Consider the following 55,635-nt stretch of genomic DNA (forward strand, 5'->3'; position numbering starts at 1 on the left):
AACGGTGTCACCTACTTGCGTATTCCGGTAAAATGGAAAGCCGGCCATCCGTGATGTCATACGATCGCTGACACGGCTTTGTGCTTAGCGTACGTTTTCGACCATCCTCTCACCGGTCCCCGGATCAAGGTCGATCCGCCGGTGGATTTTCTACGTCCCAACTCGAAATGGCATCGTCATCTTCGCGCTGAGCCCAGCGGCGACCACCGGCTTTGGGAAATCGCGGTGCTGTTCCACATCCGCGACGCCTTCCGGTCCGGTGACATATGGTTGGCGGGATCGCGCCGCTATGGCGACCTCAAGCAGCTTCTGGTCCCGCCACAGGCGATAGAGCAGACCGCGCGGCTCGCCGTGCCGCTGCGACCCGGCGAATGGCTGGCCGAGCGCAGGGCTCGACTGGATACACGGCTGAAGGAGTTTGGCCGCGCGGCGCGAACCGGCACGATCCCAGGCGGCATCATCGAGAACGGCAAGCTGCACATCGACAAGCTGAGGGCCGACACGCCCGAAGGGGCCGAGGATCTCGTGCTCGATCTCTATCAACAGCTCCCGCCCGCGAGGATCACCGATCTGTTGCTGGAAGTCGATGAGCGAACCGGATTTTCCGAGGCGTTCACGCATCTGCGCACCGGCGCGCCCTGCAGCGACCGGATCGGCCTGATGAACGTGTTGCTGGCGGAAGGCGTCAATCTCGGTTTGCGCAAGATGGCGGCGGCGACCAACACGCACAGCTTCTGGGAATTGCTGCGGATCGCGCGCTGGCATGTCGAAGGCAGCGCCTATGATCGGGCGCTCGCCATGATCGTGGAGGCCCACGCCGCCCTGCCCATGGCCGCCTTCTGGGGACAAGGGCAATCGGCATCCAGCGACGGGCAGTTCTTCCTTGCTACCGAGCAGGGCGAGGCGATGAATCTGATCAACGCGAAATATGGCAACGTCCCGGGCCTCAAGGGATACAGCCATGTGTCCGATCAATATGCGCCGTTCGCAACCCAGGTGATCCCGGCAACGGTCAGCGAGGCTCCCTATATCCTGGACGGGCTGCTCATGAATGACGCGGGCCGCCGCGTTCGCCAGCATTTTGCCGACACGGGCGGCTTCACCGATCATGTGTTCGCCGCCTGCGCCTTGCTCGGCTACAGGTTCGCCCCCCGTATCCGCGATCTCCCTCAGAAAAGACTCTATGCCTTCACGCCCAACGCGACGCCGGCCAATGTGCGAGCGCTGGTCGGAGGTAAGATCAATGAACCGCACATCGAGCGCAACTGGCCCGACATCCTGCGCATCATGGCGACGATCGCAGCGGGGATCGTCGCCCCCAGCCAGATTCTTCGCAAGCTCGCCTCTTACCCGCGCCAGAATGAGCTGGCCCTCGCATTGCGAGAGGTGGGCCGCATCGAGCGAACCCTGTTCATGATCGACTGGATTCTTGATGCCGGCCTCCAGCGCCAGGCTCAGATCGGCCTCAACAAGGGTGAGGCCCACCACGCCCTAAAGCGCGCCATCAGCTTCCACCGCCGAGGTGAAATCCGGGATCGATCCGGCGAAGGCCAGCACTATCGCATCGCCGGAATGAACCTGCTCGCCGCCATCATCATATTCTGGAACACCATGAAGCTCGGCGAGGTCGTCAATACCCGGGCCGCCAGCGGTACCCATATCGCGCCTGATCTACTCGCCCACGTCTCGCCGTTGGGATGGGAACACATCAATCCAACCGGGGAATATCGCTGGCCCAAATCCTTAGCGTAGGATTCCGCCCCCTCCCGCAAACGCCCCCTACGATTGAGAAGCGCGGCGGAATCTCTTAGATTGATCGCTGGAGGCTTTGTTCGCGGAGACGCGCACATTGCCTTCTTTTCGTTTTAGGAAGCGCTGCCCTAAGCGACAGAAGCCAGAGCTTTGACAATGCGGCATTCCGCGATGGAGCCGACCATGTATCTTGATCCTATCGGTGCAGACACGCGATGATGGCGGTCACGACGGCGGTGGTTTCCGCGACGTCGCGCACCCTCACTGTGTCGAGGCCGATTTCAGCAGCGGGATAGTCATTCCCACCGGGGAATATCGCATCCCCAATGAACAGCATCCCGTCGAGCGGGACACCGCTCTCGGCACTCAGGCGCTTCAGGCCATAGCCCTTGTCGATCCCTGCTCTGGTCACGTCGATCGATGTCGTGCCACCGAGATTGATCGAGAGCTCCGGCAGCTTCGCGCGCAACGTGGCCTGCAACGCGGTCCTCTTCTTTCGGTCAGGATCCCACGCTTCCTTTTCCTTCAGCGGCGCTGCCTGCCCCAGGCCCGAAAAGGTGATCTGGCTGCCCCGGTCCTCGATCCGTTCGCCCCAGATACGTTCGTCGGCGAGACCGGCATCGGTCAGCGCCTGATCGAAGGCCATGCGGATCTTCGCCTTCTCCGCGTCGTCGAACAGTTCGGCATAGACCGCGCGCCAAGCGCCATTGATGAACCGATAGAGTTTCGTGCCTGTGGTCGGCATCAACCAGAGACGGTCGAGCGCGACGCCGGCAGGAAGGCGCGAGGCGATCTGCTTTTCGAACTGCGGCCAGTCCCCGCCCGAGATCACCGCCACATCCGTGATGGCGAGCAATCGGGCGAGGATTGCGGCCATATCCTCCGATAACGGCCGCTTGCTCTCGGCAAGCGTGCCGTCGAGGTCGAAGGCGATCAGCCACTTCATGCCGCCTTCCCTGCCGGATCGCGGTAGGCGAGCAGCCTGAGCGCATTGATGACGACGAGCAGCGTCGATCCCTCATGAACCGCCACCGCTGGCCCAATGCCGAGGCCGAGGATGGTAGCAGGCACCAGGAAGGCGACGACACCCAGGCTGACGAAGACGTTCTGCCGGATGATTCCACGGGTATGGCGGCTAAGACCGACTGCGAATGGCAGGTGCGCCAGATCGTCGGCCATCAGCGCCACGTCGGCTGTCTCCAGCGCAACGTCCGACCCCGCCGCGCCCATCGCGATGCCGACCGTGGCGCTTGCCATCGCCGGCGCATCGTTCACGCCGTCGCCCACCATCGCGACCTTGTCTTCGCCGGCGAGCTTCTTGATCGCGGCAACCTTGTCTTCGGGCATGAGGTCGCCCCACGCTTCGTCGATCCCGACTTCGTCGGCGATCGCTTCGGCGACTTTCTGGTGATCGCCGGAGATCATTATCATCCGCGACACGCCCATCTCGTGCAGCCGACGCAACGCGGTCTTGGCAGCTTCGCGAGGCGTGTCCATCAGGCCGATCGCGCCCAGGTCGCGGTCCCCCTTGCGGACCACCATTGTCGTGCGGCCGTTCTCGCGCAGCTTCGCGATTGCGTCCTGCGCGCCCTGCCCCAGCGCCGGAATGCCCTCACTTCCGAACATCTCGGCCTTGCCGATCCACACCGTCTCGCCATCCACGCTCGCGGTGACGCCCCGACCGGTCAGGCTCTTGAGGTCGCCGGCAGTCGGCACGGCACGATCGTTCAGACGTTCGCGGCCGTCCTTGACGATCGCTTGGGCCAGGGGATGGTCGCTCAACGCTTCGACGGCGACAGCCAGCGCCAGCAACTCGCCTTCATCGGCGCCATCGACGGGCACGACATCAGTGATGCGCGGACGACCTTCGGTCAGCGTGCCCGTCTTGTCGAAAGCGATCGCTTTGAGCGACCCGAGGTTTTCGAGCGGTGCACCGCCCTTCACGAGCACGCCGCCCCGCGCTGCACGGGCAACGCCCGACAGGACCGCGCTCGGCGTTGCGATCGCGAGCGCGCACGGGCTTGCCGCCACCAGCACCGCCATCGCGCGATAGAAGCTGTCGCGGAACGGCTCGTCGACGACCACCCATGCGAACAGCAGGAGCACTGACAGGACCAGGACGGCGGGCACGAAGATCCGTTCGAACCGGTCGGTGAAGCGCTGCGTCGGCGACTTCTGCGTCTCCGCTTCGCTCACCATCTTCACGACCTTGGCAAGCGCGCTTTCATTGGAACGGCGTGTCACCTCGATCTCGATCGCGCCGCCGCCGTTGATCGTACCAGCAAAAACCCGGCTTTCCGCGTCGACTGCATCGGGCTTGGCGCGTGCCGCTGCGGCATCTGCGACCGGCACCTTGTCGACCGGGATGCTTTCACCCGTGACCGGGGCCTGGTTGATCGCGCTGGTGCCCTTGATGACGAAGCCGTCGGCAGGCAGGCGCTCGTTCGGGCGGACGATGGCAATGTCCCCGACGACCATCTGCTCGACCGGGATTTCGCTGGTCTGCCCGCCGCGTCGCACGGTCGCGGTTTCGGGCGCGAGCTTCGCCAGCGCCTCGATCGCCTTCTTGGCGCGGCCCATTGCATAATGCTCAAGCGCATGGCCGAGGCTGAACAGGAACAGCAGCAGCGCACCTTCGGCCCATGCGCCCAGCGCAGCGGCGCCGGCCGCAGCGACCAACATCAGCGTGTCGATCTCGAACTTCTTCATCCGGAGGTTGTCGATCGCCTCGCGCAGCGTGAAGAATCCGCCGAAGAAATAGGCTGCGATATAGCAGGCGGTCGGCAGCCATTCGGGCGCGCCAGCGACCAGCCTCTCGATCGCGTAGCCGATCCCCAGCAGCGCGCCACAGGCGAGCGCGAAGATCAGCTCGGTATTGGGGCCGAGAAATTCGGCGTGGCTATGGTCGTGGCCATCGCCGGGGCCGTGCTTCTCTTCGCCCGCGCCGTGGCCCCCGGGGCCGTGGTCGTGGCCGGCATGTTCATCGGCAGCGACCCGCTTGCCCACCCTCACCTTCAGCTTGCGAAGCGCAGCGCGCACCTCCTCTTCGGTGGTTTCGCGGCGATCATATTCGACCCGGACAGACCCGCTGGTGCTGGCGCTTGCCTGGACCACGCCGGGCAAGGCGCACAGCGCATCGCTGACCGTGCGCGCCCGACGTTCGTGGTTGATCCCCGTCACCTGCCAGATCGCATGGCCGTAGCGCTCGGTGATTTCGGCACCTGCGGCGCGCACCATTTCGCGCAACCGTGGCAGCGGCAGCTTGGCGGCATCGAAATGGATGCACAGCGCCGCTGGCGTGTTGCCGTCGAGACAGATCACATGCGCCCGCTCGACACCTTCGCGCTTTGACAGGGTTGATACGAGACGGTCCAGGCAGGCATCGGCCGCGTCAGGAAGGTCCGGCAACAACACTGGAATGTCGAGTTCGAGCTTGTCGTTCATGACGACCTCCTTTCGCTTTTCTTGGTTTCGGCGCGCGCGTCGCGCAGGATTTCGACACCGCCCTTGATGGCGATGATGGCGGTGGCGAAGCCGACCAGCAGGTCCGGCCAATTGGTACCCAACCACAGCACCAGCACGCCGGCGATCAGGATGCCGCCGTTGGAAATGAAGTCGTTGAAGCTGAAGGTGGTTGCGGCCCGGAGATTGACGTCCGGATCCTTGAGGCGCTGGAGCAGCCGCAGGCAGAGGTAATTCACGACGCCGGCGATCGCGGACATGACCATCATGGTAGGTCCGATGGGCTCGCTGCCCTGCACGTAGCGCCGTCCGACATCGATCAAGATGCCGCCCGCGAAGATCAGCAGCATGACGCCCGAAGCGACCGCGGCGCGTGTCTTCCATGTCTGGCCCCGGGTGAGCGCCACAAGGCTCAGCGCATACACAGCCGTATCGGACAGGTTGTCGACGCCGTTGGCGATCAGCGCGCTCGAGTCCGCGAAGAAGCCGGAAACGAAGAAGCCCGCAGCGATCGCCGCGTTCAGCAGCAGGACGATCCACAGTGTGCGGCGCTCCTGCCCGCCATTGTTGTCGTTGCCCGGGATCATCCCATCATCTCCTCAAGTGTCAGCAGGGCCAGGAAGCCGACGAAAAACATCGAGCTGATGAGCGGGGTGTCGGGTTTCTCGTGCGCCTCGACCAGCAACTCCTCCGTGACGAGGTAGAGCAGCGCCATCAGCCCGAAGCTGAGGAAGCCGGCGATCATCACCGGCGACAGCGCGGCGACCGGCACGGCAGCGAGCGCGCCGATCGGCAGCAGCAGGGCCAATGCCGAGACGATCACGATGATGCGCAAGCGCGAGCGATAGGTTTCCGCCAGCTCGTCGGTCAGCGTCAGTCCCAGAAATAACACTTCCAGAGTGAGCGCGATCGTCAGCAGGAGACCTGCCTTCTCGCCCGCCACGAAAGCGAGGCCGAGCACCAGGCCGTCGACCAGAATGTCGATGCCGATCGCGGCGAGTAGCGCCATCAGCCCCTTGAAGCGGGCCTCAAGAGCCTTGAGCCCCAGCATGGTCGCGACGCCCGCCGCCCCGCCGATCAACGTCGCGCTGGGCGATGCCTCATGCTTGACCTGCGGCAGGATTTCGGTCGCTGCCGCCGCGAACACGACGCCGGCAGCGAGATGCTGTAGGCCCGCCACGAGGCCAGGTTTCAACTTGGTGCGGCTCGCGACAATCGCGCCGAGCACGACCGCCAGCACAGGCGCAAGCGTATAGAGCAGTGCCTGCATTTCCTAGGACTCCTCCGGGGTTCGGTGGCAGACGCGGATCTTCCCGCGTCGCGTGAACGCGATCGATCCGCCCGCCACGACAGCCCGCGAATGGTCGCCGCGAAACTCGTCACCGGTTCGCTGCGCGCGCAGGATCTCGGTCCTGCCCTTCGGCAGCCAGGTGACGGCCATTTTCAAGCCGTCATCGATGAAGTCGACATCGGCGCGTGTGCCGTCGTCGCAGTACATGATGCGCTGCGCGATTAGTTTCGACGTCAGATGCTTTTCATGCGCCGGCTCGGTAGGCTGGGTCGGCGCTGGATTACACGCCCCTATAACCGCCCCGGAGACGAGAACGACGCCGAGGCGCGCGATCGCCAGACCGGCCCGATTCAGGCCGCACAAGGTTGTCACATTTGAAATCGACGTGTCAGACATCGGTCTCTTCCGACGAAGCGCCCTGTGGCGTTCGAAGGCAGGGCAGTTCATCGCGTGCCTTCCCGCTCGCAGATCCGGGTACGGCCATCGCCTTCCACGATGGTGAGCTGCGACCCCTTGAAGGTCGCGGTGGCTGTTTCGCCGACATATTGCAGGCCCTGCGCTGGCGCGGTCAGCATCATCGGCGGTCCCCCGTTGGAGCGCCGCAAATCGATCTGCAGGCCGTTGTCCTTGTAATCGACGAACAGCGGTTCCCCGTCGGAACAGCGATATCTATGCCGCCCCATTTCCCCGGTCGCCACGGCGCTGTCGGACGAATGGATCTGCTGCTCCGTTGGCGGGGCTGGCGGCTTTCTTTCCGAGCACGCCGCGAGCCCGACAACGAGGATGACGGCGGGCAGCACCCGCTTACAGTGCATCATCATCGCGCCTTCCTCCTGTAGCGGAAGGGGACGCGCTGACGATTGATAGCCCGGGCAGGCTGACCTACCCGCCAGCGGAGATAGGTTGCGAGGCGATCGTCAGATTCGACCATCAGGGATCGCAGGCGGCGCAACATCATCGCCGCGAACGGCAGGGAGAGCGCCCCGCGCAGCGTGCAGCTATGCGTTAGCCTGGTGCCGCCATCGTCCCCCGCCAGCTCGTACCGCTCTTCGAGCGTGAACAGATAGGGGATGCCGCAGGACCAAGCGAAGGCGTGCGGTTTATCGAATCGATCAATCCGTGCTGGCGTCCGAATTGGCCGGGTGATGCCCTGGATCGCAAAGGTGCATTCTGTGTCGCCGAGCCGGGACGGATCATCGAGAAATACGAGCGGACTCCACGCCCGGCGATGATCCGGATCGGTGAGTGCCGACCAGATGCGCAGTGGCCCGCCGTGAAGCATCGAGCTGGTTATGGTGCGAGGCATATCCCCATCTCCCAGAGATGGGCGGGGCGATCGCGGATCGCCCCGCCCATCCATCAGGCCAAGTTGTTCACGAAGGTCTGACCGTGGTCGTCCCCTTCATGCTCCTCATTGTAGTGCTCGGGTTTCTCGATCACTTTCTGCCCGAACCGGGCATAGAGTGTCGGCAGCACGAACAGCGTAAGAAGCGTCGCCGAGATCAGACCGCCGATGACGACCGTCGCCAAAGGCTTTTGAACCTCTGCGCCGGCGCCTTCGCCCAGCGCCATCGGCACGAAGCCGAGGCTGGCGACTAGCGCGGTCATGATGACGGGTCGCAGACGCTGCATCGCGCCAACATGCGCGGCTTCCTCGCGGCTCATCCCTGATCGGATCAGATCTTGGATCGAGCTGACCATGACGAGGCCGTTGAGGACCGCGATGCCCGAGAGGGCGATGAAGCCCACTGCCGCCGAGATCGAGAAGTCCATGCCCCGCAGGAACAGCAACAGGACGCCGCCCACCAGCGCGAAAGGCACGCCGGTGAACACGATCGCGGCGTCGCGGACCGATCCCAACGCCCCGTAGAGGAGCAGCAGGATCAAGATGAAGCAAGCCGGAATGACCAGCTTCAGCCGTTCGCTTGCCGATTGGAGGTTCTCGAACTGGCCGCCCCATTCGAGATAGGTGCCGGCAGGCAGCCGGAGTTGGCTGCCGATCGCCGCCTGCGCATCCGCCACGACGGATCCGACGTCGCGGCCACGCACGTTGGCTTGCACCACCACGCGCCGCTTGCCGTTCTCGCGGCTGATCTGGTTCGGACCATCGACCACCTTGATCTCGGCGACGCTGGACAGCGGTACATAGCCGCCGCCTGCCACCGGCACCTGCACCTGTTGGAGCAGGCCGATGTCGGCACGCTGCGCCTCCGACAGGCGGATCACCACGGGGAAGCGACGGTCGCCCTCGAAGATCTGGCCCGATGTTCGCCCGCCGATCGTCGCAGTCACGGTGTCCTGCACATCCTGAGCCGTAACGCCCAACCGCGCCATCGCGTCGCGGTTGACGCGAATGTCGAGCATGGGAAGACCGGTCGTCTGCTCCACCTTCACGTCCGCTGCGCCTTGCGTTCTGCGCAGCACCGCCGCGATTTGCTCGGCCGTCCGGTTCATCTGGTTGAAGTCGTCCCCGAACACCTTCACCGCGATGTCGCCGCGCACGCCGGCGATCAGCTCGTTGAAGCGCATCTGGATGGGCTGGGTGATCTCGTAGGCATTTCCCGGAATCTTCGCGAGATTACCCTCGATCCGGCTGACCAGCTCCTCCTTGGGAAGCTCAGGATCCGGCCAATCCTTGCGCGGCTTCAGGATGACGAACATGTCGGTCGCGTTCGGCGGCATCGGGTCGGCCGCCAGCTCGGCGGTGCCCGTCTTGGAATAGACGAATTGCACCTCCGGCTGCTTCGACATCATCCGCTCGATCGGCACCTGCATCGCCTGGCTCTGCTGGACCGACGTTGCCGGAATGCGGAGCGACTGGATCAGCAAATCGCCTTCGTCGAGCTGCGGCAGGAACACCGAGCCGAGCGTAGTGAAAGCAAGCGCCGCCACCACAAGGCTTCCCACACCCGCACCGATCGTCAGCGTCGGGCGCTTCATGGCCCGGTCGAGACCGGGTTCGTAGCGCTTCTTCAGCCACGTGATGATGCGGCCGTCCTTCTCCTCGACCTTCTTCGACAGCCAGATCGCAATCATCGCCGGCACGAAGGTGAGAGAGAGGATGAAGGCGAAGGCGAGCGCGATGATGACGGTCAGCGCCATCGGTCCGAACGTTTTACCCTCCACGCCGGTCAGCGTGAGCAGCGGTACGTAGACGAGGATGATGATTGCCTGCCCGTACACAGAGGGACGGATCATCTCACGCGCAGCGGCTGCCACGGTCGCGAGCCGTTCCTTGACGCTGAGCAATCGGCCTTCATGATGCTGTTGCTCGGCAAGCCGGCGCAGCGCGTTTTCGACAATGATGACGGCGCCGTCGACGATCAGACCGAAGTCCAAAGCCCCAAGGCTCATCAGATTGGCCGAGACCCCAGCGCGCAGCATACCAAAGCCTGTCAGCATCATGGTGATCGGGATGACCAACGCCGCGATCAGGGCCGCACGGAAGTTGCCGAGCAGCAGGAAGAGCACGACGATGACCAGCACCGCGCCTTCGGACAGGTTTTTCGCGACCGTCTTGATCGTCGAATTGACCAGCTCGGTGCGGTTCAGCACCGGCTGAATTACGACGTCAGGAGGCAGCGAAGCGTTGATCGTCTTCAGTTTCTCAGCGACCGCGGTCGACACGATGCGGCTGTTCTCGCCGATCCGCATGATCGCCGTGCCGACGACGACTTCGGTACCGTTCTCCGATGCCGAACCCATGCGGATCGCCTGACCCGTCTTCACAGTCGCAACTTGTTCGACCGTGATCGGCACGCCGTTACGTGTCGCGATCACGGTCCTGGCCAACTCGCTGGCATTGCGAACGAGCGCATCCGAGCGAACAGCCAGACCTTCGCCATTGCGATTGACGAAGCCACCGCCGACGCTGGTGTTATTGCGCTCCAGCGCATTTCCCAGGTCCGTCAGCGTGATGCCGAGCGAGGCCAGCTTCTGCACGTCGGGCACGACGAGGAACTGCTTGGCGTAACCGCCAATCGAGTCGACACCGGCGAGGCCCGGTGTGGTCTTCAGAAGCGGCGTCACGATCCAGTCCTGCGCGGTGCGCAGGTAGGTCGCCTTGTCCTCTTCGGTCGTCAGTCGCTCGCCCTCTGGCGTGATGTAGCTGCCATCGGGCTGTTGGCCCGGTTCACCGGGCTTGTGCTTGTCGTCCTCGCGATGATCGAGACGAACGGTGTACATGTACACCTCGCCCAGGCCTGTCGCGATCGGACCCATTTCAGGGTTCACGCCGTCGGGCAGATTCTCTTGCACGCCCCGCAGACGCTCGCCCACCTGCTGGCGGGCGAAATAGATGTCCGTCGCGTCCGAAAAGACCGCCGTGATCTGCGCGAAGCCGTTGCGGCTCAACGAGCGCGTATATTCCAGGCCGGGGGTGCCGGCGAGCGCGGTTTCGATTGGAAACGACACCTGCTTCTCGACCAGCTCGGGCGAGAGGGCAGGCGCGCGGACGTTGATCTGGACCTGATTGTTGGTGATGTCCGGCACCGCGTCGATCGGTAGCCGGTAGAGGGAAAAGGCGCCGATGGCGGCGACGATGACGGTGAGGAGCAGGACTAGCCAGCGCTTCTCGACCGCCCAGGTTACGATACGGGCGATCATGGCTTAATCCTCGTGGCTCGCTTCGCCCTTGCCGATCTCGGCCTTGAGCGTGAAACTTCCGGTGGTGGCGATCTGTTCGTTGCCGGTCAGGCCCGACCGGACGATCACCGTGTCGCCCGACGCATCGCCGAGCTGGACCGGGGTCGCCTTGAAGCCGGTGGGCGTGCGCACGAACACGACCGACTTGCCCTCGAAACTCTGGACCGCCGTCGTCGGCACGCGGACCGCCCCGCTCCCGCCGCTGCCCGTGAGCTGCACGGCTGCCGTCACAGGCTCGCCGACCCGCCATTCGCCACCGCGATTGTCGAGGGTGGCGAGCGCAGGCACGAGCCGCGTCTGCGGATCAAGCGCCGGCGACACGAAGGTCACGCGGGCGGTCGCCTGACGGCCTGCCGCCTTCACCAGCACCGTATTGCCGGGACGCACCCGGCCCGCATCCTCGGGCTTGAGATTAAGCGCGATCGACACCTGGCTCAGGTTGGCGATGCGATAGAGTTCGGCATCCGCCGCGACCGTTTGTCCCAGCGTCACGGGGCGCGCAATGATCTGGCCCGAGATCGGCGCGGCAATGCCGAGCCGGTTGAGCCCGCCGCCGCCGACACCCGCCGCCGAAACCATGCTCTGCGCCTGCGTCAGGGCGATCCGCGCCTCCGTCGCCGCTGTGCGGGCGGCGATCAGATCCTGTTCAGGGGAGACTCTCTGCGCGAACAGCCGCTGTTCGCGCGCGAGGTTCGAATTAGCGAGCTGAAGCCGCGCCCGCGCCGCCTCGACCTCGCCCTTGATCTGCGCCGCCTCGCGGCTTTCGATGACCGCAATGGTCTGGCCGCGTCCGACCGATTGGCCGAGGTTACGGGTGAGCGCGACCACGCGTCCCGCAATTGCGGCCGAGACGACCTGCGTTCCCTGTGGGTCGCCCTCGATGATCGCGGGCAGCTCGATCGTCCCGGCCCCGCCGATGATCGGCCGTCCGACCTGGACGCCCGCTGTGGCGATCTGGTCGGCACCCAATGTGACGACGCCTTCACCGGCATGACCGCCTTCAGCACCGCCCTTTTCCGTGCCCGCTGCCGTCTCATTGGCAGCTGCGCCTTCGGCAGTTGCCTCGTTTCCGCCATCCTTGCCGCCGCAGGCAGCCAAGAGCAGGGCGAGCGACGCCGCGCCCGCGAGATAAAAGCTCTTCATCACTGATTCCCCCCATTGGGCGCACGAGCGGTCAGTCGCTCCACTTGCGCGCGGGCATTCTGGTAATTGGCAAGCGCGTCGATCGCGGCGACCCGCGTTTCGGCGAGCGTGCGTTCAGCATCGAGCAATTCGAGCTGGCCGAACTTGCCCTCGCGATAGCCGATCCGCGCGATGCGGGCGGCCTCCTGTGCAGCCGCCAGCGCCGGCCCCGACGCCGCACGAGCCGTCGTTGCGGCATTGGCCGCCTGCGCCTGCGCGTCCGTGATCGCCTGTTCGATGTCGAGCGCGGTCACGCGGCGCTGCGCATCCGCCTGGGTCCGCTGCGCGGTCGCCTGCGCAATCGCGGCGCGACCATTGTTGAACACCGGGATCGGGATCGACACGCTGAACACCGCCGCCATGTCGTTGGTCGCTTCCAGGCGGCGGATCGACGGCCCGACGTTCAGGTCAGGCACGCGATTGGCGCGCGCGAGCCGCACGCCGGCTTCGGCAATGGAGAAATCCGCGTTGGCTGCCGCCAGCGCGAGTGTGCCGGTCGTGTTGACCGGTGCCAACGGCCCATAGACGTTCACACCGGGAAGGCGATCGAGCAGCGTGTCATCGAGCAGGCCGTCGATCGGCCGTCCGATCCGACGCGCCAGATTGGCGCGGGCCGCCTCGGCCAAGCGAAGCTGCCGCTCCACATTGGCGTCGGCATTGATACGCGCGACATCCGCGCGCTGTTGCTCGAGTGGCGATGCCCGCCCTGCCTGCACGCGAACGCTCGCGGCCCGCAGCGCATCGCTGGCGATCCGGGCCTGATCGCGGGCTGTCATTACCCGGCGATCGGCCGCGACCGCTTCGACATAGAGCTGCGTTACCTGAAGCCGGACATCCGCCGCGATGATCGCGGCCTGGATCTCGGCCCGGGACAATTGCGCATTGGCGACCGCGACGCGGGCGCCGCGCTTGCCGCCTAGCTCGATCGGGATCGCAAAGCCGACCGTGGTTTCCGCGCTGCGGACCCCCCGATACGGCCCGGAGCCGATGACATTCTCGACTTGGCCTTGAACCACCGGATTGGGCCGCAAGCCGGCGACTGTGCGACCTGCACGGGCCGCGTCGATTCCAGCTGTCGCCGCTTCCGCAGCAGGGGCCGAACCGCCCGCTGCACTGACCGCTTGGTCAAGCGTGTAGACCGGCGCATCCTGCGCAACAGGCGCGGACGGTCCGACCTGCGCCTGCGCCATCGTGGCGCAAGACGCTGCGGCCAGCATGGCCGCGAGGATACGATTCATGAAAATAGGACTCCTGACGATGATCGACAGGGGCGCGCCAACGCACGCCCAAATCGGACGTCAGGCTTGGGGGGGCCTCAAATGGACCATGCCGGTGCGGCCGTCGAGCGACGCAGAGGCGGAGATTGTCGGCTTGGGCACTGTGAGGACGGGGGTATATTCCATCGTCGTGCGCGCAGGCGCGCCGACGTCGTGTCCGTGACAATAATTGTGATGATGCGGGACATTCTTGTCCGAGTCCGATGGCACCTGATCGATGTCACCGGCGGTATGGACCGTGAACTCAATGCCCGCGATGCTTCCCCCCGCCAGATCGGCGGCATGGGCCATGCCGGAGAAGCTGGTCAGGACCAGCATCAGGCATGTCAGGAAAGGCAAAAAGGCTCGCACTAGCTTGCCTCTATCACGGAAGGGTTTTCATGTCATTGCACTAATTCGAACCAAGGGTCACTGAGCCGGAACCCGAGCGGGATCGGTCGCGCCCGTTCCAGGCGAACCCGACCGCAATGGCGACCGCCATCAGGAGTTGCGCCAGCACCGATTGCCAAGTGGGAAACACGCCGAGCATCGACAGCCGTGGCACGTCCGCGAGCGGTGCGATGTTGATAAGGCCGGCTTCCTGGAGCGCGGCGACGCCTTTACCCGCCAGCACGACGGTCAGGACCGCCATGAGCCAGGAGCTATAGCGGAAGAACTGCGCGATCGGCAGCTTGCGACTGTAGCGAAGCATGGCCCAAGCGATCAGGCTGAGCAGTCCAATCGCCGACCCGGCCCCCGCGAGAAGCATCCCGTTGTCACCTTGCGCCGAAAGCGCGGCATAGAACAGGATCGTCTCGAAGACCTCGCGATAAACTACGACGAACGCCAGCCCGAACAGGAACCAGCCCGACCCGCCCGAGAGCGCCCGCGACATCTTCTCGCGAATATAGCGCTGCCACTGATCGGCCTGCGCCTTGCCGTGCATCCAAATCCCGACCGAGAGCAGCACGACCGCGGCGAACAGCGAGCCAAACCCTTCCGTCAGCTCCCGGCTCGCACCGCTGATCCCGATCGCATAGGTGGCGACCGCCCAGGTGATCCCGCCCGCGATGATCGCGCTGACCCAGCCGCCATGCACGTACCGCAGCGCCTCGCCGCGCTCGGCTTTACGCAGGAACGCGATCATGGCGACGACGATGAGCAGGGCTTCGAGCCCTTCACGCAGCAGGATCGTGAACGCGCCCAGGAACGTGGACGCCTCGGTGGCGGCATCGGGCGCGAGCGCCGCTTCTGCATCATCGAAAAAGCCGCCCAGCACCGTGACCTTCTCCGCGAGATCATCGGGCGATGCGCCCCGGTCGATCGCGGCGCGGAACTCCCCCATGGCGCCCTCGATTCGGCCCATCAGCGTCGCGTCGCGCGCGGTGAGCGTTGGTTCGATCGGCTCGAACCCATCGAGATAGGCTGACAGCGCCAGCTCTTTTGCCATCCGCGCATCGCCACGCCGGGCAGCGGCCACGCTTTCGGCGAGTTTGGCGCGGGCGACCGCGAGCGAGCCGGGAGCCTGTTGCATCACCTGTTCAGGGTGGCGACGCAGGAACGCGAGCACGGCGTCAGCCTTGGCGTCGCCGATCGCCGCGCCGAGCGCGGCCGGGGTGAGTGCGACCAGGGTTTTCAGGTCCGGGATGCGACGGCGAAGGGTCGGATCGGATTTCCACAGCCGCTCGCCTTCGCGCGCCTGCGCGTCCGTGAAGGCGAAGCTCCCGGCTCGGAATGCTACCGCCCAGCGCTGATCGTTCGGCAGATCGGCGAAGCTCTGCATCGCCGTCCCGTCGATGCCCTGCGTCACCACCTGATAGAGCGCGAAGACGCTGCGCTGGCGCGCACGTTCGGCATCGGTAAAGGCGATCGGGGGTGTCGCGAGCTTGGCGGCGTCGGGGCCACGGCCGTTGCCCGTCATGCCGTGACAGGACGCGCAGGATTGTTGGAACAGGGCATGGCCGGAGACGAGGTTCGGAGCCTTATCGGGCGCGAGCGGCACCGGGTAGGCGCGCAGCAGATCGGCCGCGAGCCCGTGCGCCAGTGTTGCCACCTGTTCAGTCGATCCCTTTTCCGCGATTACCGCTTGGAGGTTGGCGGCCCGCTGAATGAGGGCTTGGCGCTCCGGCTTCGCCGGCAGGCCTTGAAGCCGTGTCGAGACCGACGCGGCAAACTCATTCATTTCGGCGTATTCCGACGCGCTCTTGATCCGACCGTTCGCGACCGCGCCTCCATAATCGACGGCCATATAGTCGAGCAGCCGCCATGCGGTTTGCACGTCGCCGGGTTCGGCGAATGCCGCAGCAGGGATCAGCAGCGCAGCGAGCGCGGCGAGCAGCCGCAGCGAGAGCATTGCCCGGATCAAGGTGAGCAGACGCACTACCGCTCTCCCAGTTCGCGCCGAGCGCCAGTGACGATTTCATAAGCGGAGTGGAGGAACAGGAGGGCGATGAGGCCGGCGACGGCGAGGTCCGGCCAGGCGCTTCCTGTCCACGCCACCAGACCGGCCGCGGCGATCACCGCGACATTGGCGAGCGCGTCGTTGCGGCTGAACAGCCAGATCGCGCGAACATTGGCGTCCCCTTCCCGGAAACGCGCAAGCACCAAGGCGGACACGACATTGATCGCGAGCGCGACAACGCCGATTGTGCCCATCAGTTCGGCATCCGGCGCGGTTGCGTTCAGGGCGCGCCAAATCGCGAAACCGATTACGCCCACGCCAAGCGCACCGAGAAACAACCCCTGCGTCAGCGCGACCTTTGCCCTCGCCCGTGCGGACCAGGCAAGCGCGAGAAGACCGATAAGGCTGATCGACCCGTCCCCGAGAAAATCGAGGGAATCCGCTTTCAGCGCTTGGCTATCGGCGATGAACCCGCCGAACAGCTCGGCGACTCCGAAGCCGAGGTTGAGCACCACGACGGTCAGCAGCGCACGGCGATAGGCCGGATCGGTTTGCGCGCGCGCGGGCTCCCCGTGGCACCCGCAGCTTTCGGTAGAAGCATTCATGCGGCCTTCCTTACCACCTCCAGTCGCTGTAGAAGCAAGCGAAATGTGCGACACGTTCGCATTAGCAAGGATGGCATGATGAAGCCGGTGATGATTGGGCAGCTCGCCAGCGAGACGTCGACAAAAGTGACGACGATCCGGTTTTATGAGTCGATCGGGTTGCTGCGCTCCGCCCCGCGCACGGCGTCGGGCCGTAGAACCTATGATGCCAGCGACATCGAGCGTTTGCACTTCATCCGCAACGGTCGCCGGCTCGGCTTTTCGGTCGACGAAATACGATCGTTGATGGGGCTGGCGCAGAACCCGGACCAGGATTGTGGTGCCGCCTCAGCTATCGCTGCTCAGCACCTCAAGGATGTTGAGGAGAGGCTGGCGCAACTCGCGGTGTTGCGGGATGAGTTGGCAATGCTCAGCCAGAGCTGCACCAAGGCGCGCATGGCCGATTGTCGGATCATGAAGGCGATCGGCAAAGGCCACCCTCAAGCCGATCAGTAATAGTCGGCTAGCCTGAGGTCGCGCACATCACCCGAGGCTATCGTCAGCTTTACGAGGGTGCCAGCAGGCCGGGAGCGCACTTGCCAGAGCTCCCCACGCGTATAGTTCGCATCGATCGAATGGCCGTTCACCGCCACGATCCGGTCGCCAACCGCCCAGCCAGCCTTTTCCGCGGGACTGTTCGCCGCCACATGAACGACGGTGAGCGCCGTTGGTGAGGCTGCGAGGCCAAGGCCGCTACGGTCCTTCAGCATCGGCAGGCGACGACGAGGACCGAGTGGCCGGAGCCACACGAATCCGGCGGTCACGTCGAACACCACGTCGAATTGAGCGATCAGCGGTAGGCCGACATTGCCAACCGTGCTGGTGGAGAGCCAAGCTCTCATCCCGAGTGTGGGGACGTTCGAGACGCCAAGCCCTTCAATGTTGATGTTCTGGGTTGTGAAAGCATCGTTGACCCGCACGCCATCGACGCCGCCGATCGCCGCGGTCGAGACGAGCTTCCCGTTCAACAGCCCTTGATCGCGGGCATAGGCCGACGAGAGCATCAGCGCGGCCGAGCTGCCAAGATCGATCATCAAGGGCACGGGAGACAGGCCCTCGACGGAGGCCCGGATGAACAGCTCCTGCTTGGCACCGCGTCCGAGCGCGACAGCGCGCCAGTCGGGGCCGGCGAGAAACGTGCCTGACTTGACGACCGCCATACGCCTGTTCGCGAAATCGAGCGCGATGCAGCTGCCCGTGAACATATCGGCACCGAGGAGAACGTCGATCGGTCGTCCGAAGGCCGCCGACACTGAACTCAGATCACCAACAACGGCAAAGGGTAAGCGACGGGTTTCGCGGGCGAGCTGTACGTCGATGTCGCGGACCAGCAGCACCGGGGCCTTGGCGCTCAGCCCGCTAATCATGCGCCGCTCACCATTGTTCAAGCCGAGCTTCGTCGCGAGCGCCGTGCTCATGATCGACGCGCCGCTGCCACTGTCGAGCACCGCCCGCGCCGGCACTCCGCGCACTTGTGCCGAAACAAGGAGGGTATCACCCGTGCCGACTTCCAGCGGCTCCCATTCGAGGTGAGCCGCGCCGAAGTTCCACGAGGCCGCAGACCGGGAAGTCTGTCGCGCGAGCGTTGGAGAACCGAGCACCAAGCCGGTTCCACAGGCCACCAGCCGCGCCACTAATGAGCGTCGAGACATACCGATTGCTTCAACACGGGCCGTCAAAAAGCCACCTCCAGCCCCCCGTCCGCAGGAGAGCAAATTGCGGTTACATGCTCTAGCAACTGGAGGAGCAAGGGTTTTTGAAGCGCCCGAAATGCTATCCTGTTCAAATGCCCTCTCGAAAATGAGCAGTTGAGGCAGGTCAGGAACCGGTCGAATAAGACCGAAGTAGGCAATTTCGCTTGCGCGACCTTGGCGAGCAGGACCCCAGTTCACGAAGAAACGTGAAGCTATCGCCTCACCCGCAGCAGCCCGCCACAGTCCCGTTTGCTTTCGCTTCCTGGATCGGAGGGCATGGGACATCGCCAAATGAGCAGAACACGCAGCAGTCGCCAGCCAGGGGCCGCAGCACCACCGCGCAATGCCGGCAATCATAGAAGAATTGGCAGGCGTTGGTGGGCATCCTTTCGGTGGCCACCCCGCCGCATTTGGGACAGGTCAGGGTTGAGGTGAGCTGCATCAGGAAAGCGCGTTCATCAGCGGCGCTTCTAGGAGGTCCCAGGCGAACGCGATAAGCGTCAGAACCGTTCCGATCGCGAGCAGGATAGGTGTCGCGCGCGAGGGCAGCGGCATTGTGCAGGACCGGTCCCCAGCACAGGACCTCCGCCGCTGCGCGTAGGCCCACCACCCAGCAGCCAAGCCGATGAGGGAGGTCGCCGTTAGCGGCCACCGTAGTGGTATCAGCGCGGCGAAGTTGCTGGACAGGCCCGCCCCCAGGCCGAGCGCCGCGAGTGCGAGGGGCAGGACGCAGCATGACGCCGCAGCTAGAACAGCGGCTAAGCTCGCAAGCGCGCCGAGGGCGGATAGCCCCGTGTCGGCGCGACGTCGTGACGTTGGTGCGCCTAGGGGTTCACGCGGGATGGTCTCTTGGTTCATCTATCGCCTCTAGCGGGTTAGCCCGTTATGCATCCTGTAGTGACTACAGGAGCAAGCAATATATGCGCGTTGAGGAAAGCATCACGATCGGCGAGCTGTCTCGCCGGACTGGCGTGAATATCGAGACGATCCGGTACTTCGAGCGCGTTGGTGTTCTCGCAACGCCACCCCGCACAAGCGGCGGGCGGCGGGTATATGGGACCGGTCACGTCCGCGCACTTGGGTTCGTCCGTCGCGCGCGCGAACTCGGCTTCTCCCCGGCCGAGGTGCGCGCGATCCTGTCTCTTGGCGGTTCTGCGCAGGCGTCATGCAGTGAGGTCCGCGAGATCGCGGCTCACCATCTAGAGCGTGTGCGCGCTAAGATGGAGGATCTGGCGCAACTAGAAAGCCTGCTGGCTGCGACCATCGACCGTTGCGAAGGCGACGGGGCGGCGAGGTGCGCCGTGATCGACTTGCTGAACCAACATTCGACTGCGTAGATGTCGCATCGCACCCCGTACTCGCGCAAACGGTCGATAACGGAGCCGATCACCATCACCACGGCACGCGGCCCTAGCCACCTATGTGGACGTTGCGCATCACGAAGCCGCTTTTCGGAAGCGCTGGCAGCCTGGCGAAATCGATGCTCAGGTCTTGGTCCGGTACGTCATAGCGCATCGCGTTGACGAGGAGGTGTGCCGCCACCTTCATGATCGCGAGGACGATCCATTCGCCGGGACAGCGATGGCCGAGATAGTGATCGCCGCCGCCCTGCGGAATGAAGTTGAAGGAGTCTTCGTCCCAAGCCCTGAAACGCTCAGGGCGAAACTCCTGGGGGTCGGCCCAGGTCGCTGCGTCGTGATTGCTCCCATAAAGGTCTAGCACCACTTGACGCCCTTCCGGAAAGGCCATCCCCTCCCACTCGAAATCTTGGCTCGCGCGCGCCACCACAGCGGGAAAGAAGGGATAGAATCGGCGGACCTCTTGGACGAAGAGCTCGGCATAGTCCGGCTGCTGAACCAAGGCCGCCCTGATCCCTGAACAGGTTTGCAGCGCGTGGGCGACGAAGGTGATGTACACTGCGATCGCGACGGTCGGGCGAAGGACATTTACCAGTTCGACCGCTGCGACGTGCGGCGAAAGAAGATCGTCGTGCCGGTCGCGATGCCAGGCTATCGCGTAAGCCGCGGTCCCCGAGCCCGAGCCGATGCTCCCGGCCCGAATGCCTTCAATGATCCGCTTCGCCCATGCGTCGACGCGACGACGGGCCAGCCGTGACCAAAGATGCCTTGGGCTCGCCGAGCCGGCGGCGTCGAACAGCGCCCGCAGCTCGCCCGCGCGGTTGCCGGCTTCATCGTCCGGAAGAGGAACTCCCGCCCAAGCGCATACCGCTCGCGTCAGCGGCTCATGCAACTCGTCATAGAAGACGATCTCTCCTTTGCGCGTCCAGCCCGGCACCGCCCTGCGCCACTCGGCCTCGAACAATTGCGCCAGCGCCCGCACGCGCTCTGGTGTCATCAGGCCCATGAACATCTGCTTGCGGTGCCGATGGGTCTCGCCGTCCAGACCCTGAACGCCGCCTTGGCCCAGCAGTGTCTTCTGAATAGCGACCGGCATGGCACCTTCGCGCTCGAAGCGGGTCGTATCGTAGAAGATTTCGGCGGCCTTGGCCCCCTTAAGGCAGTTGGTCTTTTTCAGCAGGAAACGGGATTCAAAAGCGTTTGCGCCTAGGCGCTGGCACTGCCTGGAGATGAACCGATAGGGATCGGCGAGGAGAGAAAGGGTTTCGTCCGGGCCTTTCGTGTGTGGTGTCTTAGGCATGACCGGTCCGGTGATTGTTGGGTCTCCTTTGATTAACTCGGAGGAATATCACGGGTTGCAGGCTCACGACAGGTGACGAACGAGGACGATCAGGGCGGAGCAGGCGCGGCCGAGGCGTTCGAGGCCATGCGCGGCGAGCTGGCGCTGCGCCGTGGAGGGCTTGGCGGCCGAGCGCGGCGATCGACATACCCGACCATACCGAGACGCTTGGCGTGCTCCAGCAGAACGTGAACACGGCAGGCGAGAACGTCGCGCGCATCGGCCAATTCCTGAAAGCGGCCCCGGCGCTGGCGATGACGCCGGAGCAGATGGCGCAGCGCATCGCCGCGGCGGGCAGCGCCGCCCGGCGCGAGGATCAGGCGGCGCTCGCCAAGGCGGGCGAGGACAAGGCCCGCATCATGGCCGATCTTCGCGCCATCGCCGGGTCCGCATGGACACGCGCCGACCAGAAGAATCGGCAGCTATGGTTTGCCCTGGGTGGGGTGGCGGCCGGCATCCTCGCATGGGCGATCGTGCCGGGCCTGGTCGCGCGCGAGATCGCACCGGCGAGCTGGCAATGGCCCGAGCGCATGGCGGCGCGGACGCTCGACTTGCCCCGCTGGGAAGCCGGGCAGCGTATGATCCAGAGCGCCAGTCCCACCGCGTTCCGCGCCATCGTCGGGGCCGACAGGATCGTGACGGCCAACCGCGCGGCGATCGAGGGGTGCGGCAAAGCCGCAGCGCGAAACGCGTGAAACGGTGCGACGCACGATCACGCTCAAGTGGAGTAAAAGTTAGCCGCGCAAGTTATTCAGCCAAGCGTTCGATGATCGGACAATCAGGCCGATCATCGCCATGACAGGCTTGGGCGAGCCCGGTAAGCGAGCGGCGCATGGCGTCCAAGACGCGGACCTTGCGGCCCAGTTCGGCAGCGCGGGCTTCCGCCAGCGTCTTCACTTCCGCGCTCGACCGATCGCGATCCGACCACAGCCCCAGCAGCGTGCGGATTTCCTCGATCGGGAACCCCAGGTCGCGCGCGTTGGCGATAAATCGCAGCCGATGAACGTCAGCGTCGGCGTAGTCCCGGTAGTTCCCGCGCCGTGGCGGCGCGGGCACCAAACCAATCTTTTCATAGTGGCGGATCATGCGTTGGGAGACGCCGCTGGCGTCCGACGCCGCTCCGATGTTCACAGCTTTACCGCGTTGAGCCGCAGTGCGTTCAGGACCACGGTGAAGGACGAGAGCGCCATCGCTGCACCGGCCAGCATCGGCGACAGCAGGATACCGGCAACCGGGTAAAGCACGCCGGCCGCAACCGGCACGCCGATTCCGTTGAACAAGAACGAGAAGAACAGGTTTTGGCGGATATTTCGCATCGTCGCGCGAGCGAGCTTGCGGGCGCGCACGATCGCCGAGAGATCGCCGCGCGTGAGCGTCATGCCGGCGCTTTCGATCGCCACGTCTGTTCCCGTTCCCATCGCCAAGCCGACATCCGCGGCGGCGAGCGCCGGGGCGTCGTTGATCCCATCGCCCGCCATTGCGACCCTTGCGCCGCTCGCTTTCAGCTCGCCGATGATACGCGCCTTGTCTTCCGGCAGCAGATCGGCGCGCACGTCATCAAGACCGCCCACGGCGCGCGCGACAGCATCGGCCGTCCCACGATTGTCGCCGGTGAGCATGACGACCCGCAGGCCCTCCTTGCGAAGCGCGGCAATAGCGTCGCGCGCCGATGCGCGCACCGGATCGGCGACTGCGAGCAGACCGGCGAGCGCCCAGTCGATCGCGACGAGGATGATGCCCGCGCCTTCGCCACGGTGACGATCGGCCGCGGCGTCGACCGGCTTGAGATCAGCGCCGATCCGGCTCATTTGCACCGCATTGCCAATCACGACCGAGCGGCCGCCCACCGTGGCGCTGACACCCAGCCCGGTTTGCGAGGCAAAGTCCGCGACTGTGCCGAGCTGCAATCCTCGTTCTTTGGCGGCAACGACGATTGCGTGCGCGAGCGGATGTTCGGATTGGCCTTCGACGGCCGCGGCAAGCGCGAGCATGTCGTTCTCTCCGACCGCGCTGACCGTCTCGACCGCGATCAGCTTGGGCTTGCCTTCCGTGAGCGTACCCGTCTTGTCGATGACAAGGGTATCGACCTTTTCCAGCCCCTGTAAGGCTTCCGCGTTCTTCACCAGCACGCCGGCCTGAGCGCCGCGTCCCGTGCCGACCATGATCGACATGGGCGTGGCGAGCCCGAGCGCGCACGGGCAGGCGATCACCAGCACTGCGATGGCGTTAAGCAGGGCATGGCCCATGCGCGGCTCAGGGCCGACCAGCGACCAAGTGATGAAGGTCGCAATCGAGATCAGCACGACGAGCGGCACGAACCATCCTGAAACCCGATCGGCGACCGCCTGTATCGGGGCGCGGCTTCGCTGCGCTTCCGCGACCATGCGGACGATACGCGCGAGCATCGTGTCCGAACCAACCGCGCGGGCTTCCATCACCAGGCTGCCCGTCCCGTTGACGGTGCCCCCGGTAACGATCGCCTCGACTTCCTTGAGGACCGGCGCGGGTTCGCCGGTGAGCATGGCTTCGTCGACCGACGAACGACCCTCGACCACGACGCCATCGACCGGGATGGCTTCACCGGGGCGGACCCGCAGCCGGTCACCGGTTGCCACGTCGGCAAGCCCGACTTCTTCTTCAGAACCGTCAGGCTGCAAGCGTCGCGCCGTCTTGGGGGCGAGATCCATGAGAGCGCGGATCGCGCGCCCTGTCGCCGCCCTAGCGCGCAGTTCGAGCACTTGCCCGAGCAGCACCAGTGTCACCACGACGCCGGCCGCCTCGTAATAGACGGGAACCATGCTCCCATGCGTGCGGAAGGTCGCTGGGAAGATGCCCGGCGCGAGCGTCGCGACCACGCTATAGAGGAAGGCGGCACCTACGCCGATCGCGATCAGTGTGAACATATTGAGATGGCGGGTACGAAGCGATGTCCACCCCCGCTCGAAAAACGGCCAGCCCGCCCACAGCACGATCGGCGCGGTGAGTGCGAGCTGGACCCAAGGCGAGGCCGCAGGGCTAACCACATGCAGGCCTAACATTTCCGCGAACATCGAGACGACGAGCAGCGGGATCGTGAGCGCGCCCGCCACCCACAGTCGGCGCGTGAAGTCGACCAGCTCAGGGTTGGGAGTATCGTCGAGCGACGGTTCTTCGGGTTCGAGCGCCATGCCGCAGATTGGGCAAGTTCCCGGCCCTTCCTGGCGAATTTGCGGGTGCATCGGGCACGTCCACATCGCCCCCGGCGTCGCCATCGGCTCCGGTTTCGGCTTATCGCTCAGATAGGCGTCAGGATTGGCGACAAACTTGCTCCGGCACCCTGCGCTACAGAAATGATAGGCATGACCAGCGTGCTCGGCATGGTGTGTCGTTTTTGCGGGATCGACCGTCATGCCGCACACCGCGTCGATCACTGCTGCTGCGGCATCGTTGTCCTTACTGCCCGAGCAGCAGCCGCCCGCTTCGGTGTGATGATGTTCGTGCTCGATCTTTGCGGGAGCGGCCGAGCCGCCCCCGCAACAGGATGAGGGCGTGGAGACCGATTCAGGCGCAGGCTTCGAACAGCCGCAACCCCCGGCTTGGGAATGGGAATGAGGGTCGTTCATGGCAAGACTCCTTCGACCCGAGAGCATGTAGGGTATGACACCGTGTTAGGGTCAAGGCCCTGTCGGCACCGCTGGCGTGTATGTTGAATCTACGCGCGGGAGCGGCGTTGCCCTCATATTGCGGGGGCCAGCTCTACACCCTCGACGCCATAAGGGCCGCAGCTTAGGTCTATTACTAGCTCGCCAAACGCGGGCCGGGGGCAATCGGGGACATATGGCAGCGCAGATCGACAGTCTTTCTACTGGCACCGACCATGACGGCCTGGTGCGCCGCTTAATTGCCCGCTGGCGTGACGATCAGGGCGCGACCTATCGGAGCTGGTTTCTTTGGGACGAGCGGTTGAAGAACTTCCGATCAATCCGGCGCGGCATCACCCAGGTTGTCGGCGAGATCGAGCGCGGCACGTTCGGCGTCGCCTACCGCGGATCGTCGCTCGAAACCGTCGTCCATTCCGTCGCCGAGCAGCGGCAAATCTTCAAGGGCGCGGACCATGCGTTCCTCTGGAAGCCGAAGCTCCGCATCCCCGACATTTACGAGAGCCCCGACAATCAGCGCGCGTTCGGCCGCTTGCTCGACGCCTGTTCCTGTTGCGACACGGCCGAGGAGATCATCAGCCATATCCACGCGATCGACCGTTTGAAGATCAAGGGGCTGGGTCCGGCGGTCGCCAACCTCCTCTACTTCCTTCACCCGACGCTGGTGCCGCCCTTCAACACCGCAATCGTTAAGGGCTACAACGCGCTGACGGGGGCGAATGTGAAGCTCGGGAGCTGGGAGCATTTTCTGGCGATGCGGACCGGCATCCTCGATCTCAACGACCGCTTCCGCGAGCTGCTATCGAATGATTTAGGCGCGATCGGCGGTCTGTTGTTCGACATCGGCTCCGATCGCTATCCGGCTCCGCCCCTCGACGTGAGCGGCGCGACGCTGGCGAGCTGGGGGCAGCGGCTTGAGGCGGCGCGCGAGGAAGCGCGCACGCTCAGCAAGGCCGCTCAGCGCGAGGGCGAGAACGAGCGCACCCATACCGAAATCCAGGCATGGCTTCGCGATCTAGGGTTGGCGCTCGGCTATGACGTATGGATCGCCGCGAACGACCGCAGCCGCGCCTTCGACGGATCACCCTTGGGCGCAGGATGCCTTGAGCGCCTGCCCGACACGATCGCGACGTCGAAGGGCGCTGACTCGATCCGGCTGATCGACGTGCTGTGGCTTGAGAAGGCCGGCGATCATGTCGCCGCGGCGTTCGAGGTGGAGCATTCGACCTCGATCTATTCGGGCATCGTCAGGATGCTCGACCTGGCCTTGAGCGGTGGCGACCTTCACGCGACCGCGGGGCTGTTCCTTGTCGCGCCCGACGCGCGCGAGACGGACGTTCGCGCGCAGTTGCAGCGGCCCGCGTTCAGCCGCGTAGCCGACCTCGACATATCCTACCTGCCCTATGGCGAGCTGGAGAAGAACCGGGAGGCCATCGCGCGGTTCGGATCGGGACTGAAAGCGATCAAGGCCGTTTCCAGCAAGCTCGCCTAGCCCGCTCCGCGCAAGGGATGATCCGGAGAGCCGCGTATCCTCTAGCATGTAGAGGAGTGCTGCCGTGACGATGCCATCCCCGGCCCCCTGGCTCGACGCCGTGCTGATCGGGTGGTTCGTGCTGACCGCCCTTTCGGTCGCTTACGTCGCGTGGGATGCCTTCACCCGCAACCCCGAGCTGCGCGTGATGAAATGGGGGTGGCTGTTGGTCACGCTCTATGGTGGCCCGATCATGGCCGCGGCCTATGTCCTGTCCTGCCAGGAGCCGGCGAACGAGCGGCACGAGGATTTCGTTCGACCGCTCTGGAAGCAGGCGTTCGGCTCGGCCATCCATTGCATGGCGGGCGATGCAACCGGCGTCATCGCCGCAGCCGCGATCACCACGGCGCTCGGCCTGCCGATGTGGCAGGACGTGATCGCGGAATATGTGTTCGGCTTCGCGTTCGGACTGCTGATTTTCCAGGCGCTTTTCATGCGCGACATGGCGGGCGGTTCCTATTGGGGCGCGCTTCGCATGTCGTTCATCCCCGAATGGCTGTCGATGAATGCCGTCATGGCCGGCATGATCCCGACGATGGTGGTGTTGATGAGCCGCGACATGGCCGCGATGCACGCCAGCTCGCTCCGCTTTTGGGGCGTCATGTCGCTGGCGACACTCGTCGGGTTCGCAGTCGCCTATCCGATCAACCTTTGGCTGGTTGGCGTGCGCTTGAAGCACGGCATGGGCACGGTGCGCGCGCTGGGGCATGGCGGACACGAAGTCGGCGCGGACCGGCAATCGGCCACGCCGATGCCGGACATGGGACACGACGCAATGGCAGGGATGAGCGGCATGGCGGCCGGCGCGCGCGTGACCGGACCTCAGATCGCCGCGATGACAGTGTTGACGCTCATCATGCTTGGCGCGGGCATCATCGTTGCGACGCTGTTCGGTCGGTGGGCCATGTAACTTGCCGCGAACGACGGAGATCGCGGCAAGGGGTGATCGCGCGGCGCGCGTATCTAGGAATAGGCGGGGGCTCATACGGAGATAATGCGATGCACCAGATCGACCCCGGCATGAAGGCGTGCATGGACGCCTGCCACGAATGCCATGTGACCTGTCTTCACATGGCGATGAACCATTGCCTCGAAATGGGCGGCCAGCACGCCGCGCCCGAGCATATGAAGATCATGGCCGACTGCGCGCAAATTTGCGCGGTTGCGATCGACTTCATGGCGCGCAAGTCCGCCCACCATCAGCATATCTGCCGCGAGTGTGCCGAGATCTGCCGGGCTTGCGCAGCGAGCTGCGAGGCCCTGGGCGGCATGGAGGATTGCGTGGCAGCGTGCCGGAAGTGCGCCGATTCCTGCGATCGGATGGCGGCATAGCGGGGCTTGCGCGGGCGGTCGCCCGCCCGCGCAGCTATCTGCATATCAACGGCCCATGCTCGCGATCACAGCGAACAGCTCGGCCGTGAACTTGGTCAGGAGCTCGGTCGCTGCGCTCCCGAAAATCACCAAACATACGCCTAGCGCGATCAGCTTAGGCACGAAGCTCAGCGTCTGTTCGCTAATCGACGTCGCCGCCTGGATGATGCTGATTATCAGCCCGACGATCATCATCGGCACGAGCAGCACCACGCAGATCAGGCCGGCCACGGCCAGCATCCTCCCCGTCTCGTCGAGCAGGATCGACTGATCCATCAGGCGCGGCCCCGTGAACGGCCGGGGACCGCGAGGGCTCCCCGGCCGCGCATCACATCGCCGATGCAGGCGGCGCGAGCGTCCCGAGCCAGGCGATCAGCCCGAGAACCGCGATGACACAGGCGGTTTCGATCGCCAGACTTGTCCGCAGCGCGCCGAGGGCGCCCTTGTGATCGTCCGCTGCGATCGACCGCTCGAATGCCGGCGTGAGCCGGAAGCGGTTGAGCGAGGCGAGCCCTAGCATGGCGACGAACAGCGCCAGCTTTGCGATCAGGAGCTGACCATAGAGCGTCGCAGGAAGCGTGGCGAGGTTGCCGATCCCGACCAGCATCCAGCCGTTGACCAGGCCGGTGACGAGGATCGTGCCGACCACAACCGTCCCGATCGCGCCGAACCCGTGCAGCGCGCGGTGCGTCAGCCCCAGATGCGCCGCGTCTACGCGCGCCGCGGGTCGGGAGACGAGCAGGAGCAGCCCCAGTAGTGCGCCAACCCAAGCGCCCGAGGCGATCAGATGGAGAATGTCGACGATGAGGTGGACCCAGCCCATCACGGCTTCGTCCATCGCGCCGTGTCCGGTCCACGCCAGCGTTGCGAGTGCCACGGCCGAGCAGAGCGCGACGATGCTCAGCCAGATGCCGCGCCCGCCCGCGACCAGCGCTGCCAGCGCCGCGAGGGCCACCATGACCATGCGCAGCTTCCATGCTGCTCCGATCGCAGAGCCGGTGAGCAGCGCGCCGACTGCTTCACGGTCGATCGGCCAGGCCGGCGTTCCGGCCATTGAGGAGGCCATCAGCACGACCCAGGCGCCTGAAAACAACAGGCTCAGGCCAGCGCTGGCGATGAACCAGGGACGCAGCGCGAGCGCGTCGCCGCGCTCGCGCGCCCGCAGCCCATAAAGGCTGAATGCGGCAAGGCCGAACAGCGCAGCCAGCGTCACGTAGAGCGCGAAGCGGACGCCGATAAGCGACCAGTCCCCCATCGCCTCACTTCACCGCGAAGACGTAGGTTCCTGCGACCTTGTGGGTGTCGGTCGAGACGACATTCCACGCGACGCTATACCGACCCGATGGGAGCGGCGATTTCGGGGTGATGACGAGGGTCCGGCCATCGGACGAGAGCGCGGAGGCGCTGGCCATCTTCATGGCTGCCATGCCGGGCATCGCTGCCATCGTGAGATCGGCCTTGGAGAAGGCTGGCATCAGCTTCTCGCTGAAATGAAGTTCGATACGAGCGGGCTTCGCGACCGTCGCATTGGCGGCCGGCGATGCCGACACCAGCTTAGGATGGGCGTTCGCCGTTCCGGCGAACATGACGAGAGCGGCAGCAGCAGTCAGAACGGATAGGCGGCGCATAGGGGGCCTTTCGACAGGAGGGTTCCTGTCCTTCATTACGCGCCCCGATCGACCACCCCTCACGGATGGATTTGAGGGATGGGCGCGTCGCTTGCGTAATCCATGCTAGAGGGGTGGAGTGAACGACATGGACCTCGACGCAGTAATGATGAGGCTGGCGCAAGCACCCGTGCCCGCGAGCCTTGATGGCATGGAAGATCGCGTGCTGGCGCGGGTCGCCGCACGTCCAGCGGCGCGCGCCGGCTTAGGCGTTGGGGCAATGACGATCGCTGCGGCGCTCGTCATGGGCATCTTCGGTGCCGGTGTGCCCGCGAAGGAAGCCAGCGCGGCTTCGCTATCGCCCTTGGGGCCGGTGTCGCCGCTCGCGCCCTCCACGCTGCTCGTCGGCGTGCAATGAGCGGCCGCATCCGCCTTCTGCTTGGCATTGTCGCGTGCTTCATCGCCGCGATCATCGGTGTGTTCGTGGGGCGGGCGCTACTTCCGCCACGTGCCCAGCCCGGCTCGGAGCTGCACGACGTGCTGCATCATAAGCTGGCGCTGGACGCCAACCAGGAAGCGCGACTTGAAGTGCTGGAGCAGCGTTTCGCCGTGCAGCGGCGCGCATTCGAGCTGGAATTGCGGGCGAACAATGCCCGGCTCGCTGAAGCGATCGAGGCCGAGCATGGCAACGGGCCGCGCGTCGCCGCAGCGGTCGACCAGAGCCACGCCGTCATGGGCGAGCTCCAGAAAGCGACGCTGGCGCACATCTTCGCCATGCGCCAGCTCTTGCGGCCCAATCAGACCGGCCAGTTCGATCAGGCCGTGGTGAAGGCGCTCACCGACGACGCACGTTGAGGTTCGGCGCGTGAGCCTCGACTGGACCACGCTTACGGACGGCGAGCTGGCGACCCTCAGCATCGCCGGGCGCGAAGCCGCCTTCGCCGAGATCATGCGCCGCCATCGGCAGTCAATCTTCCGCATGGTGCGCGCGTGCGTCGGCGAGGCCGACGAGGCGCTGGACCTTCTGCAGGAGACCTTCGTCGCGGCGCATCAGGCCCTGCCCCGCTACGACGGCGATCGATCGATGCGCGCGTGGCTATCGACGATCGCGATCAACAAGTGCCGCGATTGGGGGCGCAAGCGCACCGTGCGGCGCTTTCTGGCGTTCGCCGCACCGATCGGCGCGGAAGCCGAAGCCATTGCAGACGACCAGGTGGCGATCGACGACGCGACGGGCGACCGACAGGAACTCGACCGCGTGACGCGCGCCATTGCGGGCTTGCCGACCGCATTGAAGGAATCCTTGGTGCTGCGCACGATCGAGGGGTTGAGCCAGGCTGAAACCGCGGCAGTGTTGTCGATCAGCGAAAAGGCGGTAGAAACCCGCCTCTATCGCGCGCGATCGAAGTTGCTGGAGCGATTGGGCGGGCGCTGAGGGATAGCGCCCTGAGCTGCGTATCAAGGCTAGAGGGACACTCCCGTTCGAGAGCCTTGAGGACCGTATGAGCCGCACTATCGATCGCCGCCAGATGCTTCGCGGCGCCGCCCTTGCTGGCGGTGGCATGGCGCTGACCGCCTATATGCCCGCGTGGGCGCAGCCTGTCTCGGGCGGGATCGTCAAACCGCTGCCGACCGTCTCGGGCACTGACATCGCGCTGACGATCGACAGTTTCAGACTTCCCGTCGACGGCAAGTCGACGCCCGCAATCGGCGTCAACGGCACGGTGCCGGCCCCTCTCATTCGCTTGAAGGAGGGGCAAAAGGTCCGCCTCTCCGTCACCAACAATCTCGACGAGGACAGTTCGATCCACTGGCATGGGCTGCTCGTGCCGTTCGCGATGGACGGCGTGCCCGGCATCAGCTTCCCCGGCATCAAGGCGCGCTCGACCTTCATCTACGAGTTCCCGATCATCCAGTCGGGCACCTACTGGTATCACAGCCATTCCGGCGAGCAGGAGCAGGGCGGACTTTACGGGCCGATCGTGATCGACCCGGCCGGTGCCGATCCGATCGCGTTCGACCGCGAGCATGTGATCGTGCTGTCCGACCACAGCCAGATGACCGGCGAGCAGATTTTCCGGAAGCTGAAGCAGATGGGCGGCGCCTATTTCAACTATCAGCGGCCGACCCTCGCGGGCTTGCTCGCGGGTCGGGAAATGCCGCTCAAGGACCGGATCGAGTGGGGAAAGATGCGAATGGACCCCGCCGACATCGCCGACGTCACCGGCTCGACCTATACCTTCCTGGTCAACGGCTACGGGCCGTATGACAACTGGACGGGGCTGTTCAAGCCGGGCGAGCGGGTCCGCTTGCGGATCATCAACGCCGCGGCGCAGACCAACTTCAACGTCCGCATCCCCGACCTGCCGATGACCGTCGTGCAGGCCGATGGGCAGAATGTCCGTCCGGTGAAGATCGACGAGTTCCAGATCGGCGTTGCCGAGACGTTCGACGTGATCGTGACGCCCGAGGACCGGGCCTACAGCTTCGTCTCCGAGGCTATCGATCGCTCCGGCATGGGCCGGGCGACGCTCGCCCCGCGTGAGGGGATGGTCGCCCCGGTCCCGCCGCTTCGTCCGCGCACGCTGCTGACCATGACCGATATGGGCATGGACATGGGGAGCATGGGCGGGATGCAGGGCATGTCCGGCATGAAGGACGAGAGCCCGGTCGCCACGCGCGGGCCGGACCCCACCTTGATGCAGAACGCCTCGCGCAATCTTTGGAAGCTGACGGGCTGGAAGGGGCCGACCGATCACGGGACGGTCGCGGCAGGCGCAGCGATGGCGGGCATGTCCGGCATGTCGGGCATGGACCACAGCCAGATGGGCGGCGCTGTAATGCCCGGGATGGACCATAGCCAAATGGCAGCGGGCGGTGCTGGCATGGCCGGCATGGACCATAGTGCCATGTCGGGCGGATCGGGCCAGGCTGGCGGCATGGCCGGGATGGACCACGGGTCGGGTGGCGGCATGAACATGAACATGCGCGACCCGAAGAATGCGCCGGGCGTGAAGATGGGGCCGGGCGTGCAGACCATCTCCCCGATGCCGAAGGACCGTAGCGGTGAACCGCCCCAGGGTCTGGGGGGCCTGGATCACCGCGTCCTCACCTATCGCGACCTCGTTTCGCTCGCGCCCAACCCCGACGTGCGCGCGCCGTCGCGTCAGTTCGAGATCCATCTGACCGGTAACATGGAGCGCTACATGTGGGGCTTCGACGGGCAGAAGCTGAGCGATCCCGCCGACCCCATCCCGTTCCGCAAAGGCGAGCGGGCGCGGGTGACGTTGGTCAACGATACGATGATGCCGCACCCCATCCATCTCCACGGCCATTTCTTCGAGCTGGTGACGGGGCACGGCAATCATGCGCCGCGCAAGCACACCGTCAACGTGCCGCCTGGAGGCAAGATGACCTTTGATCTGACCGCCGATGCACCCGGCGATTGGGCGTTCCACTGTCACAATCTCTACCACATGACCGCAGGCATGATGCGCGTCGTCACCGTTCGCCCGTTCGCGGGAGAGGCGGCATGAACCGGCTGACCGCGGCGCTCGCCGCCACCACCATGCTCGGCATCGCCGGTCCTGTCGCCGCTCAGTCGATGCAGGGCATGGATCATTCGGCAATGCCGGGCATGACCATGCCGATGCCTGCGAAAAAGAAGCCGGTGGTGAAGCCCACGGCCAAAGGCAAGCCGGCCAAGACTAGGTCAGCTCCTGCGAGGCGACCATCAGCTTCGACGACGAAACGCCGCGCCGCGCCAACGGCCGGCATGAATGGTATGGATCACGGGACCATGCCGGGCATGGATCACTCGTCTATGCCCGGCATGGACCATGCGGCTCCGCAGGGCTCACAGCAGGGCATGGAAGCCATGCCGGGGATGCAGATGCCCGGAAACGGCCAAACGGTCCCTCAGGGCTCCCAGCAGCCGATGCAGGGCATGGACCATTCGGCGATGCCGGGGATGACCATGCCAGCCGACCAGCACAGCGGCCACGACATGCAGGGCATGTCGGGAATGGCCGGAATGCCAGGCATGGCGGCCGATGGGGTGCAGCAGACTGGCACCGCGCTTCCCGCAGGAAACGCCCCCGCCCCGCCCCTGCCGACCGACCATGCGGCCGACAGCGTTTACGGCGCGGACGCGATGGCGATGGGTCGCCATCACCTTCAGCAGCATCACGGCGGTCAAAACTTCAGCCAGGTGCTATTGAACCTCGCTGAGTATCAATTCCGCAACGGTCGTGACGGCTATCGCTGGGATGGCGAGGCGTGGTTCGGGGGTGACATCAACCGCCTCTTCATCAAGTCTGAGGGCGAGGGAGCCTTCCGCGAGGGCATCGAGAGCGCCGAGGTGCAGGCGCTCTATAGCCGGACCATTGGCCCTTATTTCAATCTACAAGCGGGTGTCCGCCAGGATTTGGGGCCGTCCCCGAAACGCACCTATGCGACCGTCGGGCTGGAGGGGCTGGCACCGGGCTTCTTCGAGCTAGAGGGCGCGGTATTCCTGTCCAACAAGGGCGACCTGCTAGGGCGGCTTGAGGGCTATTACGACCAGCGCATCACCCAGCGGCTGATCCTGCAACCGCGCGCCGAGCTCAATTTCGCTGCGCAGGACGTGCCGGAAAACCGGATCGGATCGGGCCTATCCAACGCCGAGCTTGGATTGCGGCTGCGTTATGAGATCCGGCGCGAGTTCGCCCCCTATGTCGGCGTGTCATGGGATCGCCGCTTCGGCGACACCGCCCGCTACGCGCGCGCCGATGGGGATCGCGCAACGTCCAAGAGCATCGTCGCCGGCGTTCGTGTCTGGTTCTGATCGATGGAGGAACAGATGGCTCAAGACGGCAGGCGCTCGATAAGGCAGCACTTCCCGAGCCTGCCGTTCGTAGGCGCCCTGGCGATCGTCCTGGCGCTGGGCGCAGCCGCGTTTATCTACCTTGGCGTGTATAACATCGCGGCCGACGAACCGCACACGCCGGCGGTCTATTCAATGCTCGAACGCCTGCGCGATCGGTCGATTGAGGCACGCGCGCGCGGCATAACACCCCCGGCCGATCTGGCATCGGCGCAGCGCGTGTCAGTCGGCGCGGGCCTTTACGGAGAAATGTGTTCCGGTTGCCATCTCGGCCCCGGCGTCGAGAAATCCGAGATGAGCCAGGGCCTCTATCCACAGGCGCCGGAACTCGCGCGCGCTCAAGATCTCACCCCCGCCCAGCAATTCTGGATCATCAAGCACGGGGTGAAGCTCAGCGCCATGCCGGCATGGGGCAAGACGCATCCCGACCCCCTAATTTGGAATATGGTCGCGTTCGTCCGCAAGCTCCCCGGCATGACGCCCGAACAGTATAAGGCACTGGTCGCGAGCGCCCCGGCCGATCACGACGAGATGATGAAGGACATGCCGGGTATGAAGTGACCCCGGCGACGAGGTTGAGGGAGGAGTGGTTCTGAAAAGCGCGAAACTGAGGCTGCATCTACTCGCGAGCCGCACGCACAAATGGCTCGCGATCATCATCGGCGCGCAGCTCCTGCTATGGTTCGCAAGCGGCGCCCTGATGAGCTTCCTGCCGATCGATCGGGTGCATGGCGATCACCTCGTTGACCGCAAAGCCGCGGCGCCCCTTCCCCGCGGCAGCACGTTCGCCCCACCATCGGCGATCGTAGGCGCAGCAGATGCGCCCATCGAGGCCATCACCTATCGCATGTGGCTTGGCCGCCCGGTCGCCGAGGTCGCGACAGCCAAGGGAACGCGCCTGTTCGACGCCGCGACGGGCCAAGCGCTGCCAGCACCAACGGCTCGTGAGGCCGAGGAGATCGCGCGTTTGGCATGGCGTGGCGGTGCTCGACCAGCGGCGAAGGTAGAGCGGATCGAGCGCGCCAGCCCCGAATATCGCGGCACGCTCCCCGCCTGGCGCGTCGCGTTCGCCGACCTCGATTCCACCCGCGTCTTTGTCGCGGCCGACACCGGTCGGATCTCGGCTGTCCGAACCGGCACTTGGCGGCTCTACGACTTCTTCTGGGGCCTTCACATCATGGATTGGACGAATCACGAGAACTTCAACACGCCCTGGCTGCTCGCCTTCGCGATCGGTGGGCTTGCGCTTTGGTTAGGGGGGGCAGTGCTTCTCTACATGCGATGGCCCAAAACGCGGCGTCGCAACATCGTGATCGAGGCATAATATACGCGGCTCAGGAGCGTAGCCCTCGGAAATAAAGTCCTGTTTCCTGACAATTTCTCGCGCGTTCTAGCACCCCGGGTGAGGGATAGCCGCCTCGCACGCGTAGAAGTCTTAGAACCCAGGGAGATCAATAATGCGCTTCGCACCAACATTCGCAGCTTTGGCGCTGCTCGCCACGCCCGCCCTCGCGCAGCAGAGCGGCGGAATGCAGGGCATGAACCACGGTCAGATGGCCGGCATGAACCACGACGACATGGCGGGCATGATGGCCGGCAATCCCTACGGCCAGGCCGAGATGGACATGCATCAGAAGATGATGGCGGCCAAGCAGGGCGACGCGGCCGAAATGTGGACGCGCAAGATGATCGAGCATCACCGAGGCGCCATCGCCATGTCGCGCGTTGCGGTGCGTGACGCGCGCGACGCCGAGACCAAGCGCATGGCGCAGATGACGATCACGAAACAGGAAAAGGATATTGCCGAGCTGCAGGCGTGGCTCAGCAAGCACGGCAAGCGCCCGCAATAAGGGAGCGCTGCCCCGCCCTGTCGATCCCCCTACCCCCCGGCAGGGCGGGGATTTCCTTTTAGGAGCTGATGATGAAGAATGGTGTTCGTGGCGCCGTCGCCGCCTTGCTAATGACCATCCCAGCGGTCGCATCGGCCGCGGCCGACATCGCCATGCACCGCGATCCGGGTTGCGGCTGTTGCGAGAAATGGGCGGCGCAGGTGCGTCAGCAGTTCGGCCGCAAGGTCCAGATCATCGACGATGATCGCCGTGAGGTGCTGCAGCGTAAGATCGGCCTGCCCGCTGACCTCGCGTCCTGCCATACCGCGATCATCGACGGCATGGCGTTTGAGGGACATGTCCCGATCGCGGACATGAAGCGCGCGCTGGCCCAGCATCCTAAAGGCGTGCGCGGCTTGGCCGTGGCCGGAATGCCGATGGGCTCACCGGGCATGGAGGTGCCCGGCATGAGAACCCAGCCCTATGACGTCATTGCGTTCGGTGCCGCTGGCCGGCGTGTCTTTGCTAGCCACGGCGCCTAAACGACAGGTTGTCTTGTGAGCGGCAAATCTTCCCCGGCGCTTCATGCCGGCACTACGGCACCCGGCAAACCACCCGTATTGACCTCGGCGTTGACAATTGGGATAGTATCCGGGTGTTGAAAGCTCGTCTTTCTCTCTTGCTTCTTGTTGGAGCGTTGCTTGGCCTTTTGGGCCAAGGAATTGCGTATGCGGCCGGCCCATCGCTCTCACCCAAGATGGCGATGAGCCATGTCACCCCATCCCGCATGGATTGCGCGGGTATGGCGACCCCGGATCCGTCATCGGAACACCCATGCAAAGGACTGACGCTGGCGTGTATCGCCCAAATGGGATGCGTTGTTCCCATGACGTTTGAGAAGCCGGCAAGAGTGCTGAAGCGCTCGATCGCATCTCAAATCGTTATCTGGCCTGCCAGCCGGGCACTTGCCGGCCTCAACGTCGCTCCCGAGCCCGAACCGCCTACCGTTTGATCGAGTCAAGCCGTGTCAGGCTGCAGCCGTTCGCCGGTTGCGGCTCTGCCGATTTTAAATCTCGATCAAATTGGAAAGTGACATGAAAACGTTCATCTTGGCGGTATTTGCCGCTAGCCTCGCCGCGTCGGCAGCGACGGCGGCCACATCTGAAAATAAAAGCAATGGTCATTGGGAGTGGCGTTCCAATTACCAGCCGGGCCCGCGGGCGCCGCTTCAAGCCCCACGTCGCGTATGGGTTACGGACGTTCCCCAGTCGAGCGCCTGCGTGTGCCCGATGATGGAACGCGGTCGCGACGCCTGCATGTCAATGAAGGGCGGCCAGTCAACTTAAGCTGGCGAGCCTGAACAGGTGCCGGGCTCCGATCAACCATTTGGAGCCCGGCCATCATTATGACATGAAGGGACTAGAGGGATGCGCGCATCCATGATGCTCGCGGTCGCCGCGCTCACGACGAGCGCCGCGCACGCGCAGACACTTACCTATGACCAAGCGCTGCGCGATGCGGTTGCCAACGCCCCGGGAGCGGTTGCCGGTCGCGCGGGGGTCAGCGCCGCCCAAGCCGATGCACGTGCGGCGGGAAGCCTTCCGGACCCCCGTGTGTCGATCGGAATCGAGAATTATCCTGTCTCTGGGCCACCCGCCTTCTCCCTATCCAGAGACGACATGACGATGGGGCGTGTCGGTTTCCAACAGGACCTACCCAACCTTGCCAAGCGTCATGCCGCGCAAGCGCAGGCACGCGCCGTGATCGCAACGGCAGAAGCATCGCAAGCGACCAAGCTCCGGGAGGTGCGATTGGGAGCGGGGCAGGCATGGATCGACCTTGCTTATGCCGAGCGTCGACTAGCTGCCCTCGACACCGTTCTGCTATTCCTTCGATCTCTCCCTTCCGCTGCGCGGGCCGCCGTGACGACCGGTTCGGTCCGCCCTGGTCAGACACTGACGACCGATCAGGAGATCGCGGCACTCGACGACCGCCGCGACGAGTTGATGGCCGCCGTTGCGCGCGCCCGCGCGATGCTGGCTCGCTGGACCGGCGTATCGGCGCCCGAGATTGCCGGCGATATGCCCGCGATCGATCTGGCTCCGGCGCGGCTGCGGGACGCGCTCAGCCTTCACTCCGACATGGTTCTCGCCGAGGCCGGTATTCAGCGCGCCCAGGCCGACGTGGATGCGGCGCGAGCGGAGAAGCGACCCGATTGGGGGGTAGAGGTAGCTTATCAACGCCGTGACCCCCGGTATGGCGACATGGTGTCGGCGGGAGTTTCGATGAGCCTGCCGCTGTTCGCTCGATCGCGTCAGAACCCGCGCATCGAAGCCCGCAAATCCGCACAGGCGCAGGCCGAGGCCGCGCGCGAAGAAACCCGGCGCACATTGGCAGCCGATCTGGAGGCCGCGCTGGCGGACCACCAAATGCATCACAGCCAATGGCAGCGCGCGCGCGACGTGCTCCTTCCGCTCGCTCGGAAGCGAGCCGATCTGGAGATAGCGAGCTACTCTGCCGGTCGCGCGAGTCTTGCGGATGCCATCGAAGCCAAGACCGCGCTCGCCGACGCCGAGCTGACCGTGCTCGACCGTGAGGCGCTCGTCGCCGCAGACTCTGTCCGCCTCACCATTACCTTCGGGAGCGCCGATCGATGAGCGACACTACCATTACCCGCGCCCGCCTTGTCACCGCGGTAAGCGCGCTGGTGCTGGTCGCAGGGGGCGTGGGCTTCGGGCTCGCGAAACTTGGCACGTCCTCGGCTGCCGATCAAACGGCATCCCCAGCCCCGCAGAAGAAGATCCTCTACTGGTATGATCCGATGATCCCGGGGGAGCGGCACGACGGCCCGGGTCTCTCGTCGATGGGGATGAAACTGATCCCCCGCTATGCCGACGAGGGCGCAGGCGGTAGCGCCGCACCGGGCGTAGCGATCGATCCGGCCAGCCTCCAGCGGCTCGGCGCGCGGATCGTCACGGTCGAACGCGGATCGTTGTCAAACTCGGCCTCGGCAACCGGCAGCATCGAGTTCAATGACCGCAACGTTGCGGTCGTGCAGGCACGCAGCGGCGGCTTCGTTCAGCGCGTCTATGCGCGCGCGCCAGGCGATGTCGTGCCGGCAGGCGCCCCGCTCGCCGATATCCTTGTGCCCGAATGGGCGGGCGCGCAGGCGGAGTATCTCGCCGTGCGCCGCACCGGGGATGCCGGGCTCACGCGGGCGGCACGAGAGCGCCTGTTGCTTCTCGGGATGCCCGCCGGATCGATTGCATCGGCGGAGTGGCGCGGCCGACCGCAAGGTGTGACGACGATCAGCACGCCCGTGGGGGGCGTCATCAAGACGCTCGGCGTCCGACAGGGGATGACGGTCGCGCAAGGACAGACACTGGCGGAGGTGAACGGCCTCGCCACCGTGTGGCTGAACGCGGCTGTCCCTGAGGCCCTCGCAGGAAACCTGCGGATCGGCACGCCCGTCATCGCCACGCTGGCGGCTTTCCCGGGCGAAAGCTTCAGGGGCCGCATCGCTGCGATCCTGCCCCAGGCCGAGGCAGCGAGCCGCACGCTCACAATCCGCGTCGAGCTCCCCAACCGTGCCGGCCGGTTGCGCCCCGGTATGTTCGCCAGCGTGGCGCTCGACCAGGGGAGCCGCGATGCACTCCTTGTTCCGAGTGAGGCCGTGATCCGGACCGGCCGGCGCACACTCGTCATGTTGGCAGGGCCGGGTGGACGCTTTCGACCCGCCGAGGTTCGCACTGGCGCAGAAGGCGGCGGCAAAACCGAGATAGTCGCCGGCCTGACCGAGGGTGAGAAGGTTGTCGCGTCGGGCCAGTTCCTGATCGACTCCGAAGCGAGCCTCGCTGGCCTCGATGCGCGTCCGATTGGTGTCGAAGCGTCACCCGCAACAAAGCCGGCCGTGAAACCCACCGCGTCGATCTACGAGACGGTCGGCAGCATCGAGGCGATCGATCGCAGTTCCGTCACCCTGTCCCATCAGCCCGTTCCGGCGATCGGCTGGCCGGCCATGACAATGACGTTCCGCGTCGCCGATCCCGCGTTGGTGCGTGGGTATCGCAAGGGTGAGCGGGTGCGGTTCGGCTTTGATCAACCCGCCGATGGTCCAACGCTGCGCCGCATGACGCGCGAGGCTGGGCGATGATTGCCGCGATCATCCGCTGGTCGGTCGCGAACCGCTTCCTCGTCGTCCTGGCGGCCATCGCGCTCGCCATGGCCGGGGTGTTCGCAATGCGTGCCACCCCCGTCGATGCGCTCCCCGACCTGTCCGACACGCAGGTCATCATCCGCACGAGCTGGCCGGGCCAAGCCCCGCAGATCGTCGAGAACCAGGTGACGTATCCGCTCACCACGACGATGCTGTCCGTGCCTGGCGCGAAAACCGTGCGCGGCTATTCGTTCTTCGGCGACAGCTACGTCTATGTCCTCTTCGAGGATGGGACCGACCTCTATTGGGCGCGCTCACGCGTGCTGGAGTATCTGAGCCAGGTGCAGGGACGGCTTCCCCAAGGCGCGCAGGCCGCGCTGGGTCCTGATGCGACGGGGGTCGGCTGGGTCTATGAATACACGCTGTTGGACCGCACCGGCCGCCGTGACCTGTCGCAGCTCCGATCCTTGCAGGACTGGTTCCTACGTTATGAACTGAAAACGCTGCCCGGCGTTGCGGAGGTGGCGAGCATCGGCGGAATGGTGAAGCAATATCAGGTGCTGCTCGACCCGACGCGGCTCGCCGCATTCGGTGTCACGCACACTCAGGCCGTCGATGCCATTCGCCGCGCCAATCAGGAGGCCGGCGGGTCCGTCCTCGAGCTGGGCGAAGCCGAATATATGGTGCGCGCGTCAGGTTACTTGCGCACCGTCGACGATTTCCGCGCGATCCCGCTCAAGGTCGCCGGTGCCGGCGTCCCCGTTACCTTGGGCGACGTCGCGTCGATCCAGATCGGCCCCGAGATGCGCCGCGGCATCGCCGAGCTGAACGGCGAAGGCGAGGTCGCGGGCGGAGTCGTCATCCTGCGTCAGGGCAAGAATGCACGGCAGACGATCGAAGCCGTCAAGGCCAAGCTCGCGGAACTGAAAGCGAGCCTTCCCCCCGGCGTCGAGATCGTCACCACCTATGACCGCTCGCAATTGATCGACCGCGCGGTGGAGAATTTGACGGGCAAGCTGATCGAGGAGTTCGTCGTCGTCGCGATCATCTGCGGGTTGTTTCTGTGGCATGTCCGGTCTGCGCTGGTCGCGATCGTCACCTTGCCTCTGGGGGTGCTCGCGGCCTTGCTCGTCATGCGTGTGCAGGGGGTGAACGCCAACATCATGTCTTTGGGCGGTATCGCCATCGCGATCGGCGCGATGGTCGATGCCGCGATCGTGATGATCGAGAACGCGCACAAGCGGATCGAGCGATGGGAACACGACCATCCGGGCGTGGCGCTGGCGGGCGAGGAACGCTGGCGCGTCATCACCGAGGCCGCGGCCGAGGTCGGGCCGGCGCTGTTCTTCAGCCTCGTCATCATCACGCTGTCGTTCGTGCCGGTGTTCACGCTCGAAGCGCAGGAGGGACGGCTGTTCGCCCCGCTCGCCTTCACCAAGAGCTATGCGATGGCGGCAGCGGCGATCCTGTCGGTAACGCTCGTGCCGGTCCTGATGGGATGGCTGATCCGGGGACGCATTCCGGCCGAGAACGACAACATTATCAACCGCGTGCTCACCCGTGCCTATCGCCCGGCGCTCGACCGCGTGTTGGCGCGGCCTTGGGCGGCGATCGGCATCGCCGCCCTGGTACTGGCGACGACGGCATGGCCGCTGACCCGATTGGGTGGCGAGTTCATCCCGACGATGGATGAGGGCGATCTGCTCTACATGCCGTCCGCGCTTCCCGGCCTTTCGGCCGCGAGCGCCTCGGCCCTGCTCCAGCGCACAGACCGGCTGATAAAAACCGTTCCCGAGGTCAAAACCGTGTTCGGCAAAGCCGGGCGCGCCGAGACCGCGACCGACCCGGCACCGCTCGAGATGTTCGAGACGACCATCCAATTCAAGCCGCGCGATCAATGGCGCGCGGGGATGACGCCGGCAAAGCTGGTGGAGGAGCTGGACCGCACAGTGCGCGTGCCCGGCCTCACGAACGTATGGGTGCCTCCGATCCGCAATCGGATCGATATGCTCGCGACCGGCATCAAGAGTCCCATCGGGGTGAAAGTGTCGGGGTCCAACCTCTCCGAGCTGGACCGCATCGCCGGCAGCATCGAACGTGTCGCCAGGACCGTGCCGGGCGTCAGCTCGGCATTGGCAGAACGGTTGACCGGAGGCCGCTATGTCGATGTCGATATCGATCGGGTGACCGCGGGGCGCTACGGTCTCAACATCGCCGATGTGCAGGAGATTGTGTCCGGCGCGATCGGCGGCGAGACGATCGGCCAGACGGTGGAGGGCCTTGCCCGCTACCCGATCAGCGTCCGCTACCCCCGCGAGCTGCGTGACAGTCTGGAGGGACTGCGAACTCTCCCAATCGTCACCGCATCGGGTCAGCAGATCACACTCGGCACCGTCGCATCCGTGTCGATCGCGGAAGGTCCACCGATGCTCAAGACGGAAAATGGTCGACTCTCGACATGGGTCTATGTCGACGTGCGCGGGCGCGACCTGGCCTCCACGGTCGCCGATCTGCGCCGTGCTGTTGGCAAAGATGTTCGGCTCAGCCCCGGCGTCTCGATCGCCTATTCCGGACAATTCGAGTATCTGCAGCGTGCCGAGGCTCGGTTGATGCTCGTCGTGCCGGCGACACTCGCGATCATCTTCCTTCTCCTCTACCTTACCTTCGGTCGCCTCGACGAGGCGGCGCTTATCATGGGCACACTGCCCTTCGCGCTGACCGGCGGCATCTGGACATTATGGCTGCTCGGCTATGCGCAATCGGTCGCCACAGGTGTCGGGTTCATCGCGCTCGCCGGCGTGTCGGCGGAGTTCGGCGTCGTCATGCTGATCTACCTGAAACACGCATTGGCCGAGCGCGGGCCGTCACCGTCGGGCGAGCAAGTATCGGAAGCGATCAGGGAGGGCGCGCTGTTGCGGGTACGTCCCAAGGCGATGACCGTCGCTGTCATCGTCGCCGGGCTGTTCCCCGTGCTGATCGGGCATGGCGCCGGATCGGAGGTGATGAGCCGGATCGCCGCGCCGATGATCGGTGGAATGCTGACCGCCCCTTTCCTCTCCATGTTCATCCTGCCAGCCGCCTACTTGCTCTTGCGGCGGCGAGCTTCAACCCGCCCCGAAAGGAAGATCTGATGAAAGCCACTTTCTCCATGCGCGCCGCATTCATGCTACTAGTCACGCCGATCGCAGCGAGCGCTCTTGCTCAAGGCAGCAGGCCGGCTGCATCGGCTGTAAAATCCGGCAGCGGATCGGGGACGATCACTGCCGTCGACGCGAAAGGTGGAACCGTAACCATCAAGCACGGCCCGATCCCGACGATCGGCTGGCCCGCAATGACGATGACCTTCCGGGCATCCCCCCCGACCCTGCTCAAGGGACTGCGGTCGGGGCAGCGGGTCGCATTCACCGCCAAGGCGAAGGGTATGACGGCAGAAGTTACGGCGATCAGCCCGCATTGACGACGCGTGCCGACCTTCGCGTCAGTGCGCCATCGCCAGCACGGGCGGCGCAGCGATCATCCACAGCGCCATCGCGACCATCATCAGGTTTTCGGTGAGCGAGATGAAGCCGAGCGGCACGTTGCTGTCCCCGCCCACGCACGCGCATTTCAGCTCACGCTTGTCGATGTAGACGGCCTTGAACACCGACACCGCGCCGATCGTACCGATAACGAGCGCGACGGGCACCGACAGCCAGGTCAACGCGCCGGCTGCCATCAGGACGCCCGCCGCTCCTTCCGCGTAGGGATAGACATAGGAATAGGGCACCCAGCGCTTCGCGAGCAGATCGTAGTTGAGGAACATGCTCGAGAAGCTCTCGACGTTCTGGAGCTTGAGCATCGCCAGAGCGCACATCGAGAACGCGATGAACCATTCACCCGCCCGCACCGTGAAGGGCGTGCCGAGTACCGCATAGCTGGCGGCGAGCGCCATCAGCGCCGTCATCGCGAACACGGCAATCACCGGGCGATAGGTGACGGCCTTGGGGTCGCGGACCATCTTGCCGAAGAAGCGGCGCAGATCGTCATAGCCGCCGACCCGCTCCCCGGCGATAAAGATCTGCGGGGTCGTCTTGACGCCGTGCGTCGCCTTGAAAGCGTCGGTTTCTTCCCGCGTCATCAGCCAATGGTCATCGACCGCATAGCCTTCCCGGCGCAGAAGATCCTTCGCCTTCAGCCCGAAAGGGCAGGTATGTTCCGGCATCACCATCCGGTAGATCGTCGCCTGTTTGGCGGGGGCGCTCGCCATGCCGCTTCTCCAATATCCTCGCCCCGCCTATATAGGGTCCGTACCATAGTACGGAGTCAAGGCATGACCGGCATGACGATCGCGGCGCTCGCGCGCGAGGGCGGCGTCGGCGTCGAAACGGTGCGCTACTATCAGCGTCGCGGTTTGCTGGACGAGCCAGACCGGCCGACCGGGGCTGGCGCCGGAGGCGGCATCCGGCGCTACGGCACCGATGACGCCCGCCGCCTTCGCTTCATCCGCTCGGCGCAGGCAGCCGGTTTCACGCTCGAGCAGATCGGTGAGCTTCTGGCGCTGGATGCGACCGACGATCGCGCCCGCGCGCGCCAGCTCGCGGGCGAGCGCATTGCCGAACTGGATGCGAAGATCGAGGAGCTTGAGCGGGTGCGCGCCTCGCTTCGCCGGCTCGCACATGAATGCGGGTCAGGAGCGGAGGGACCATGCCCGATCCTGACCGCCTTCGAGGGCTAGCGGCACTCGACGGTCAGGTGCGCGATTTCATGAACCGGTGCGAGGCGGGCGCGGATATCGTCGCCGGTCACGCCCTGCCCGCCTACGACGCTGACGATCGCGGCGTGGGCTTCCGGACCGACGCGCCAGACATGAAGATCGGTGATACGCGCGTCGCCTGGCGCCTCGACCAACTCGCGCACTTCCTCCTCTACATGATGATCGGTCGCATCGAGCAACACGGACGCCGTGTCGCGCATCAGCGTCCATGACCAGCGCGCGATGACGATCGCACCGACGATGCCCATCACCGGATCCATCCACACCCAGCCGAGATAGCGGCCCGCCAGCAGCGCGGCGATGGCGAGAACCGAGGTGAGCGCGTCGGCCAGGACATGGACATAGGCGGAGCGCATGTTGTTGTCACCGCCATGCGCGCCGTGCGCATGCCCGTGCCCGTGATGGTGGTCATGCCCGTGATGATGGTCGTGCCCGTGATGGTGCCCGCCCGAGAGCAGGAAGGCGCAGGCGATGTTCACGCCCAGACCGACCACCGCGATGAGCGTCGCTTCCCCGAATGCGACCGTGATCGGCTGAAACAGGCGAAGGATGGACTCGACACCGATCCCGAGCGCGATCAGGCCCAGCACCATCGCCGACGCGAACCCGGCCAGGTCGCCGACCTTGCCCGTGCCGAAGCTATAGGCCCGGCTGGAGGCATGGCGCTTGGCATAGGCGTAAGCGGCCGCGGCGACCCCGAGCGCGCCCGCGTGTGTCGCCATGTGAAAGCCATCGGCGAGCAGCGCCATCGAGCCGGTCAGATAACCGGCGATGATCTCCACCACCATCATCCCGGCGGTAAGCGCCACGACCCACAGGGTCCGGCGGGCATTGTCGTCGTGCGCCGCGCCCAGGAATACATGGTCGTGCGTGAAGGCGTCGATTTCGGGCAAAGCCGCCATGAAAAGCGTCCTATTTGGCGTAGCGGCGGATCACCGCCAGCAGTTCTTCGGCACCTGCCGCCCGCTCGGCATCATCGAGGCCGGGCCGCGACACATGCGCTTCGAGGTGTTCGGCGATAATCTCGTCCATGAGGCCATTCACCGCCCCGCGCACGGCGGCAACCAGATGGAGCACGTCGGAACACGACGAGTCCGATTGAAGTGCTCGCTCGACCGCGCCGACTTGTCCGGCGATGCGACGAACGCGGGCGACCAGATCGACATTGGTTTGAGACAAATGTGACATAGGATACCCCCCTAGCCTATAGGCCAGTAAACAGCAAGTCGGTGTCAAAACCGTCCGTGGCTGTTGAAAAAGTCCTACTGAAGGCTGCCGATCGTCTGTCGAAATCGCCTTTTTAGGTTATGCGAGAGGTTTGCTTATCCGGTTCCACCTGAGACATCAGGAGCCACCTTGGGGTCGGGATCCTGTGCCTTGCCGGTTGCGGGTGCCGCTTTCTGGCTCGGCATAGCGATGAGATAAGCAACGATCGCGTCGACGTCCTTTTCGGCCACCGGCGCCTTGTACACCTCACGCATCTTGGTGACGGTCGCCTTCCACTGATCCACCGATAGCGCAGGCTGAGTTAGCGCCATGCTGGCCGAGTGGCACGAAGTGCAGTTGGCGTTGATGACGTCGGCGTGCGGACCATCGGGGTAGGTAGCGTCATCGACCGGCAGGTCGACGCTGGTCGAGGCGAGCGAAAAGCCGCGGGCTGAGACGCTGGTGGGCGGTGCCGGCTCGGATGTCTCGGAGATCGGGGCAGGCGCCTTGCGGCTGCTCGGCGCCCCGATCGAGACGAGGATAATGCCGGTCAGGCCGATCAGGCCAGCAGCCATGATGCCGGGAGACGGGGTCTTCATGCTACTCGCTCCTCAGGCCGCGATGATGGTGGTGGTCTCGATATTGCCGCGCATGAACCCGCCCGGGTTCCAGATCGGCTTCATCGGCTGGGCGACACCGTTGGTGTTCCAGCAGCGCACCATGATCGGGTTGGCACCGCGTCGCAGCGGCACGCGACCATCCCACCGACGGAAGCTGTACCTGCCCTCGTCCGCTCCGAGCGTCGTCCTGTACCAGGTGCGGCCTCCGTCCGACGACACATCGACCTTGGCGACGCCGCAGTCGCCGCCCATCGCGATGCCGCCGACCGGGATCGATGCCTCATAGGCTATCGTCTGGCCATCGGGCAGGCTGGTCATCCAGCTGCGCGGGATCATGCGGTTGATGGGGACAGTCGGGAAGTCTCTGGCGCCGGGCGCGACATTCGCGCCCGGCGTCGCGGGGATCTTGTAGGCCTTGGCCATCCAATACTGGTCGTCGGGGCCGGGCAGTACCTCGATCGAGTTCAGCATCTTGACCCAATAGGTCGAGTACCAGCCCGGCACGATCAGCCGGCAGGGAAAGCCATTGAGGAGCGGCAGCTGCTCGCCGTTCATGCCGAAGGCGATCATCACTTCGCCGTCGCGGGCATGGTCGATGTCGAGCGCCTTCTCAAAGTCAGGGGCGCCCGCCACGACCGGTTGATCGAGCGCACCGAAGCGCACCTGCACCGCGCCTGTCTTGACCCCGGCGAGGTCGAGCACGTCGCGCAGGCGCACACCGAGCCATTTGGCATTGCCCATCGCGCCGTTGCCCCATTGCGCGCCGGCAACACGTGGCTGGAACAGCCCACGGCTGTTTCCCGAGCATTGGTTGACCGCCGCCATCTCGACCCGCGGCAGGCGCAGCAGCTGGGCGAGGCTGATCGACAGCGGTCGGTTGACGTGGCCGAAGACGTTGAGGCGGAAAGTCTCGACATCGATCGAGGTCGGGATGTCGGCCCAGTGCCAGCGGACGAAGAACTGGTCGTTGGGCGTGAACACCGACTTGTCGAACACGTCCATCGGCGTTTCCAGCAAGGGCGGATGGACACGCTGGAGGATCATGCTGCCCTTGCCGGGAAAGGCGCTGGTCATCGGCCGTTCGGCATTGCCGCCAGGCAGCTTCAGGTCGACGAGCTGCTGCGCCAGTGCCGGCGCGGCGGCAAGGCCGGCGGTACCGAGCGCGGCATGCCTGAGAAAGCGGCGACGGCTGGTCTCACTCGCCAGTCCGGCGTCGAAATTGTACATGACAAGGCTCTCCTGTGGCCAGCCACGCTGGCGGATCGAAGGGGCGTTTCGCAAGTGATCGGACCGACTGATCCGATCATCATGGCGGATCAGTTCGGGGTGGCGATGCAGGGTGAGACGAACAGGTTGCCGCGCCATGCGCCGGCCAGCGTCTTGGCGCCGACGAGCAGCCACATCGCCGCAAGCGCAACCGTCAGCACCGTGCCGACGAAACCGAAGAAACCGAGGTTCAGCGTCGTGCCTAGGCGGAAGGTGGCGACGGTGTAGACGCCGAGCGGAAAGGTATAGCCCCACCAGCCCAGGTTGAACGGGACGCCGGCGCGCCAGTAGCGGATGGTGATAAGCGTCGCGAGCGCCAGCCACCACAGGCCGAAGCCCCACAGGCAGAGTCCGGCCACAACGCCGATCCCTTCCGCGACGGTACCGACACCGGCCAGCCCGTGCGCCGCGAGGATCGCCGGCGCGTCCGCCCCGAGCACCAGCATGCCCAGAGCACCCGTGCCGATCGGTCCCAGCGCCAGCCAGGAGGATGCCGCCATGCTTTCATGCGGCAACTTATGGAGTGCCATGCGCAGGATGAGGATGGCGAGGATGCCAAACGCGACCGGCACCGAATAGGCCCACAGCACATAGGAGGTCGCAAGCGTGACTAGCTGCGCGTGGGGATCGGCCAGATGCGGCGCGAGCAGCCCGCCGCTGGCACCCGCCACTTCGGCAGCGACGACCGGCAGCAGCCATACCGCGGTCATGCCGTCCAGGCTATGCTCGTGGCGGGTGAACATCAGGTACGGGATCAGCACGCCGCAGGCGAGCGACATGGCGACGTCGATCCACCACAAGACCTGCGCGACCGGTACGATGCCATTCCCGAACCGCGCGATGCCGAAGGCGAGGCAGCCGTTGATGATTGTCGCCAGCCCCATCGGGATGGTCCCGATGAACATCGACACGGTGTTGTGCCCGAAGATGCGCCGCGCCTCATGCCCGAACATCACCCAGCGCGCGCCATAGAGGCCGGCGAACAGCGCGAAGAGTGCGATGTTGAAGAACCACAACACCTCGCCGAATGGCTTCAGCGAGGGTCCAATGCCGGGTACCTGCGGCAGTGCGAGCGCGAGGATGCCCGTGCCCATCGTCGCGGCGAACCAGTTGGGCGTGAACTGGCGGATCATCTCGCGGGGGTGATCGAGCCGGCTGAGCGGCTTGAGGCCGCTCAGAACGGAGTGCGTGTCGGCAGTCATGCGACCTGCTCCTTGATGAGGTCCGTCAGCGCGTCGGCCGCGCGGGTGCGATAGCGTTCCTTGTGGCGCAGCGCGTGAAAGGCGCGGTCGGGCAGCCCGAGCGGCAGCTCGACAAGGTCACCGGCCTTGAGCGCACGAGCTACGACCAATCGCGACAAGACGGCAACGCCGGCACCGGCCTCGACCGCGGTACGCACCGCCTCGTTGGACGGCAGCGTCATCGCTATCGTCAGCTGGGCCGGATCAAACCCGCGCGTTCGCAGCACGTCCTCGAAGGTCGAGCGCGTACCGGATCCCAGCTCACGGACGATCCAGCGTTCAGTGCGCAGCCAGGCCTCGTCGACACGTTCGGCGTCCTCGCGGCCGACCAGCACCATCGGATCACGCCCGACAGTCCAGTGGGCGAGTGCCGGTTCGTCCACCTCGCCCTCGACAAAGCCGAGTTCCGCCGCGCCGCTCAGGACCTGCGCTGCCGCACCTTCGGTGTTGTCGATCGCGAGCTCAACCGCGATCTGCGGGTGGCGTTCGTGGAAGGCGGCGAGCTTTGCCGGCAACCAGTAGCTCGCGATCGTCTGGCTGGCGACGATCCGCAATGAACCACGGGCAAGCCCGGCATAGTCCGCCAGCATCGTCTCGGCATGCGCTGCCCGCCCCAGCACCGCGCGCGCTTCCTCCAGAAAGCCGCGGCCTGCTTCGGTCAGCTGGATGCCACGCCCGACGCGGTGAAACAGAGGAACCCCGTAGCGCGCTTCGAGGGCAGCAATCGCGCCGGAGGCAGCAGACTGCGTGACGTTCAGCACCTCCGCTGCCTTGGTGACGTGTTCGCGCTCCGCGACACCGACGAATATTCTGAGCTGCTCCAGGGTCATGCAGCTTATATCGCGCAATCTGATCGATACGACCAACCGTTTGATCTGCTCATTCCAATCTGGATATCGGAACGATCGGCAGCCTTTCGTCTGTGATGGTCTTGAAGACTTGAAGCGATCCGCGCGCTTGCGGCGTTTGTTCGTCCATGACCGATATGATCGAGCGCAAATCCGATCCCTACAACGCCGAGCCGACGCCCAGTGCGTTGATCGAGCGGTTCCTGACGCCGCAGGCGCTGTTCTACGTGCGCAGCCACGGGCCAGTGCCGGATCTGCCCGCCAATCATCGGATCGAGGTGAGCGGGACGGGCATGGCGAGCCGCTCTTTCTCGGTAGAGGAACTGAAAGCTACGTTCCCCACGCGGACGGTGACGGCAGTTCTCCAGTGCGCCGGCAACCGGCGCACTGACCTCCAGCAGGTCGGAAAAACGTCGGGTGATCCTTGGGATGTCGGCGCGATCGGCAATGCAGAGTGGACCGGCGTACGCCTGGCCGATGTGCTCGATGCGGTCGGCGCACCTGATGCGTCCGACCTGTTCGTGGCGTTCACCGGCGCGGACGAGGTGGACGTGGAGGGCGAGGAAGCCTTGTTCGGGGTATCGATCGCCATGAGCAAGGCGCGGCAGCCCGACGTCCTCCTCGTCTGGGCGATGAACGGCGAGCCGCTGACGCCCGAACACGGCGCACCGCTCCGCATGGTGGTGCCGGGCTATGCCGGCGTGCGCAGCGCCAAATGGCTGACACGGATCGAGGTGCGAGACATGCCTTCCGACGCACCGATCCAGGCGCACGACTACAAGCTGTTTCCCGCCGATGTGACGAGCGACACCGTCGACTGGAGCCGGGGTCTGACCATCAATGCCATGCCGCTCAACGCCGCGATCTGCGTGCCCGGCTCTGGCGAAAGCCTGCCGGCCGGGGAGGTGCGGATCGAGGGCTATGCCATCGCCTATGATCGCCGCGTCTCTCGGGTCGAAGTGTCGGTAAACGGTGGTCGCGAGTGGCAACAGGCGACGTTCGCCGATGATCCGGAGACGCACTGGGGTTGGCGGCGCTGGACCCTCGACGCCACGCTTGCCAAAGGTCGCCAGCACCTTGTCGTGCGCGCCTTCGACGGGGCTGGACAGGGACAGCCCGAACGGCCGGACACGATGTGGAACTTCGCCGGATATCTGTGCACCGCCTGGCATCACGTCCACGTGCTGGTCGAATGATCGAAGCGTCAGCGGCATCGGACATCGGCTTCTGGATCGATGCGATCGGGCGGCTGGTGGTGGCGACCGCGGCCGGGATGGTGCTCGGCTGGGAACGCTCGCGCGAGAACCGGCAGATCATGGGCTTGCGAACGCTGGGTCTGGTCGGTCTGGCGAGCTGCATCGCCGTGCAGGCGGTCGTGCATAGTGGCCTGCCAAATGTAAACGCCGACGCCGCAGGACGGGCGATGCAGGGCATTCTGACAGGCGTCGGTTTCATCGGTGCCGGCGCGGTGCTGCGGGTCGGCCAGGGTCAGGAAGTGCATGGATTGGCGACCGCCGCGTGCATCTGGGTGACGGCCACGATCGGCGCGGCAGCGGGGTTGGCAGTGTGGCCGCTCATCATCGGCGGGGTGAGCCTTGCAATGCTCGTCCTGTTCGTCGGTGCGCCGCTGGAACGCCGCATCCGCGAGCGGGCTCGCCGGACGCCGGCCGAGGCCGACAGGAAGGACGTCGAGCGCAAGCCGTGATCCCGCTGGATCGCCCGGTGCCTGTCGGCGTCGGGAAGCGGCAAGGTGCAATCAGGACACCAGCGCCGCATCGGCCTGGCGCCGGACCTCGTCGGCGATCGGATGCAACTCGGCCGCGGGTCGCTCGCCCACCACACTATAGCCGATCCCATCAACCGCCCATGTGACCCGGCCCATGGTCCCGCTGGACGTGCTGGTCATGCTCGCGGTCTTGTCGATCTGCATGGGCCTCGTCAGCACCGCAAGTTTCGACGCTTGCGGTCCGTCGTAGAGGAGCAGTGCCGCAGGGCCGTGGGGCGTCGCGACCAGTCGCCCCCCGCCATAGCGATAGCCGGCCGTGCTGAGGTCCGGGATCGTGACGCGCTCACCCAATCGAGCGGAGGTCCATCGGATCAGCATGGCGCGCTGGTCGGGGCCGATCTCCGCCGGTCGTATCCGGTCGGCGGCATAGACACGGAAATTATCACTCGCCTCGTTGGCCAGCGCCGCGATGCCCGCGCGGGGTTCGCCGCTCCACCGCGCGCTCGACCAGCCACCGCCAAACCCCAACGCCAGCAGAAGTGACGCGGCGATGGCGAGCTGCCAACGCGGTTGCCGTTGCCGTCCCCTGATCGCTGCCACGCGCATCGTCGCCGGGATCGGTTCATCCGCGACGGGGGCGAACAGGGATGCAAGGGCTCGCGCCTGCTCCGCCTGCTCTCGCACACGGGCATGCACGTCCGGCTGGCCTTCAAGATAGGCGTCGACCAGGCGCTGCCGCTCGGGCGACAGCCTGCCATCGATCCATGCGGCCAGATCGTCCTCGCCGATCGGGCTGGTCATTGCACGCTCCTCAATCGCGGCCGTTCACCCTCCCGGAGGAGGGTCGCCAGACGGTCGCGCCCCCGCGATATGCGCGACATTACCGTGCCCAGCGGCACGCCGACTACGGCAGCGACCTCCGCATAGGGCAGGCCCTCGACCGAGACCAGGAGCAGCACCGTTCGCTGTTCTTCAGGCAACGCATCAAGCGCGCGCAGCAGGTCGCGGTGGTGCAGGCCTGTGTCCTGATCGGCCGGGCGGCCGAGCGCGGCGTCGTCCACGAGGTGGAGCGGAACCGCCGTACCTCGCCGGCTATGCTGCCGCTGATGATCGACCAACAAATTGTGCAGGATCGCATAGACCCACGGGCGGACCTCCGCACCCCGTCGCTGTCGCCAGCGCCCGACCGCGCGCTCCAGGCAATCCTGCACCACGTCATCCGCCATCACCCGGTCGCGCAACCACGACCGGGCATAGCGGCGCAGCCCGGGGATCAGCGGTTCGATCGCGGCGGCAAGCGGGTCCATCTCAGTCGCGCTGCACCTGCACGATGCGCCCCGGCGCGCCGTTCACCACCTCCGCAACCGCCAGAAAGCGCCGGGGTGTCGCGGTGCTGCCCTGAACGATCTGGCGGATCGGACCCGATGCGTTGACGATCGCCGCACCTGCCGGGTTGCTCATGAAGTTCGCAAGCGGCTCTACAGCGCCGCTGCCGTCCGCATTGGCGGTCAGTACGAGCATGTAAGGCTTCTTGGGCTGCAAACCGGTAACGGCACTCTGCACGACCTGAATGATGCCCTGGTCGAAGAGGGTGATGCTGCTTGCCGTACCTTTGCCGCCAATCGGCCCCATGGTCAGATGCAGCGCCTTGCCCGCTGTGCCGAGCGGCTGGAGATTGTCGGTGCCGGGGCCTGTCGGAACTGCGTTCGACACATAGGCGATCGCCTGCGGTGCCTGTCCGACCGGCACGGTAGCGACGACCGTGTTGCCGGCAGTGTCGATCGCGGCCAGCTCATCGGAATTCTCTAGCCCGACATAAACGCGCCGGCCGTCGCCCGATGGCCAAACACCGTGCGGCATCTTGCCGACCGGAATTGTTGCCACCGGCGTGAAGTCGGACGTGCGGAACACCTTGACCACATTCTCTCCGCCGACCGTCACATACGCGAACTGCCCCTTGGCCGTGCGGGCGAAATTGACATGGTTCGTGATAGGCCCGGTATCCAGCACCTTCAGGATCGCGAAGGGTGGCCGAGCATCGAATGCGACCGTCTTGCCGATGTCCTTCAGCGTAAACCACACTTGCTTGCCGTCCGGCGTCGCGGCGATGTTGGGGCAGAAGGGGCTTGGCTGCGCCACCTGTCCGACCTGCGCGTGGGTCGCGACATCGAACACAGCCAATACCGGATTGAACGAAGAGCAGACATAGCCGTACCGGCCATCGGGAGAGAAGATCGTCATGCCCGGACCACCGGGCGTCTTGATGCGCCCCGTCTCCTTGTACGTCGTGGGGTCGAGCACGGCGATATAATCCTCGCCGCGGACCGTGACCCACACCTCCTTGCCGTCCGGCGTGAAGAACGCCTCGTGCGGACTGCGCCCGACATAGGTCGTGTGCTTGACGGTGTTGGTGGCGGTGTCGATCCACGACACGGCGTTCGATCCGATCGACACGACCGCCAAGGTCTTCCCGTCCGGCGAGAAGCCCAGGCCGTGAACCAGCACCTGTCCCTTGTAGAGCGGGGAGAAGTTCATCGGCTGGGGATCGCCGAGTTTGATGACGCCGAGCAGCCGGTTGTCGGCCGGGTCGGTCACCGACACCGTGTTGGAGAATTGTTCAGACGCATAGACGCGGTCGCGGTGGCTGACGGGCATGTCCTTAGCGTTCCACGGCGCCTGCTGGGCCATGGCGAGGCCCGGTGCGGCGCTCATCAGCAAGGCGGCCGAGCGCAGGATGGTCCGGATCATGTCAGTGCTCCATAGGGCTATGGTGGTCGCCGCCCTGCGTCGGGGCTGGCGTCGAAGGCGGTAGCGGCTGGCCGATCGCCAGCTTCATGGCGGCGATCTCCTGCTGCTGATCGATGATGATTTCCTGCGCGATGCGCTTGAGCTGCTCGTTATGGCCGTAGCGCAGCTCCGCCACCGCCATATCGATGGCACCCTGATGATGCGGAAGCATCATCGCCACGAAGTCGCGGTCGACGTCACCGGACGGCTTGACCATCATGCCCGCCATCATCCGGTCCATCGCGACAGACATCATGGTAGCGTAGCCATCGGCGGGGGCGGCCGCGACTGCGCCGGTAAGTAGGGCCGAAGCCGTCAGACCCAGCATCCAATCTCGTCTACGCATAAGCCTCCAGCGCATCGGTCTCGAAAGCGTAGACGATGCTCGTCGGGGTTTATTCCGTGGCCAAAGCCATTTTATCGGTCCTCACCAAAACGATAGTCTCATGCTTCTGCGGTTGGTTGACCGGGTCGCGGTCGGACAGCATATGCGCAGGCACGGCGATGGATTTCCGCCGGGCCATTCGGTCGAACCGCCCTCGCAAGGGCCGATGATTCCTACCAGGCGCCGCAAGGCAGCAAGGAGGAATCGTGCGCGCGACATTTCGCAATCTCTATGACCAGTTCAACATGGCAGCGTTCATTCGCGATCGCCGCACCCATGCCACGTCGGTACTGCGGTGGGCTTTGATCCTGGTCCCGATGGCCGCAGCGGTGGGAACGCTCTGCGCGGCCTTCCTGCGGAGCCTCGACGCCGTAACCCGGCTTCGCTTCGCCTTTCCCTGGCTGCTCTACCTGCTGCCGATCGGCGGGTTCGTGGTCGGACTGCTCTACCATCTGACAGGGCGCTCGGTCGAAGGCGGCAACAACCTCATCGTCGAGCAAATCCACGAACCGGGGGGCGGCGTGCCGCTGCGCATGGCTCCGCTCATCTTCTTCGGCACGGTCGTGACACATCTGTTCGGGGGATCGGCGGGACGTGAAGGCACCGCCGTGCAGTTGGGCGGCAGTCTTGCCAGCGGGTTTGGACGCGCGCTCAGATTGGATGCGGAAGCGACACGCACCCTCCTTATGACCGGGATCGCGGCTGGGTTCGGCGCGGTCTTCGGGACGCCGATTGCGGGCGCGGTCTTTGCACTGGAGGTGCTGGCGATCGGTCGGGTCGAGTA

56 protein-coding genes, 1 pseudogene and 1 riboswitch (1 of these 58 only partly in view) are annotated in these 55,635 nt (G+C 65.3%); of the genes and pseudogenes, 24 read left to right on the forward strand and 33 right to left on the reverse strand.

Going from position 1 to position 55,635, the window contains the following annotated elements:
* Positions 1-108 precede the first annotated feature (108 nt).
* Positions 109-1,752: pseudogene (locus MHZ35_RS02355) on the forward strand (Tn3 family transposase); the annotation flags it as partial.
* A gap of 196 nt (positions 1,753-1,948) precedes the next feature.
* On the opposite strand, the gene MHZ35_RS02360 reads toward MHZ35_RS02355, so the two are convergent.
* The 13 genes from MHZ35_RS02360 to MHZ35_RS02420 form a co-directional block, all read right to left on the reverse strand.
* Positions 1,949-2,698, reverse strand: coding sequence for an HAD-IIB family hydrolase (locus tag MHZ35_RS02360; protein WP_042469173.1), 750 nt, complete (start codon positions 2,696-2,698; stop codon positions 1,949-1,951).
* On the reverse strand, positions 2,695-5,196 hold the full coding sequence (locus MHZ35_RS02365) for a heavy metal translocating P-type ATPase (RefSeq protein WP_004212886.1): 2,502 nt from the start codon (positions 5,194-5,196) through the stop codon (positions 2,695-2,697). The genes MHZ35_RS02360 and MHZ35_RS02365 overlap by 4 nt, the downstream gene beginning before the upstream one ends.
* Positions 5,193-5,801, reverse strand: a complete 609-nt coding sequence (locus MHZ35_RS02370) for a cation transporter (protein ID WP_004212885.1) — start codon at positions 5,799-5,801, stop codon at positions 5,193-5,195. The genes MHZ35_RS02365 and MHZ35_RS02370 overlap by 4 nt, the downstream gene beginning before the upstream one ends.
* Positions 5,798-6,484, reverse strand: coding sequence for a ZIP family metal transporter (locus MHZ35_RS02375; RefSeq protein ID WP_042469170.1), 687 nt, complete (start codon positions 6,482-6,484; stop codon positions 5,798-5,800). Before MHZ35_RS02375 ends, MHZ35_RS02370 begins: the two co-directional genes overlap by 4 nt.
* 3 nt (positions 6,485-6,487) lie before the next feature.
* A complete protein-coding gene (locus MHZ35_RS02380) occupies positions 6,488-6,901 on the reverse strand; it encodes a hypothetical protein (RefSeq protein ID WP_004212881.1) in 414 nt (137 codons plus the stop codon).
* Between the two features lie 47 nt (positions 6,902-6,948).
* Positions 6,949-7,326, reverse strand: a complete 378-nt coding sequence (locus MHZ35_RS02385; protein WP_004212880.1) for a hypothetical protein — start codon at positions 7,324-7,326, stop codon at positions 6,949-6,951.
* A complete protein-coding gene (locus tag MHZ35_RS02390) occupies positions 7,323-7,811 on the reverse strand; it encodes an SRPBCC domain-containing protein (protein ID WP_004212879.1) in 489 nt (162 codons plus the stop codon). Before MHZ35_RS02390 ends, MHZ35_RS02385 begins: the two co-directional genes overlap by 4 nt.
* A 53-nt stretch (positions 7,812-7,864) precedes the next feature.
* Complete coding sequence (locus MHZ35_RS02395) at positions 7,865-11,110, reverse strand: efflux RND transporter permease subunit (RefSeq protein WP_004212878.1); 3,246 nt, start codon at positions 11,108-11,110, stop codon at positions 7,865-7,867.
* Between the two features lie 3 nt (positions 11,111-11,113).
* Complete coding sequence (locus MHZ35_RS02400) at positions 11,114-12,292, reverse strand: efflux RND transporter periplasmic adaptor subunit (protein WP_004212877.1); 1,179 nt, start codon at positions 12,290-12,292, stop codon at positions 11,114-11,116.
* Complete coding sequence (locus MHZ35_RS02405) at positions 12,292-13,569, reverse strand: TolC family protein (RefSeq protein ID WP_004212875.1); 1,278 nt, start codon at positions 13,567-13,569, stop codon at positions 12,292-12,294. The genes MHZ35_RS02400 and MHZ35_RS02405 overlap by 1 nt, the downstream gene beginning before the upstream one ends.
* Before the next feature lie 60 nt (positions 13,570-13,629).
* Positions 13,630-13,926 (reverse strand): hypothetical protein, encoded by a 297-nt coding sequence (locus tag MHZ35_RS02410; RefSeq protein WP_017980802.1) that lies wholly within the window; start codon positions 13,924-13,926, stop codon positions 13,630-13,632.
* A 73-nt stretch (positions 13,927-13,999) separates the two neighbouring features.
* Positions 14,000-15,967: a cytochrome c/FTR1 family iron permease gene (locus MHZ35_RS02415; RefSeq protein WP_020486673.1), complete on the reverse strand. Its 1,968-nt coding sequence runs from the start codon at positions 15,965-15,967 to the stop codon at positions 14,000-14,002.
* Positions 15,967-16,593, reverse strand: a complete 627-nt coding sequence (locus tag MHZ35_RS02420; RefSeq protein WP_004212870.1) for a cation transporter — start codon at positions 16,591-16,593, stop codon at positions 15,967-15,969. Before MHZ35_RS02420 ends, MHZ35_RS02415 begins: the two co-directional genes overlap by 1 nt.
* 78 nt (positions 16,594-16,671) lie before the next feature.
* On the opposite strand from MHZ35_RS02420, the gene MHZ35_RS02425 reads away from it, so the two are divergent.
* Entirely contained in the window at positions 16,672-17,088 is a 417-nt protein-coding gene (locus MHZ35_RS02425) for a MerR family transcriptional regulator (protein ID WP_004212867.1), read from the forward strand.
* Here the strand turns inward: MHZ35_RS02425 and MHZ35_RS02430 are convergent.
* The 3 genes from MHZ35_RS02430 to MHZ35_RS02435 all read right to left on the reverse strand — a co-directional run bounded on the left by MHZ35_RS02430 (position 17,082) and on the right by MHZ35_RS02435 (position 19,184).
* Positions 17,082-18,284 (reverse strand): aspartyl protease family protein, encoded by a 1,203-nt coding sequence (locus MHZ35_RS02430; RefSeq protein WP_081609172.1) that lies wholly within the window; start codon positions 18,282-18,284, stop codon positions 17,082-17,084. The genes MHZ35_RS02425 and MHZ35_RS02430 overlap by 7 nt on opposite strands.
* A gap of 262 nt (positions 18,285-18,546) precedes the next feature.
* Positions 18,547-18,768, reverse strand: a complete 222-nt coding sequence (locus MHZ35_RS17965) for a GDCCVxC domain-containing (seleno)protein (protein WP_081609171.1) — start codon at positions 18,766-18,768, stop codon at positions 18,547-18,549.
* A complete protein-coding gene (locus tag MHZ35_RS02435; RefSeq protein ID WP_017980799.1) occupies positions 18,768-19,184 on the reverse strand; it encodes a mercuric transporter MerT family protein in 417 nt (138 codons plus the stop codon). Before MHZ35_RS02435 ends, MHZ35_RS17965 begins: the two co-directional genes overlap by 1 nt.
* Positions 19,185-19,246: 62 nt before the next feature.
* Here MHZ35_RS02435 and MHZ35_RS02440 point away from each other — a divergent pair, with 62 nt between their 5' ends.
* On the forward strand, positions 19,247-19,663 hold the full coding sequence (locus tag MHZ35_RS02440; protein WP_017980798.1) for a MerR family transcriptional regulator: 417 nt from the start codon (positions 19,247-19,249) through the stop codon (positions 19,661-19,663).
* 73 nt (positions 19,664-19,736) lie between these two features.
* Here MHZ35_RS02440 and MHZ35_RS02445 read toward each other — a convergent pair whose 3' ends face one another.
* Entirely contained in the window at positions 19,737-20,984 is a 1,248-nt protein-coding gene (locus MHZ35_RS02445; RefSeq protein WP_017980797.1) for a cytochrome P450, read from the reverse strand.
* Between the two features lie 212 nt (positions 20,985-21,196).
* On the opposite strand from MHZ35_RS02445, the gene MHZ35_RS02450 reads away from it, so the two are divergent.
* Positions 21,197-21,718, forward strand: a complete 522-nt coding sequence (locus tag MHZ35_RS02450; RefSeq protein WP_017980796.1) for a DUF6118 family protein — start codon at positions 21,197-21,199, stop codon at positions 21,716-21,718.
* A gap of 52 nt (positions 21,719-21,770) precedes the next feature.
* On the opposite strand, the gene cueR is transcribed toward MHZ35_RS02450, so the two are convergent.
* Both cueR and MHZ35_RS02460 read right to left on the reverse strand, forming a co-directional pair.
* The gene (gene cueR, locus MHZ35_RS02455) at positions 21,771-22,154 is read right to left on the reverse strand and encodes a Cu(I)-responsive transcriptional regulator (RefSeq protein ID WP_017980795.1); all 384 of its coding nucleotides are present in this window, start codon (positions 22,152-22,154) and stop codon (positions 21,771-21,773) included.
* A complete protein-coding gene (locus MHZ35_RS02460; protein WP_446741006.1) occupies positions 22,151-24,508 on the reverse strand; it encodes a heavy metal translocating P-type ATPase in 2,358 nt (785 codons plus the stop codon). The genes cueR and MHZ35_RS02460 overlap by 4 nt, the downstream gene beginning before the upstream one ends.
* A gap of 331 nt (positions 24,509-24,839) precedes the next feature.
* Here MHZ35_RS02460 and MHZ35_RS02465 point away from each other — a divergent pair, with 331 nt between their 5' ends.
* The 3 genes from MHZ35_RS02465 to MHZ35_RS02475 all read left to right on the forward strand — a co-directional run bounded on the left by MHZ35_RS02465 (position 24,840) and on the right by MHZ35_RS02475 (position 27,524).
* Positions 24,840-26,153, forward strand: a complete 1,314-nt coding sequence (locus MHZ35_RS02465; protein WP_017980793.1) for a hypothetical protein — start codon at positions 24,840-24,842, stop codon at positions 26,151-26,153.
* 70 nt (positions 26,154-26,223) lie between these two features.
* On the forward strand, positions 26,224-27,102 hold the full coding sequence (locus tag MHZ35_RS02470; RefSeq protein WP_017980792.1) for a DUF4396 domain-containing protein: 879 nt from the start codon (positions 26,224-26,226) through the stop codon (positions 27,100-27,102).
* 89 nt (positions 27,103-27,191) lie between these two features.
* Positions 27,192-27,524: a four-helix bundle copper-binding protein gene (locus MHZ35_RS02475; protein ID WP_017980791.1), complete on the forward strand. Its 333-nt coding sequence runs from the start codon at positions 27,192-27,194 to the stop codon at positions 27,522-27,524.
* 45 nt (positions 27,525-27,569) lie between these two features.
* Here the strand turns inward: MHZ35_RS02475 and MHZ35_RS02480 are convergent, their stop codons facing one another.
* From MHZ35_RS02480 to copC, 3 genes are read right to left on the reverse strand one after another with little or no spacing between them, the layout of a single operon-like run.
* Complete coding sequence (locus MHZ35_RS02480; RefSeq protein ID WP_017980790.1) at positions 27,570-27,839, reverse strand: flagellar biosynthetic protein FliQ; 270 nt, start codon at positions 27,837-27,839, stop codon at positions 27,570-27,572.
* Between the two features lie 52 nt (positions 27,840-27,891).
* Entirely contained in the window at positions 27,892-28,818 is a 927-nt protein-coding gene (copD, locus tag MHZ35_RS02485) for a copper homeostasis membrane protein CopD (RefSeq protein ID WP_017980789.1), read from the reverse strand.
* Positions 28,819-28,822: 4 nt separating this feature from the next.
* Positions 28,823-29,191, reverse strand: a complete 369-nt coding sequence (copC, locus tag MHZ35_RS02490) for a copper homeostasis periplasmic binding protein CopC (protein WP_020486671.1) — start codon at positions 29,189-29,191, stop codon at positions 28,823-28,825.
* 127 nt (positions 29,192-29,318) lie between these two features.
* On the opposite strand from copC, the gene MHZ35_RS02495 reads away from it, so the two are divergent.
* From MHZ35_RS02495 to MHZ35_RS02555, 13 genes are all read left to right on the forward strand, one after another.
* Positions 29,319-29,588, forward strand: coding sequence for a hypothetical protein (locus tag MHZ35_RS02495; protein WP_239434237.1), 270 nt, complete (start codon positions 29,319-29,321; stop codon positions 29,586-29,588).
* On the forward strand, positions 29,585-30,025 hold the full coding sequence (locus MHZ35_RS02500) for a periplasmic heavy metal sensor (RefSeq protein WP_017980786.1): 441 nt from the start codon (positions 29,585-29,587) through the stop codon (positions 30,023-30,025). Before MHZ35_RS02495 ends, MHZ35_RS02500 begins: the two co-directional genes overlap by 4 nt.
* Positions 30,026-30,035: 10 nt before the next feature.
* Complete coding sequence (locus tag MHZ35_RS02505) at positions 30,036-30,605, forward strand: RNA polymerase sigma factor (protein WP_017980785.1); 570 nt, start codon at positions 30,036-30,038, stop codon at positions 30,603-30,605.
* 67 nt (positions 30,606-30,672) lie between these two features.
* Positions 30,673-32,706, forward strand: a complete 2,034-nt coding sequence (locus MHZ35_RS02510) for a copper resistance system multicopper oxidase (protein WP_017980784.1) — start codon at positions 30,673-30,675, stop codon at positions 32,704-32,706.
* The gene (locus MHZ35_RS02515) at positions 32,703-33,995 is read left to right on the forward strand and encodes a copper resistance protein B (protein ID WP_024310688.1); all 1,293 of its coding nucleotides are present in this window, start codon (positions 32,703-32,705) and stop codon (positions 33,993-33,995) included. Before MHZ35_RS02510 ends, MHZ35_RS02515 begins: the two co-directional genes overlap by 4 nt.
* Before the next feature lie 3 nt (positions 33,996-33,998).
* Positions 33,999-34,595 (forward strand): c-type cytochrome, encoded by a 597-nt coding sequence (locus MHZ35_RS02520; protein WP_017980781.1) that lies wholly within the window; start codon positions 33,999-34,001, stop codon positions 34,593-34,595.
* A 25-nt stretch (positions 34,596-34,620) separates the two neighbouring features.
* Complete coding sequence (locus tag MHZ35_RS02525) at positions 34,621-35,358, forward strand: PepSY domain-containing protein (protein WP_017980780.1); 738 nt, start codon at positions 34,621-34,623, stop codon at positions 35,356-35,358.
* 160 nt (positions 35,359-35,518) lie between these two features.
* Positions 35,519-35,884 (forward strand): DUF305 domain-containing protein, encoded by a 366-nt coding sequence (locus tag MHZ35_RS02530; protein ID WP_018251211.1) that lies wholly within the window; start codon positions 35,519-35,521, stop codon positions 35,882-35,884.
* Between the two features lie 68 nt (positions 35,885-35,952).
* A complete protein-coding gene (locus tag MHZ35_RS02535; RefSeq protein ID WP_017980778.1) occupies positions 35,953-36,405 on the forward strand; it encodes a DUF411 domain-containing protein in 453 nt (150 codons plus the stop codon).
* Between the two features lie 897 nt (positions 36,406-37,302).
* Positions 37,303-38,520: a TolC family protein gene (locus MHZ35_RS02540; protein ID WP_018251210.1), complete on the forward strand. Its 1,218-nt coding sequence runs from the start codon at positions 37,303-37,305 to the stop codon at positions 38,518-38,520.
* Entirely contained in the window at positions 38,517-40,016 is a 1,500-nt protein-coding gene (locus MHZ35_RS02545) for an efflux RND transporter periplasmic adaptor subunit (RefSeq protein WP_061780583.1), read from the forward strand. Before MHZ35_RS02540 ends, MHZ35_RS02545 begins: the two co-directional genes overlap by 4 nt.
* Positions 40,013-43,150, forward strand: a complete 3,138-nt coding sequence (locus MHZ35_RS02550; RefSeq protein WP_018251208.1) for an efflux RND transporter permease subunit — start codon at positions 40,013-40,015, stop codon at positions 43,148-43,150. Before MHZ35_RS02545 ends, MHZ35_RS02550 begins: the two co-directional genes overlap by 4 nt.
* Complete coding sequence (locus MHZ35_RS02555) at positions 43,150-43,476, forward strand: copper-binding protein (RefSeq protein WP_017980774.1); 327 nt, start codon at positions 43,150-43,152, stop codon at positions 43,474-43,476. The genes MHZ35_RS02550 and MHZ35_RS02555 overlap by 1 nt, the downstream gene beginning before the upstream one ends.
* A 21-nt stretch (positions 43,477-43,497) precedes the next feature.
* Here the strand turns inward: MHZ35_RS02555 and MHZ35_RS02560 are convergent, their stop codons facing one another.
* Entirely contained in the window at positions 43,498-44,265 is a 768-nt protein-coding gene (locus MHZ35_RS02560; RefSeq protein WP_125960891.1) for a glutaredoxin family protein, read from the reverse strand.
* A 63-nt stretch (positions 44,266-44,328) separates the two neighbouring features.
* On the opposite strand from MHZ35_RS02560, the gene MHZ35_RS02565 reads away from it, so the two are divergent.
* Positions 44,329-44,733 carry a MerR family transcriptional regulator gene (locus MHZ35_RS02565; RefSeq protein ID WP_017980772.1) on the forward strand — a complete coding sequence of 135 codons (405 nt, stop codon included), beginning with the start codon at positions 44,329-44,331 and terminating at the stop codon, positions 44,731-44,733.
* On the opposite strand, the gene dmeF is transcribed toward MHZ35_RS02565, so the two are convergent.
* The 6 genes from dmeF to MHZ35_RS02595 form a co-directional block, all read right to left on the reverse strand.
* Entirely contained in the window at positions 44,730-45,674 is a 945-nt protein-coding gene (dmeF, locus tag MHZ35_RS02570; protein ID WP_017980771.1) for a CDF family Co(II)/Ni(II) efflux transporter DmeF, read from the reverse strand. The genes MHZ35_RS02565 and dmeF overlap by 4 nt on opposite strands.
* A gap of 10 nt (positions 45,675-45,684) precedes the next feature.
* Entirely contained in the window at positions 45,685-45,960 is a 276-nt protein-coding gene (locus tag MHZ35_RS02575; protein ID WP_081609170.1) for a metal/formaldehyde-sensitive transcriptional repressor, read from the reverse strand.
* A gap of 134 nt (positions 45,961-46,094) precedes the next feature.
* Positions 46,095-46,577 carry a hypothetical protein gene (locus MHZ35_RS02580; protein WP_125960890.1) on the reverse strand — a complete coding sequence of 161 codons (483 nt, stop codon included), beginning with the start codon at positions 46,575-46,577 and terminating at the stop codon, positions 46,095-46,097.
* Positions 46,578-46,589: 12 nt separating this feature from the next.
* On the reverse strand, positions 46,590-47,825 hold the full coding sequence (locus tag MHZ35_RS02585; RefSeq protein WP_125960889.1) for a molybdopterin-dependent oxidoreductase: 1,236 nt from the start codon (positions 47,823-47,825) through the stop codon (positions 46,590-46,592).
* An 89-nt stretch (positions 47,826-47,914) separates the two neighbouring features.
* Positions 47,915-49,066 carry a TDT family transporter gene (locus tag MHZ35_RS02590; protein ID WP_125960888.1) on the reverse strand — a complete coding sequence of 384 codons (1,152 nt, stop codon included), beginning with the start codon at positions 49,064-49,066 and terminating at the stop codon, positions 47,915-47,917.
* Positions 49,063-49,935, reverse strand: a complete 873-nt coding sequence (locus MHZ35_RS02595) for a LysR family transcriptional regulator (RefSeq protein ID WP_058733710.1) — start codon at positions 49,933-49,935, stop codon at positions 49,063-49,065. Before MHZ35_RS02595 ends, MHZ35_RS02590 begins: the two co-directional genes overlap by 4 nt.
* A 146-nt stretch (positions 49,936-50,081) precedes the next feature.
* Here MHZ35_RS02595 and MHZ35_RS02600 point away from each other — a divergent pair, with 146 nt between their 5' ends.
* Positions 50,082-51,149, forward strand: a complete 1,068-nt coding sequence (locus MHZ35_RS02600; protein WP_058733711.1) for a molybdopterin-dependent oxidoreductase — start codon at positions 50,082-50,084, stop codon at positions 51,147-51,149.
* Positions 51,146-51,658, forward strand: a complete 513-nt coding sequence (locus tag MHZ35_RS02605; protein ID WP_058733712.1) for an MgtC/SapB family protein — start codon at positions 51,146-51,148, stop codon at positions 51,656-51,658. The genes MHZ35_RS02600 and MHZ35_RS02605 overlap by 4 nt, the downstream gene beginning before the upstream one ends.
* 51 nt (positions 51,659-51,709) lie before the next feature.
* Here the strand turns inward: MHZ35_RS02605 and MHZ35_RS02610 are convergent, their stop codons facing one another.
* Genes MHZ35_RS02610 through MHZ35_RS02625 form a run of 4 tightly spaced genes read right to left on the reverse strand, consistent with a single transcriptional unit; the run spans position 51,710 to position 54,794 of the window.
* Positions 51,710-52,480, reverse strand: coding sequence for an anti-sigma factor family protein (locus tag MHZ35_RS02610; RefSeq protein ID WP_007406229.1), 771 nt, complete (start codon positions 52,478-52,480; stop codon positions 51,710-51,712).
* On the reverse strand, positions 52,477-52,986 hold the full coding sequence (locus MHZ35_RS02615; RefSeq protein ID WP_007406239.1) for an RNA polymerase sigma factor: 510 nt from the start codon (positions 52,984-52,986) through the stop codon (positions 52,477-52,479). Before MHZ35_RS02615 ends, MHZ35_RS02610 begins: the two co-directional genes overlap by 4 nt.
* 1 nt (position 52,987) lies before the next feature.
* Positions 52,988-54,427 (reverse strand): YncE family protein, encoded by a 1,440-nt coding sequence (locus MHZ35_RS02620; protein ID WP_007406255.1) that lies wholly within the window; start codon positions 54,425-54,427, stop codon positions 52,988-52,990.
* Between the two features lies 1 nt (position 54,428).
* Entirely contained in the window at positions 54,429-54,794 is a 366-nt protein-coding gene (locus MHZ35_RS02625) for a DUF305 domain-containing protein (RefSeq protein WP_219994278.1), read from the reverse strand.
* A gap of 163 nt (positions 54,795-54,957) precedes the next feature.
* Positions 54,958-55,034, forward strand: a riboswitch (Fluoride riboswitch).
* 23 nt (positions 55,035-55,057) lie between these two features.
* On the opposite strand from MHZ35_RS02625, the gene MHZ35_RS02630 reads away from it, so the two are divergent.
* Positions 55,058-55,635, forward strand: partial view of a voltage-gated chloride channel family protein gene (locus MHZ35_RS02630; protein WP_239434239.1) — the 5' end (the start) only. Its footprint extends 781 nt past the window's final position; 578 of the gene's 1,359 nt are visible here — the first part of the coding sequence; the start codon lies at positions 55,058-55,060; its stop codon lies off the right edge, out of view.

The organism is Sphingomonas sp. ACRSK, assembly GCF_022346685.1.
In the GTDB taxonomy this organism is placed as follows: domain Bacteria; phylum Pseudomonadota; class Alphaproteobacteria; order Sphingomonadales; family Sphingomonadaceae; genus Sphingomonas; species Sphingomonas molluscorum.

Excerpts from the sequence above, each read along its gene's own strand:
- MHZ35_RS02360 (WP_042469173.1), bottom strand. The coding sequence starts at position 2,698 with ATGAAGTGGCTGATCGCCTTCGACCTCGACGGCACGCTTGCCGAGAGC.
- MHZ35_RS02365 (WP_004212886.1), bottom strand. The coding sequence starts at position 5,196 with ATGAACGACAAGCTCGAACTCGACATTCCAGTGTTGTTGCCGGACCTT.
- MHZ35_RS02370 (WP_004212885.1), bottom strand. The coding sequence starts at position 5,801 with ATGATCCCGGGCAACGACAACAATGGCGGGCAGGAGCGCCGCACACTG.
- MHZ35_RS02375 (WP_042469170.1), bottom strand. The coding sequence starts at position 6,484 with ATGCAGGCACTGCTCTATACGCTTGCGCCTGTGCTGGCGGTCGTGCTC.
- MHZ35_RS02380 (WP_004212881.1), bottom strand. The coding sequence starts at position 6,901 with ATGTCTGACACGTCGATTTCAAATGTGACAACCTTGTGCGGCCTGAAT.
- MHZ35_RS02385 (WP_004212880.1), bottom strand. The coding sequence starts at position 7,326 with ATGATGATGCACTGTAAGCGGGTGCTGCCCGCCGTCATCCTCGTTGTC.
- MHZ35_RS02390 (WP_004212879.1), bottom strand. The coding sequence starts at position 7,811 with ATGCCTCGCACCATAACCAGCTCGATGCTTCACGGCGGGCCACTGCGC.
- MHZ35_RS02395 (WP_004212878.1), bottom strand. The coding sequence starts at position 11,110 with ATGATCGCCCGTATCGTAACCTGGGCGGTCGAGAAGCGCTGGCTAGTC.
- MHZ35_RS02400 (WP_004212877.1), bottom strand. The coding sequence starts at position 12,292 with ATGAAGAGCTTTTATCTCGCGGGCGCGGCGTCGCTCGCCCTGCTCTTG.
- MHZ35_RS02405 (WP_004212875.1), bottom strand. The coding sequence starts at position 13,569 with ATGAATCGTATCCTCGCGGCCATGCTGGCCGCAGCGTCTTGCGCCACG.
- MHZ35_RS02410 (WP_017980802.1), bottom strand. The coding sequence starts at position 13,926 with ATGCTGGTCCTGACCAGCTTCTCCGGCATGGCCCATGCCGCCGATCTG.
- MHZ35_RS02420 (WP_004212870.1), bottom strand. The coding sequence starts at position 16,593 with ATGAATGCTTCTACCGAAAGCTGCGGGTGCCACGGGGAGCCCGCGCGC.
- MHZ35_RS02425 (WP_004212867.1), top strand. The coding sequence starts at position 16,672 with ATGAAGCCGGTGATGATTGGGCAGCTCGCCAGCGAGACGTCGACAAAA.
- MHZ35_RS02430 (WP_081609172.1), bottom strand. The coding sequence starts at position 18,284 with ATGTCTCGACGCTCATTAGTGGCGCGGCTGGTGGCCTGTGGAACCGGC.
- MHZ35_RS17965 (WP_081609171.1), bottom strand. The coding sequence starts at position 18,768 with ATGCAGCTCACCTCAACCCTGACCTGTCCCAAATGCGGCGGGGTGGCC.
- MHZ35_RS02435 (WP_017980799.1), bottom strand. The coding sequence starts at position 19,184 with ATGAACCAAGAGACCATCCCGCGTGAACCCCTAGGCGCACCAACGTCA.
- MHZ35_RS02440 (WP_017980798.1), top strand. The coding sequence starts at position 19,247 with ATGCGCGTTGAGGAAAGCATCACGATCGGCGAGCTGTCTCGCCGGACT.
- MHZ35_RS02445 (WP_017980797.1), bottom strand. The coding sequence starts at position 20,984 with ATGCCTAAGACACCACACACGAAAGGCCCGGACGAAACCCTTTCTCTC.
- MHZ35_RS02465 (WP_017980793.1), top strand. The coding sequence starts at position 24,840 with ATGGCAGCGCAGATCGACAGTCTTTCTACTGGCACCGACCATGACGGC.
- MHZ35_RS02470 (WP_017980792.1), top strand. The coding sequence starts at position 26,224 with ATGCCATCCCCGGCCCCCTGGCTCGACGCCGTGCTGATCGGGTGGTTC.
- MHZ35_RS02475 (WP_017980791.1), top strand. The coding sequence starts at position 27,192 with ATGCACCAGATCGACCCCGGCATGAAGGCGTGCATGGACGCCTGCCAC.
- MHZ35_RS02480 (WP_017980790.1), bottom strand. The coding sequence starts at position 27,839 with ATGGATCAGTCGATCCTGCTCGACGAGACGGGGAGGATGCTGGCCGTG.
- copD (WP_017980789.1), bottom strand. The coding sequence starts at position 28,818 with ATGGGGGACTGGTCGCTTATCGGCGTCCGCTTCGCGCTCTACGTGACG.
- copC (WP_020486671.1), bottom strand. The coding sequence starts at position 29,191 with ATGCGCCGCCTATCCGTTCTGACTGCTGCTGCCGCTCTCGTCATGTTC.
- MHZ35_RS02495 (WP_239434237.1), top strand. The coding sequence starts at position 29,319 with ATGGACCTCGACGCAGTAATGATGAGGCTGGCGCAAGCACCCGTGCCC.
- MHZ35_RS02500 (WP_017980786.1), top strand. The coding sequence starts at position 29,585 with ATGAGCGGCCGCATCCGCCTTCTGCTTGGCATTGTCGCGTGCTTCATC.
- MHZ35_RS02510 (WP_017980784.1), top strand. The coding sequence starts at position 30,673 with ATGAGCCGCACTATCGATCGCCGCCAGATGCTTCGCGGCGCCGCCCTT.
- MHZ35_RS02515 (WP_024310688.1), top strand. The coding sequence starts at position 32,703 with ATGAACCGGCTGACCGCGGCGCTCGCCGCCACCACCATGCTCGGCATC.
- MHZ35_RS02520 (WP_017980781.1), top strand. The coding sequence starts at position 33,999 with ATGGAGGAACAGATGGCTCAAGACGGCAGGCGCTCGATAAGGCAGCAC.
- MHZ35_RS02535 (WP_017980778.1), top strand. The coding sequence starts at position 35,953 with ATGATGAAGAATGGTGTTCGTGGCGCCGTCGCCGCCTTGCTAATGACC.
- MHZ35_RS02540 (WP_018251210.1), top strand. The coding sequence starts at position 37,303 with ATGATGCTCGCGGTCGCCGCGCTCACGACGAGCGCCGCGCACGCGCAG.
- MHZ35_RS02545 (WP_061780583.1), top strand. The coding sequence starts at position 38,517 with ATGAGCGACACTACCATTACCCGCGCCCGCCTTGTCACCGCGGTAAGC.
- MHZ35_RS02550 (WP_018251208.1), top strand. The coding sequence starts at position 40,013 with ATGATTGCCGCGATCATCCGCTGGTCGGTCGCGAACCGCTTCCTCGTC.
- MHZ35_RS02555 (WP_017980774.1), top strand. The coding sequence starts at position 43,150 with ATGAAAGCCACTTTCTCCATGCGCGCCGCATTCATGCTACTAGTCACG.
- MHZ35_RS02560 (WP_125960891.1), bottom strand. The coding sequence starts at position 44,265 with ATGGCGAGCGCCCCCGCCAAACAGGCGACGATCTACCGGATGGTGATG.
- MHZ35_RS02565 (WP_017980772.1), top strand. The coding sequence starts at position 44,329 with ATGACCGGCATGACGATCGCGGCGCTCGCGCGCGAGGGCGGCGTCGGC.
- dmeF (WP_017980771.1), bottom strand. The coding sequence starts at position 45,674 with ATGGCGGCTTTGCCCGAAATCGACGCCTTCACGCACGACCATGTATTC.
- MHZ35_RS02575 (WP_081609170.1), bottom strand. The coding sequence starts at position 45,960 with ATGTCACATTTGTCTCAAACCAATGTCGATCTGGTCGCCCGCGTTCGT.
- MHZ35_RS02580 (WP_125960890.1), bottom strand. The coding sequence starts at position 46,577 with ATGAAGACCCCGTCTCCCGGCATCATGGCTGCTGGCCTGATCGGCCTG.
- MHZ35_RS02585 (WP_125960889.1), bottom strand. The coding sequence starts at position 47,825 with ATGTACAATTTCGACGCCGGACTGGCGAGTGAGACCAGCCGTCGCCGC.
- MHZ35_RS02590 (WP_125960888.1), bottom strand. The coding sequence starts at position 49,066 with ATGACTGCCGACACGCACTCCGTTCTGAGCGGCCTCAAGCCGCTCAGC.
- MHZ35_RS02595 (WP_058733710.1), bottom strand. The coding sequence starts at position 49,935 with ATGACCCTGGAGCAGCTCAGAATATTCGTCGGTGTCGCGGAGCGCGAA.
- MHZ35_RS02600 (WP_058733711.1), top strand. The coding sequence starts at position 50,082 with ATGACCGATATGATCGAGCGCAAATCCGATCCCTACAACGCCGAGCCG.
- MHZ35_RS02605 (WP_058733712.1), top strand. The coding sequence starts at position 51,146 with ATGATCGAAGCGTCAGCGGCATCGGACATCGGCTTCTGGATCGATGCG.
- MHZ35_RS02610 (WP_007406229.1), bottom strand. The coding sequence starts at position 52,480 with ATGACCAGCCCGATCGGCGAGGACGATCTGGCCGCATGGATCGATGGC.
- MHZ35_RS02615 (WP_007406239.1), bottom strand. The coding sequence starts at position 52,986 with ATGGACCCGCTTGCCGCCGCGATCGAACCGCTGATCCCCGGGCTGCGC.
- MHZ35_RS02620 (WP_007406255.1), bottom strand. The coding sequence starts at position 54,427 with ATGATCCGGACCATCCTGCGCTCGGCCGCCTTGCTGATGAGCGCCGCA.
- MHZ35_RS02625 (WP_219994278.1), bottom strand. The coding sequence starts at position 54,794 with ATGCTGGGTCTGACGGCTTCGGCCCTACTTACCGGCGCAGTCGCGGCC.